This is a genomic window from Pseudonocardia adelaidensis (assembly GCF_039543345.1).
Classification (GTDB): Bacteria; Actinomycetota; Actinomycetes; order Mycobacteriales; family Pseudonocardiaceae; genus Pseudonocardia; species Pseudonocardia adelaidensis.
In genome coordinates, this window is sequence record NZ_BAABJO010000001.1 from 273,565 (window position 1) to 331,235 (window position 57,671).

General features: G+C 71.5%; 47 protein-coding genes (2 of these 47 only partly in view). 27 read left to right on the top strand and 20 right to left on the bottom strand.

Going from position 1 to position 57,671, the window contains the following annotated elements:
• Positions 1-833, bottom strand: partial view of a right-handed parallel beta-helix repeat-containing protein gene (locus ABEA81_RS01315; RefSeq protein WP_345602637.1) — the 5' portion only. It extends 61 nt beyond the left edge of the window; 833 of the gene's 894 nt are visible here — the first part of the coding sequence; it begins with the start codon at positions 831-833; its stop codon lies beyond the left edge, outside the window.
• Positions 834-906: 73 nt separating this feature from the next.
• Positions 907-1,704: an LLM class flavin-dependent oxidoreductase gene (locus ABEA81_RS01320; RefSeq protein ID WP_345602639.1), complete on the bottom strand. Its 798-nt coding sequence runs from the start codon at positions 1,702-1,704 to the stop codon at positions 907-909.
• Between the two features lie 108 nt (positions 1,705-1,812).
• Here ABEA81_RS01320 and ABEA81_RS01325 point away from each other — a divergent pair, with 108 nt between their 5' ends.
• Both ABEA81_RS01325 and ABEA81_RS01330 read left to right on the top strand, forming a co-directional pair.
• The gene (locus ABEA81_RS01325; protein ID WP_345602640.1) at positions 1,813-3,594 is read left to right on the top strand and encodes an N-acetylglutaminylglutamine amidotransferase; all 1,782 of its coding nucleotides are present in this window, start codon (positions 1,813-1,815) and stop codon (positions 3,592-3,594) included.
• 3 nt (positions 3,595-3,597) lie between these two features.
• A complete protein-coding gene (locus ABEA81_RS01330; protein ID WP_345602641.1) occupies positions 3,598-5,457 on the top strand; it encodes a S9 family peptidase in 1,860 nt (619 codons plus the stop codon).
• A 278-nt stretch (positions 5,458-5,735) separates the two neighbouring features.
• Here ABEA81_RS01330 and ABEA81_RS01335 read toward each other — a convergent pair whose 3' ends face one another.
• Complete coding sequence (locus ABEA81_RS01335; RefSeq protein ID WP_345602642.1) at positions 5,736-7,268, bottom strand: serine/threonine-protein kinase; 1,533 nt, start codon at positions 7,266-7,268, stop codon at positions 5,736-5,738.
• Positions 7,269-7,598: 330 nt separating this feature from the next.
• On the opposite strand from ABEA81_RS01335, the gene ABEA81_RS01340 reads away from it, so the two are divergent.
• On the top strand, positions 7,599-8,132 hold the full coding sequence (locus ABEA81_RS01340) for a CBS domain-containing protein (protein WP_345602644.1): 534 nt from the start codon (positions 7,599-7,601) through the stop codon (positions 8,130-8,132).
• Between the two features lie 108 nt (positions 8,133-8,240).
• Here the strand turns inward: ABEA81_RS01340 and ABEA81_RS01345 are convergent, their stop codons facing one another.
• Positions 8,241-8,861 carry a mycothiol-dependent nitroreductase Rv2466c family protein gene (locus ABEA81_RS01345; RefSeq protein ID WP_345602645.1) on the bottom strand — a complete coding sequence of 207 codons (621 nt, stop codon included), beginning with the start codon at positions 8,859-8,861 and terminating at the stop codon, positions 8,241-8,243.
• A gap of 164 nt (positions 8,862-9,025) precedes the next feature.
• On the opposite strand from ABEA81_RS01345, the gene pepN reads away from it, so the two are divergent.
• A complete protein-coding gene (gene pepN, locus ABEA81_RS01350) occupies positions 9,026-11,575 on the top strand; it encodes an aminopeptidase N (RefSeq protein ID WP_345602646.1) in 2,550 nt (849 codons plus the stop codon).
• 108 nt (positions 11,576-11,683) lie between these two features.
• On the opposite strand, the gene lipB is transcribed toward pepN, so the two are convergent.
• From lipB to ctaJ, 4 genes are all read right to left on the bottom strand, one after another.
• Positions 11,684-12,331, bottom strand: a complete 648-nt coding sequence (gene lipB / locus ABEA81_RS01355) for a lipoyl(octanoyl) transferase LipB (RefSeq protein ID WP_345602647.1) — start codon at positions 12,329-12,331, stop codon at positions 11,684-11,686.
• Complete coding sequence (locus ABEA81_RS01360) at positions 12,332-12,589, bottom strand: hypothetical protein (protein WP_345602649.1); 258 nt, start codon at positions 12,587-12,589, stop codon at positions 12,332-12,334.
• Between the two features lie 304 nt (positions 12,590-12,893).
• Positions 12,894-13,421, bottom strand: coding sequence for a DUF5130 family protein (locus tag ABEA81_RS01365; protein ID WP_425570411.1), 528 nt, complete (start codon positions 13,419-13,421; stop codon positions 12,894-12,896).
• On the bottom strand, positions 13,408-13,683 hold the full coding sequence (gene ctaJ, locus ABEA81_RS01370) for an aa3-type cytochrome oxidase subunit CtaJ (RefSeq protein ID WP_345602650.1): 276 nt from the start codon (positions 13,681-13,683) through the stop codon (positions 13,408-13,410). Before ctaJ ends, ABEA81_RS01365 begins: the two co-directional genes overlap by 14 nt.
• Before the next feature lie 445 nt (positions 13,684-14,128).
• On the opposite strand from ctaJ, the gene ABEA81_RS01375 reads away from it, so the two are divergent.
• The 6 genes from ABEA81_RS01375 to ABEA81_RS01400 all read left to right on the top strand — a co-directional run bounded on the left by ABEA81_RS01375 (position 14,129) and on the right by ABEA81_RS01400 (position 21,084).
• On the top strand, positions 14,129-15,160 hold the full coding sequence (locus ABEA81_RS01375; protein ID WP_345602651.1) for a Gfo/Idh/MocA family protein: 1,032 nt from the start codon (positions 14,129-14,131) through the stop codon (positions 15,158-15,160).
• An 85-nt stretch (positions 15,161-15,245) separates the two neighbouring features.
• Positions 15,246-16,355: a DegT/DnrJ/EryC1/StrS family aminotransferase gene (locus tag ABEA81_RS01380; RefSeq protein WP_345602652.1), complete on the top strand. Its 1,110-nt coding sequence runs from the start codon at positions 15,246-15,248 to the stop codon at positions 16,353-16,355.
• A complete protein-coding gene (locus ABEA81_RS01385) occupies positions 16,342-17,769 on the top strand; it encodes a sugar transferase (RefSeq protein WP_345602653.1) in 1,428 nt (475 codons plus the stop codon). Before ABEA81_RS01380 ends, ABEA81_RS01385 begins: the two co-directional genes overlap by 14 nt.
• Positions 17,766-18,740 carry a glycosyltransferase gene (locus ABEA81_RS01390; RefSeq protein WP_345602655.1) on the top strand — a complete coding sequence of 325 codons (975 nt, stop codon included), beginning with the start codon at positions 17,766-17,768 and terminating at the stop codon, positions 18,738-18,740. Before ABEA81_RS01385 ends, ABEA81_RS01390 begins: the two co-directional genes overlap by 4 nt.
• Entirely contained in the window at positions 18,737-19,786 is a 1,050-nt protein-coding gene (locus ABEA81_RS01395) for a GNAT family N-acetyltransferase (protein ID WP_345602656.1), read from the top strand. Before ABEA81_RS01390 ends, ABEA81_RS01395 begins: the two co-directional genes overlap by 4 nt.
• A gap of 14 nt (positions 19,787-19,800) precedes the next feature.
• The gene (locus ABEA81_RS01400) at positions 19,801-21,084 is read left to right on the top strand and encodes a nucleotide sugar dehydrogenase (protein WP_345602657.1); all 1,284 of its coding nucleotides are present in this window, start codon (positions 19,801-19,803) and stop codon (positions 21,082-21,084) included.
• On the opposite strand, the gene ABEA81_RS01405 is transcribed toward ABEA81_RS01400, so the two are convergent.
• Complete coding sequence (locus ABEA81_RS01405; RefSeq protein ID WP_345602658.1) at positions 21,021-22,493, bottom strand: O-antigen ligase family protein; 1,473 nt, start codon at positions 22,491-22,493, stop codon at positions 21,021-21,023. The genes ABEA81_RS01400 and ABEA81_RS01405 overlap by 64 nt on opposite strands.
• Before the next feature lie 104 nt (positions 22,494-22,597).
• Between ABEA81_RS01405 and ABEA81_RS01410 the strand changes: the two genes are divergently transcribed.
• A complete protein-coding gene (locus ABEA81_RS01410; RefSeq protein WP_345602659.1) occupies positions 22,598-24,199 on the top strand; it encodes a tyrosine-protein kinase domain-containing protein in 1,602 nt (533 codons plus the stop codon).
• A 7-nt stretch (positions 24,200-24,206) separates the two neighbouring features.
• On the opposite strand, the gene ABEA81_RS01415 is transcribed toward ABEA81_RS01410, so the two are convergent.
• From ABEA81_RS01415 to ABEA81_RS01440, 6 genes are all read right to left on the bottom strand, one after another.
• Positions 24,207-25,460: a polysaccharide biosynthesis C-terminal domain-containing protein gene (locus ABEA81_RS01415; RefSeq protein ID WP_345602660.1), complete on the bottom strand. Its 1,254-nt coding sequence runs from the start codon at positions 25,458-25,460 to the stop codon at positions 24,207-24,209.
• Between the two features lie 128 nt (positions 25,461-25,588).
• A complete protein-coding gene (locus ABEA81_RS01420; RefSeq protein WP_345602775.1) occupies positions 25,589-26,524 on the bottom strand; it encodes an NAD-dependent epimerase/dehydratase family protein in 936 nt (311 codons plus the stop codon).
• A gap of 19 nt (positions 26,525-26,543) precedes the next feature.
• Positions 26,544-27,728 carry a glycosyltransferase gene (locus ABEA81_RS01425; RefSeq protein WP_345602661.1) on the bottom strand — a complete coding sequence of 395 codons (1,185 nt, stop codon included), beginning with the start codon at positions 27,726-27,728 and terminating at the stop codon, positions 26,544-26,546.
• On the bottom strand, positions 27,721-29,091 hold the full coding sequence (locus ABEA81_RS01430) for a UDP-glucose dehydrogenase family protein (RefSeq protein ID WP_425570412.1): 1,371 nt from the start codon (positions 29,089-29,091) through the stop codon (positions 27,721-27,723). The genes ABEA81_RS01425 and ABEA81_RS01430 overlap by 8 nt, the downstream gene beginning before the upstream one ends.
• A 75-nt stretch (positions 29,092-29,166) precedes the next feature.
• Entirely contained in the window at positions 29,167-30,054 is an 888-nt protein-coding gene (locus ABEA81_RS01435) for a right-handed parallel beta-helix repeat-containing protein (protein ID WP_345602662.1), read from the bottom strand.
• Between the two features lie 94 nt (positions 30,055-30,148).
• Positions 30,149-31,126 carry a glyoxalase superfamily protein gene (locus tag ABEA81_RS01440; protein ID WP_345602663.1) on the bottom strand — a complete coding sequence of 326 codons (978 nt, stop codon included), beginning with the start codon at positions 31,124-31,126 and terminating at the stop codon, positions 30,149-30,151.
• Between the two features lie 73 nt (positions 31,127-31,199).
• Here ABEA81_RS01440 and ABEA81_RS01445 point away from each other — a divergent pair, with 73 nt between their 5' ends.
• Positions 31,200-32,276 (top strand): lipid II:glycine glycyltransferase FemX, encoded by a 1,077-nt coding sequence (locus tag ABEA81_RS01445; protein ID WP_345602664.1) that lies wholly within the window; start codon positions 31,200-31,202, stop codon positions 32,274-32,276.
• Positions 32,277-32,287: 11 nt separating this feature from the next.
• Here the strand turns inward: ABEA81_RS01445 and ABEA81_RS01450 are convergent, their stop codons facing one another.
• On the bottom strand, positions 32,288-34,933 hold the full coding sequence (locus ABEA81_RS01450) for an ATP-binding protein (protein WP_345602666.1): 2,646 nt from the start codon (positions 34,931-34,933) through the stop codon (positions 32,288-32,290).
• A gap of 51 nt (positions 34,934-34,984) precedes the next feature.
• Here ABEA81_RS01450 and ABEA81_RS01455 point away from each other — a divergent pair, with 51 nt between their 5' ends.
• Together ABEA81_RS01455 and ABEA81_RS01460 are read left to right on the top strand one after the other, a co-directional pair.
• Positions 34,985-35,644 (top strand): phosphatase PAP2 family protein, encoded by a 660-nt coding sequence (locus tag ABEA81_RS01455; protein ID WP_345602668.1) that lies wholly within the window; start codon positions 34,985-34,987, stop codon positions 35,642-35,644.
• Between the two features lie 31 nt (positions 35,645-35,675).
• On the top strand, positions 35,676-36,986 hold the full coding sequence (locus ABEA81_RS01460) for a glutamate-1-semialdehyde 2,1-aminomutase (RefSeq protein ID WP_345602670.1): 1,311 nt from the start codon (positions 35,676-35,678) through the stop codon (positions 36,984-36,986).
• Positions 36,987-37,077: 91 nt separating this feature from the next.
• Here ABEA81_RS01460 and ABEA81_RS01465 read toward each other — a convergent pair whose 3' ends face one another.
• On the bottom strand, positions 37,078-37,764 hold the full coding sequence (locus ABEA81_RS01465; RefSeq protein ID WP_345602672.1) for a polysaccharide deacetylase family protein: 687 nt from the start codon (positions 37,762-37,764) through the stop codon (positions 37,078-37,080).
• 590 nt (positions 37,765-38,354) lie between these two features.
• A complete protein-coding gene (locus ABEA81_RS01470; protein WP_345602674.1) occupies positions 38,355-39,359 on the bottom strand; it encodes a glycosyltransferase family 2 protein in 1,005 nt (334 codons plus the stop codon).
• A 617-nt stretch (positions 39,360-39,976) separates the two neighbouring features.
• Between ABEA81_RS01470 and ABEA81_RS01475 the strand changes: the two genes are divergently transcribed.
• The 13 genes from ABEA81_RS01475 to ABEA81_RS01530 all read left to right on the top strand — a co-directional run bounded on the left by ABEA81_RS01475 (position 39,977) and on the right by ABEA81_RS01530 (position 56,198).
• Positions 39,977-40,927 (top strand): glycosyltransferase family 2 protein, encoded by a 951-nt coding sequence (locus ABEA81_RS01475; protein ID WP_345602676.1) that lies wholly within the window; start codon positions 39,977-39,979, stop codon positions 40,925-40,927.
• 116 nt (positions 40,928-41,043) lie between these two features.
• On the top strand, positions 41,044-41,391 hold the full coding sequence (locus ABEA81_RS01480; protein WP_345602677.1) for a hypothetical protein: 348 nt from the start codon (positions 41,044-41,046) through the stop codon (positions 41,389-41,391).
• 69 nt (positions 41,392-41,460) lie between these two features.
• Positions 41,461-42,849, top strand: coding sequence for a glycosyltransferase family 2 protein (locus tag ABEA81_RS01485; protein WP_345602678.1), 1,389 nt, complete (start codon positions 41,461-41,463; stop codon positions 42,847-42,849).
• 77 nt (positions 42,850-42,926) lie between these two features.
• Positions 42,927-45,665, top strand: a complete 2,739-nt coding sequence (locus ABEA81_RS01490; RefSeq protein ID WP_345602679.1) for an HAD hydrolase family protein — start codon at positions 42,927-42,929, stop codon at positions 45,663-45,665.
• Between the two features lie 135 nt (positions 45,666-45,800).
• On the top strand, positions 45,801-46,040 hold the full coding sequence (locus ABEA81_RS42500; RefSeq protein ID WP_425570417.1) for a zinc ribbon domain-containing protein: 240 nt from the start codon (positions 45,801-45,803) through the stop codon (positions 46,038-46,040).
• Positions 46,009-48,591, top strand: a complete 2,583-nt coding sequence (locus ABEA81_RS01495) for a phosphotransferase (protein WP_345602680.1) — start codon at positions 46,009-46,011, stop codon at positions 48,589-48,591. Before ABEA81_RS42500 ends, ABEA81_RS01495 begins: the two co-directional genes overlap by 32 nt.
• Positions 48,588-50,519: a hypothetical protein gene (locus ABEA81_RS01500; protein WP_345602681.1), complete on the top strand. Its 1,932-nt coding sequence runs from the start codon at positions 48,588-48,590 to the stop codon at positions 50,517-50,519. The genes ABEA81_RS01495 and ABEA81_RS01500 overlap by 4 nt, the downstream gene beginning before the upstream one ends.
• Entirely contained in the window at positions 50,516-50,968 is a 453-nt protein-coding gene (locus tag ABEA81_RS01505; protein WP_345602682.1) for a hypothetical protein, read from the top strand. Before ABEA81_RS01500 ends, ABEA81_RS01505 begins: the two co-directional genes overlap by 4 nt.
• A complete protein-coding gene (locus ABEA81_RS01510) occupies positions 50,965-51,804 on the top strand; it encodes a polysaccharide deacetylase family protein (protein WP_345602683.1) in 840 nt (279 codons plus the stop codon). Before ABEA81_RS01505 ends, ABEA81_RS01510 begins: the two co-directional genes overlap by 4 nt.
• A 71-nt stretch (positions 51,805-51,875) precedes the next feature.
• A complete protein-coding gene (locus ABEA81_RS01515; RefSeq protein WP_345602684.1) occupies positions 51,876-52,916 on the top strand; it encodes a GNAT family N-acetyltransferase in 1,041 nt (346 codons plus the stop codon).
• On the top strand, positions 52,909-53,934 hold the full coding sequence (locus tag ABEA81_RS01520; RefSeq protein ID WP_345602686.1) for a YncE family protein: 1,026 nt from the start codon (positions 52,909-52,911) through the stop codon (positions 53,932-53,934). The genes ABEA81_RS01515 and ABEA81_RS01520 overlap by 8 nt, the downstream gene beginning before the upstream one ends.
• Before the next feature lie 187 nt (positions 53,935-54,121).
• Positions 54,122-54,985 carry a glycoside hydrolase family 16 protein gene (locus tag ABEA81_RS01525; RefSeq protein ID WP_345602687.1) on the top strand — a complete coding sequence of 288 codons (864 nt, stop codon included), beginning with the start codon at positions 54,122-54,124 and terminating at the stop codon, positions 54,983-54,985.
• Between the two features lie 163 nt (positions 54,986-55,148).
• Positions 55,149-56,198, top strand: coding sequence for a GNAT family N-acetyltransferase (locus ABEA81_RS01530; protein WP_345602688.1), 1,050 nt, complete (start codon positions 55,149-55,151; stop codon positions 56,196-56,198).
• 461 nt (positions 56,199-56,659) lie between these two features.
• Here ABEA81_RS01530 and ABEA81_RS01535 read toward each other — a convergent pair whose 3' ends face one another.
• The gene (locus ABEA81_RS01535) at positions 56,660-56,830 is read right to left on the bottom strand and encodes a hypothetical protein (RefSeq protein WP_345602690.1); all 171 of its coding nucleotides are present in this window, start codon (positions 56,828-56,830) and stop codon (positions 56,660-56,662) included.
• Positions 56,831-56,937: 107 nt separating this feature from the next.
• Positions 56,938-57,671: the 3' portion of a sensor histidine kinase gene (locus ABEA81_RS01540; RefSeq protein ID WP_345602692.1), read on the bottom strand. It continues 604 nt past the right edge of the window; only the last 734 of its 1,338 coding nucleotides appear in the window; its start codon lies off the right edge, out of view; the stop codon is at positions 56,938-56,940.

Here is a 57,671-nt window from a genome sequence, read left to right on the forward strand (position 1 = left end):
GAGCTGCCGTCGGTCTGCTGGACGGCCTTGCGGCCCGCGCCCGCGAAGGTGTTGTTCTGGATGACGAAGTCGTGCGCGTCCCGCAGCGCGATCGTCTGGTTGGCATAGCACCGGAAGTAGTTGCGCTCGATCACCCAATCCCTGGTGACCCCGCCGCCGCCCCCACCGCCGTCGCTGCTGCGCGGGCCCTCCACCATCAGGCACTGGTGGAAGTTCGGGTCCTCGCAGTGGTTGTCGGCGATCACGGCGCCCGCGCTGCCCCCGCCGGTGCGCGGGGTCGCGTAGGTCTGCATGCAGTCGAGGTGGGCGTCCTCCTGGGCGCCCTTGAGGATGTCGAAGAACCGGTTGCGCAGGATCTTCGCGCCGTCACCGAAGAAGCGCAGCCCGTCGATGTCGTCGCCTGCGTAGTAGACCTGCGAGATCGTGTTGTCCTGCACGGCGTTGTTCGCGCCCTCGGTCCACACGCAGTTGCCGGCGCAGTTGGTGAAGGTGAAGTTCTGGACGGTGACGTTGTCCGCGTTCACCGTGATGCCGGGGGCGCTGTGCCCCTGCCCGTCGATGATCTGGTTTCCCGTGGTGACCGTGATCCGGGACGTCTGGTCCCCGGTGATGCACACGACCCCGGGCGCCGAGCAGTACGCCGAGGCGGCGGGCGGCTCCAGCCGCTCCCCGTTCGACGCGCTCCGCACCTCGGACGCCGCCGCGGTGCCTGCCCACAGCGCGGGCAGCAGGAAGGCGACCGTGGCGAGCACCGCGAGCAGCGAGGAGAACGGGCGGCGGCGCGACGGCGGCCGCACGGCGTGGCCGCCGGCATTGCCGGGACTCTCCTCCATCAACTCCTGCTCCGGATCACGGGGACGGTGCGCAGCAGCTCCTTTCTACCCAGCCCGAGTGGATCTCGCGGGGCTACCCCCGCTTCGCGCAGGCCGCGATGAGCGGCAGCGGGTCGGGCGCCTCCCCCGTCGGCTGGAACACGACGGTGCCGGCGCCGATCCCGGCGAGGGTGGCGACCGACTCGTCGATCCGCGCGGCCACGTCCGGCGCTGCCGCGTCGACCTCGACGAAGACGACCGTGTCGAACGGCTCGTCGGCGCGGCCTGCGGCCCTGCTCGCCGCGGCCGCGATGGCCACCCCTTCCCGGACCTGGTCGAGGCTGAGCACCGAGTCGAGGATGACGCCGTCGGCCACCTCACCGGCCAGGCCCACCGTCTTGGGCCCACGGCCACCCACGAGCAGCGGCGGCGGGGACGCGGGGGGCCAGTCCAGCGCGACGTCACGCAGGCGCACGTAGCGGCCCTCGACGTCGACGGTGCGGCCGTGCAGGAGGTCCCGGACCGCGGTGGTGTACTCGCGCAGCAGCGTCATCGGTGACGGGACCCGCGCCCCGACCTGCTCCATCCACTCCAGCACGCCGTGGCCGAGCCCGGGGTGGAACCGTCCGGGGAACATGCGGGCGACGGTGGCGATCTCCATCGCGGCGAGCGCCGGGTTGCGCAGCGGCACCGGCAGCAGCCCGACGGCGACGTGCAGCCGCTCCGTGCAGGCCAGCGCCGCCGTCGCCGCGCTGAGGCCGCCCTCGCAGAAGCAGTCCTCCCACAGCCACAGCTGGGCGATGCCCGCCGCCTCGGCCGACCGCGCGACCTCGCGCAACTCCTCGGGCGGCGACTGCGGGCGGAAGGTCACGCCGATCGTCGGATCCGTCACGGGGCCGATCACACCATGCGGGCCCGACACGAACTGGAAACACGTCGCGGCTTGCGCCGGGGCCCCACCGCGTCGTCCACTCGACGCAGGACGATCGGGAGGCAGCCCATGTGCGGGATCGCCGGCGAGATCCGGTTCGACGGCGTCGAGCCGGACGTCGCGGCGGTCGCACGGATCACCGCCGAGATGCACCGCCGCGGCCCGGACGGCTCGGGGGTGTATGCGGCGGGCGCCGTCGCGCTCGGGCACCGGAGGCTGAAGATCCTGGACCTGTCCGAGCGCGGCGCACAGCCGATGGTCGACCCGGAGCTGGGGCTCGCCGCCACGTTCAACGGGCTGATCTACAACTACCGGGAGCTGCGCGCCGAGCTCGAGGCCGCCGGCTACCGGTTCTTCTCGACGTCCGACACCGAGGTGTTGCTCAAGGCGTTCCACCGGTGGGGCGCGGCGTGCGTGGAGCGGTTCCTCGGGATGTTCGCGTTCGGGGTCGTCGAGCGCGACACCGGAACGCTGACGCTGGGCCGTGACCGGCTGGGCATCAAGCCGCTCTACGTCAGCGAGTCCCCCGACCGGCTGCGGTTCGCCTCCGCACTGCCCGCGCTGCTCGCCTGCGGCGGCATCGACACCTCGATCGACCCGGTCGCGCTGCACCACTACCTGACGTTCCACTCCGTCGTCCCCGCGCCGCGCACCATCCTCGCCGGGGTGCGCAAGCTGCCGCCCGCCACCGTCCGCACGATCCGGCCGGACGGCAGCAGCGCCGAGCGCGTGTACTGGCGGCCCGAGCACGTCCGCCGCCCGGAGCACGCCGGCATGGGCGCGCGGGACTGGGCCGACGCCGTGCTGGAGGCGCTGCGGCTCGCGGTGCGGCGGCGGATGGTCGCGGACGTCCCGGTGGGCGTGCTCCTGTCCGGAGGGCTGGACTCCTCGCTGGTGGTGGCGCTGCTGGCCGGGGAGGGCCAAACCGGGCTCGAGACGTTCAGCGTGGGCTTCCACGCCTCCGCGGGCGAGGCGGGCGACGAGTTCGAGTTCTCCGACCTGATCGCGCGCGACTTCGCCACCGACCACCACAAGATCCTGGTCGACCCCGCGCGGATGCTGCCCGCGGTCGACGCCGCGATCGGGGCGATGGCCGAGCCGATGGTGAGCCACGACTGCGTGGCGTTCCACCTGCTCGCCGAGGACGTGTCGAGGTCGGTCACCGTGGTGCAGTCCGGCCAGGGCGCCGACGAGGTCCTCGCCGGCTACGACTGGTACCCGCCGCTCGCCTCCGTGCCGCGCGAGCGCGGGCCCGAGGCGTACGCGGAGGTCTTCACCGACCGCCCGCACGCCGAGCTCGCCGAGATCCTCGAACCCGAGTGGCTGCTCGACCACGACCCCAGCCGCGCGTTCGTCGCCGAGCACTTCGCCGCGCCGGGCGCCGACGAGACGCTCGACGCCGCCCTGCGGCTCGACTCGACCGTCATGCTGGTGGACGACCCGGTGAAGCGGGTCGACAACATGACCATGGCGTGGGGGCTCGAGGCGCGGGTCCCGTTCCTCGACCACGAGCTGGTGGAGCTGGTGGCAGCCTGCCCGCCTTCGCTGAAGCTCGCCCACGGCGGCAAGGGCGTGCTGAAGGACGCGGCGCGCGGAGTGGTCCCGGACGCCGTCATCGACCGGCCCAAGGGGTACTTTCCCGTTCCGGCGATCAGGCACCTCGAAGGGCCGTTCCTGGACCGGGTGCGCGACGCCGTCACGGACCCCGTCGCGAAGGCCCGGGGCCTGGTCCGCCGGGACTGGCTGGACACCATGCTGGCCGACCCGAACACGAAGAGAACGAACCTGGGCTCCAACGCGTTGTGGCAGGTGGCGCTCTTGGAGATGTGGCTGCAGGAAAGGGGGCTGTGAGAGATGGAGCACGTGGGGTTCACCGAGCGACGTCTCGCCCGTCTCGGCGGCGGCACGGACGCCCCCGGGCTGTTCGCCCCCCGCTTCTTCCATCCGGCCCCGTCGCCGGACGGTGCCCTGCTCGCCTGGATCTCCGACCGCGACGGCCGGCCGCGCGCCTGGGTCGCCCCGCTCCCGCCCGCAGGCAGGACGGTGGTCGAGCCGGACCGGCCGCTGCCCGCCGACGGCGACGTCGAGACGATGTGCTGGTCGCCCGACGGGCTCTGGATCGCGTGCCAGGTGGCCCCGCACGGCGGCGAGCGCACGCGCGTGCAGGTCGTCTCGCCGGACGGGGGCGAGGTGCGCGACCTCGCGCCCGGCGCCGCGGCCACCACGCTCGGGGTGTGGTCCCCCACCGGCCGCCAGCTCGGCATCACGATCTTCGCGGAGGGGTCCGGCGACGGGCAGGCCTGCCTCGTCGACCTGCGCGACGGCACCTCCACCGTGCTCGCGTCCGGCCCGGCGGCGCACGTGTGCGCGGTGAGCGGCGACGGCAGGCGGGCGGTCGTGCGGCTCGGCCCCCGTGGGGCCCGCCGCCTCGAGCTGGTCGACCTGCGCAGCGGTCGGCGCACCGAGCTCCTGCCCGGCGGCGCCAATGTGGCCGACGCCCGGTTCGGCGTGGCAGGGCGCCAGCTGTACGTGCACACCGACGCGGGGCGCGAGCGCCCCGCGCTGCTCGCCGTCACGCTGAGCGGGTCCAGCGGGGTGTCCACCGTCTACCCCATCGCCGAGCGCCCGGACGACGACCTCGACCTGGTGTCACTCGACCCCGCGGGCGTGCGGGCCGCGCTCTCGTGGAACGTCGACGGGCGCAGCGAGGTGGAGCTGCTCGACCTGCGCTCCGGGCTGCTCGAGCCGGTCGTCCCGGTGCCCGGCGACGTCGTCACGAACGCCGCGTTCACCCTCGACGGCACCGCCCTGCTCGTCGCGAACGAGGGCCCCGCGGTCTCACCGCGGCTCTCGCGGATCGGGCTCGACGTCCACGGCGTCGCCACCCCGCTGCTGCGCCCCGCCAAGCAGTTCGGCGCCTCGTTCGTGGAGCCCACGCTGCACGAGTTCCGCGGCGAGGACGGGCTGCGCCTGTCGGGCTGGCTCTTCCGGCCGAGCGGCGCCCTCGGCCAGGTGCCCACGCTGATCTGGCTGCACGGCGGCCCGGAGGCGCAGGAACGGCCCACGTTCCAGCCGCTGTTCCAGGCGCTGGTCGCCGAGGGCGTGGCCGTCTTCGCCCCGAACGTGCGGGGCTCCGGCGGCTACGGGCGCACGTTCACCACCGCCGACGACGGCGCCCGCCGGTTCGCGGCGATCAACGACGTGCGTGCGTCCGTCCAGTTCCTGGTCGCGGCCGGTCTGGCCGACCCGGACCACGTGGGGGTCTCCGGCCGCTCCTACGGCGGTTACCTCACCCTCGCGGCGCTGGCCTGGTTCCCCGAACTGTTCACGGTCGGCGTCGACATCTGCGGCATCTCCGACTTCGCCACGTTCTACGCGCGCACCGAACCGTGGATCGCCAGCGCGGCCGCCACCAAGTACGGCGACCCGCACGCGGACGCCGCCCTGCTGTACGAGCTCTCCCCGCTGCACCGCGTCGACCACATCACGGCACCGCTGCTCGTGGTGCACGGCGCGCACGACACGAACGTGCCGCTCGCGGAGGCGCAGCAGGTGGTGGACGCCCTGCGCGAGCGCGGAGCGAGCCCGGGCTTCCTGCTCTTCGACGACGAGGGCCACGAGGTGCGCGGCACCGACAACCGCGTGGTGTTCGTCCGGGAGGTCGTGCGCTGGGTCACCGCGCACCTGCGGGGGCTCTCCGAGCAGACCGCCTGACGCCTGGATGGTTGATTCCTGGGTTCTCAGTGGTCGAGGGCGAATCGGGGAGCGCTCGACCGGGGCGTCGTCGCGGCGGTCGGGGCGCACGACGGTGATACCCGGGGCCGCCATGCACGTGGTGTCCTCGGAGGTGCCGCACGCGCACCGGATCGCCGACCAAGGCGAAATGGTGGCCGAATGATCTCCGGGAGAAGGACCCACGGTCTTGCCCATGGGAACCCAACCGTCTTGGAGCGCGCTGAAGGGCCCCGACCTACTGCGCGACCCCCGGGCTCCTACAGCTTGCTGAACGACTGGATGACGGGCTGCCCGTCGGGTCCGGTGCCCACCACGAACCGGTACGGCTCGCTCGACGTGCCGCCGTCGCGGCGGGTGAACACCACGGTGCCCTCGACCGTGCCGTCGCCGGTCTGGCGGACGTTCTGCAGGCTCACCGACGCCATCCCGGCCCAGAAGCGGTCGTAGCCGCTCTGCCCGCCGGACCGGCTCTGCGCCTCCGGCCCGAGCAGCCGCCACGCGGTGGCGGTGTCGCCGGGCAGCAGACCGTAGTAGTTCTGGACGAACGCGACGGCGTCCGACGCGGGGACGGGGGCCGAGGTCGGCGTCGTGGTGGGCGGCGCCGTGGTGGGCGCCGTGGTGGGCGGCGTCGTGGTGGCCGGGGGCGCCGTGGTCGCCTGCGCGCCGGTGGTCGGTGCGGCGGGGGCGCTGGTGGCGGCCGGCTGGGCGGCGGGGGTGCCGCCGGGGTCGGCGTTCGCGCCGCTGGTGAGGATCGCGACGGTGACGCCCGCGCCCACCGCGAGGATGGCGAGCACACCGAACAGCAGCGGCATCCGCCGGCTGCGGCGGCGCGGCGGGGCGGGCGGCGGCACGTCGGACAGGGTGGGCGGCCCCGACCGGGCGGGCGGCGCGGTCGCGGGCTTTGTCGCCGGCACCGTGGCGGCGAGCGGCGCCAGCCCGGAGTCGCCGCCGGTGGCCACCGCGGCGAGCGCGTCGCGGGCCTGGGACGCCGTGGGCCGGTCCCCCGGCTCCCGGCTCAGCAGCCGCATGATCACGTCGACGACCAGGCCCTGCTGCTTCGGCGGGCGCACCTGCTCGGTGGCGACCTTGTGCAGGAGGGCGTAGGCGTTGTCGTCGAGCCCGAACGGCGGGGTGCCCTCGACGGCGGCGTACAGCGTGGCGCCGAGCGCGAACACGTCGGACGCGGCCGTGGGGTTGAGCCCGCGCGCCACCTCCGGCGACAGGAACGCGGGCGTGCCGGCGATCAGTCCCGTGCGGGTGAGCTGCACGTCGTCGACCGCGCGGGACACCCCGAAGTCGGTGAGCTTGACGCGCCCGTCGTCGGCGATCAGCACGTTGCCCGGCTTGACGTCGCGGTGGGTGACGCCTGCGAGGTGCGCGGCGGCGAGGCCGTCGGCGACCTGGCGCCCGATGTCGCCGACCTGCTCCTGCGGCAGCGGCCCCTTCTCCCCGAGCAGCTGCGCAAGCGACCGCGAGGGGAGGTACTCCATCACCAGCCAGGGCCGGTCCTCGTGCACCACGACGTCGAACATGCTGATGACGTGGGCGTGCTGCAGCCGGGCCCCGATCCGCCCCTCCCGCAGGATGCGTTGGCGCGACACCTCGAGGGCGTCGTTGCCTGCGGCGGTGGGCGGCGCGGCGGCCGCGAGCAGCTCCTTCACCGCCACCGTGCGGTTGAGCAGCTCGTCCGTGGCGCGCCAGACGGCCCCCATGGCACCAGCGCCGATGCGCTCGTCGAGCCGGTAACGACCGCCGACGCGGACCGGGGTGTCATCGGATGGGGGGGTCATCGCCCGCAAGGGTATCCAGGTGCGCCGAGAGCATGCTCAAGGCGGTGCCCATCCGCGAACGGGTTACCACACGTGCTCCGAAACGGGTCACCGCGCGGCCCGAGCGATACCCACAGCAGCGCCGCTGCGCCCGACGTGGCAGTGCGCGCGGCACGCGGTCCGTCGATCGGCGCGGACGCGACGCACGGCGGCGGGGTCGGTCGCGACGCATGCGGCGCCACCCGTGCAATTGCCTGCTGAGCAGCCGATTCCCGGCCGTCCCTACCGTTCGGCGCACGAGATCAGGCATCGGTGACAGACGGTGCGACTTTCCGGTGACGACGCTCTCGCGTGGCGGCACGAGAGGCCCGGCAGGAGCACGATGGTCACATCGCGCAGCACAGTCGGGCGCTCCGCGAGCTCACCGCGGCCGGCAGCGAAGGGGAGAAGATGAAGATCGCCGACATCCTCGAGACCAAGGGCTCCACCGTTCACTCCGTGCTGCCGTGGCTCACGGTGACCGAGGTCGTCGACCGGCTCGGCAGGCTCGGGATCGGGGCTGTGCTCGTGTGCGACGAGAAGAGCGCCATCGCGGGCATCGTGTCCGAACGCGACATCGTCCGCGCCCTGCGCCAGCACGGCGCCTCGCTCCTCACGATGCCCGTGAGCGAGGTCATGACCCACTACGTCCAGACGACCCACCCGGACGAGACGGTCGCCCACGCGATGGCACGCATGACCGCGGGGCGCTACCGCCACCTCCCCGTCATCGACAACGGCCGCCTCGTCGGCATGGTCAGCATCGGCGACCTGGTCAAGCACCGCGTGCGCGAGATGGAGCTGGAGACGGGCGTCCTGCGCGACGCGTTGATCTCGCGATACTGACCCTCGTTGCGGTAAATCCACTTTCATGCCACCTGACGGCGTGGAAGTGGCTTTGCCGCAATGCGGTCTGCGGCGCTCGCTGCAGGCCCGACTTCTGCCGGTGACCGCCTACTCGAACGCCGGGTCCTCCGTGCGCGTGCGCTTGAGCTCGAAGAAGTGGGGGTAGGACGCCAGCAGGCGCGCCCCGTCGAACACGCGGCCCGCGTCCTCACCACGCGGGATGCGGGAGAGCACCGGTCCGAAGAACGCCACGCCGTCGACGTGGATGGTCGGGGTGCCGACGTCCAGGCCCACGGGGTCCATCCCGCTGTGGTGGCTCGCCTTGAGCTCCTCGTCGTACTCGGTGCTCGTGGCGGCGTCGGCGAGGGTGGCGGGCAGGCCCAGCTCGGCGAGGGCCTCCTTGATGACGACGTCGAAGTCCTTGTTGCCCTGGTTGTGGATGCGGGTGCCGAGGGCGGTGTAGAGGGGCTCGAGGACGTCGTCGCCCTCGGAGCGCGCGGCGGCGATCGCGACCCGGACCGGGCCCCAGGCGCGGTCCATGAGCGCCCGGTAGTCCTCGGGCAGGTCCCGGCCCTCGTTCAGCACCGCGAGGCTCATCACGTGCCAGTCGATCTCGACGTTGCGTACCTCGCGCACCTCGAGCATCCAACGCGAGGTGATCCACGCCCACGGGCAGAGCGGGTCGAACCAGAAGTCGACGCGGGCGGGCTCGGCGGGTGCGCTCGTCACGGCTGCTCCTCGGGGTCAGGTGCTCGCTCTTCCCCGGCACCAACTCACCGGGGGGTACCCGCATTCCGCGCGGCCCGCCCGATCTCGACGGCGCCGCGCGGACTCACGTGGTTGGATCGGCAGCCAGTCCGAGCGTCCCACCGACCCAGGAGTGCCGAGTCCGTATGGCCCCTCCCAACCTGACCCGCACCGACGCCGAGCGCCGGGCCGCGCTGCTGGAGGTCGTCGACTACGCCGTCGAGCTCGACCTCACCGACGGAGCCGGAAACCCGGGTGACGCGACGTTCGCCACCACCACGACCGTCCGCTTCCGTTGCGCCGAGCCCGGCGCCGCGAGCTGGATCGACTTCGTGGGCACCGAGGTCGCCGAGGCCACGCTGAACGGCGAGCCGCTCGACGTGGCCGGCTACCGCGAGGAGGACGGGATCGCGCTGCCCGGGCTGGCCGCCGACAACGAGGTGCGGGTCGTTGCCACCGGCCGGTACATGAACACCGGCGAGGGGCTGCACCGGTTCGTCGACCCGGTGGACGGCGCGGTCTACCTGTACTCGCAGTTCGAGACGGCCGACGCGAAGCGGATGTTCGCCTGTTTCGACCAGCCCGACCTGAAGGCCAGGTACACCCTCACGGTCACCGCGCCCGAGGACTGGAAGGTCGTCTCGAACGCGGTTGCGGAGAGCGTCGGGGACGGCGTGCACCGGTTCGCGACGACCGAGGTGATGTCCACCTACCTGGTGGCGCTGATCGCGGGCCCGTACGCGGAGTGGCGCGACGAGCACAGAGACGATCAGGGGGAAATCCCTCTCGGTATCTACTGCCGCGCCTCGCTCGCCGAGCACATGGACGCCGAGCGGCTGTTCACCGAGACCAAGCAGGGCTTCGACTTCTACCACCGCAACTTCGGCGTGCGGTACCCGTTCGGCAAGTACGACCAGCTCTTCGTGCCCGAGTTCAACGCGGGCGCCATGGAGAACGCGGGCGCGGTGACGTTCCTGGAGGACTACGTCTTCCGCTCCCGCGTCACCCGTTTCCTCTACGAGCGCCGGGCCGAGACCGTGCTGCACGAGATGGCGCACATGTGGTTCGGCGACCTCGTCACCATGCGCTGGTGGGACGACCTGTGGCTGAACGAGTCGTTCGCCACCTTCGCGTCGGTGCTCTGCCAGGCCGAGGCCACCGAGTACACGGAGGCCTGGACGACGTTCGCCAACGTGGAGAAGTCCTGGGCCTACCGGCAGGACCAGCTGCCCTCCACGCACCCGGTGGCCGCCGACATCCCCGACCTGCAGGCCGTCGAGGTCAACTTCGACGGCATCACCTACGCCAAGGGCGCATCGGTGCTCAAGCAGCTCGTGGCGTACGTCGGGCTGGAGCCGTTCCTGGCGGGGCTGCGCACCTACTTCCAGCGCCACGCCTGGGGCAACGCCACGTTCGACGACCTGCTGGCTGCGCTCGAGGAGTCGTCGGGCCGCGACCTGTCCGGCTGGGGCGCGCAGTGGCTGCGCACCACCGGGCTCAACCTGCTCCGCCCGTCGTTCGAGGTGGACGGTGACGGCCGCTTCACCCGGTTCGCCGTGGTGCAGGGGGGCGCGCGGCCGGGGGCGGGCGAGCTGCGCACCCACCGGCTCGCCGTCGGCGTCTACGACGACCGGGACGGCAAGCTGGTGCGCACCCACCGCGTGGAGGTCGACGTCTCCGGCGAGCGCACGGAGGTTCCGGAGCTCGTCGGGGTGCCGCGCGGGAAGCTGGTGCTGGTCAACGACGACGACCTCACCTACTGCGCCCTGCGCCTCGACCCCGGATCGCTCGCCACGCTGGTCGACCGCATCGGCGACATCGCCGAGCCGCTTCCCCGCACGCTGTGCTGGTCGGCCGCCTGGGAGATGACCCGCGAGGCCGAGCTGAAGGCCCGCGACTTCGTGGCGCTCGTGGCCGGCGGCTTCGGGGCGGAGTCCGAGGTGGGCGTCGTGCAGCGGCTGCTGATGCAGGCCCAGACCGCGGTCGCGTCCTACGCCGACGAGCAGTGGGCCGCGGAGCGCGGCTGGCCGCTCCTGGTCGACTCCCTGCTGTTCCGGCTCTCCACGGCACCCGCCGGCTCGGACGCGCAGCTGGCCGTGGTCAACGCGCTCACCGGCAGCGTGCTCTACCAGCCGGTGCTGGAGGGCATGCGCGGGTGGCTGGACGGCGTAGACGTGCCGGACGGGCTCACCGTCGACACCGACCTGCGCTGGCGCCTCCTGCACGCGCTCGTGGCACACGGCCACGCGCGCGAGGCCGAGATCGACGCCGAGCTGCAGCGCGACCCCACCTCCACGGGGCAGCGCCAGGCCGAGCGCGCCCGCGCGCTGATCCCCACGGCCGAGGCCAAGGAGCGCGCCTGGAACCGCGCCGTGCACGACGACGAGATCCCCAACGCCGTGCAGGAGGCCATCATCAGCGGCTTCGCCCACCCGGCACAGCGCGGGCTCCTCGGCGGGTACGTCGAGCGCTACTTCGCCCAGGTCGCCGAGGTGTGGTCGCGGCGCACGAGCGAGCGGGCCCAGCAGGTGGTGGTGGGCCTGTTCCCGTCGTGGGCGGTGGACAAGTCCACGGTGGAGGCCGCCGACGCGTGGCTGGACGACGAGTCCCACCCTCCGGCGCTGCGCCGCCTGGTCTCGGAGGGCCGCGCCGGGATCGTCCGCGCGCTGGGGGCGAGGGAGTTCGACCGGTCCTGACCGACCGTCGCGACGGAGAGGCGCTCGCACCCCGACTCCGGTGCTCACACACGAACTGCAGTTGGTGTGTGAGCACCGCGATTGGTGTGCGGGCCCCGTCGGCCGGACTCAGCGGGCGCCGAGGGCGTGGGCGAGGGCGTCGCGGACCTCGGGCTCCTTCGGGGGCTCCTCGCCGCGCTCGTCGGCGAGCACCCGCAGGGACGTGATCGGGTCGGCCAGTCCACAGGAGACGAACTGGTCGAAGGCCGTCATGTCGGGGTCGACGTTCAGCGAGAAGCCGTGGCTGCTGACGCCGCCGCGGATCCGCATGCCGATCGAGGCGATCTTGCGGTGGTCGGGCGTCCACACGCCGACGAGGCTGGAGCCGCCGGGCGGGGTCTGGCGGCGGACGGCGGGGAAGCCCAGCGCGTCCAGCGCGGCGATGAGGCCCTGCTCCATCCAGCGGACGACGTCGGCGGGTCCGCGCTCGCGCACGTTGGCGACGAGGTAGCCGACGATCTGGCCGGGCCCGTGGTAGGTGGCCTGCCCGCCCCGGTCGACCTCGACCACGGGGAGGCCGGACGCGGCCGGGGGGAGGTCGGCGGGCGATGTCCGCGACCCGTAGGTGACGACCGGAGGGTGGGAGAGCAGGAACAGCCGGTCGCCCGCCGTGCCCGCCTGGCACTCCGCCACCCAGCCCCGCATGGCCGCGGTGGCGGCCTCGTACTCGACCTCGCCCAGATCGACGCGGGTGAGATCAGGGAATACCTGCCCCACTCAGCGGTCGAACCCCACACTGCGCAGGAAGCGCCGCCACGCACTGTTGGCCGGGCGGTACTCGCCGCAGGTGGTGCGGCCGCAGGCGCCGCAGTCGGTGCCGGGCCGGTAGTGCTCGTGCGCCTGCGGGCCGTGGCCGCAGGTGCACGGGTCGACGACGGTGTCCTGTGCCGGCGGCTGGGGCGGGTCGGCGGGCACCGGCAGCGACTCCCGCCGCTGCACCGGGAAGGAACTCTCGAGGTCCGGGATGACCGGCATACCCGTGGGTGGCGTGAGGACGGACGAGCCTGCAGTGCCCCGCCGCCCGCGACGCTGCCCATCGCCGGCTGAATGTCCCGTCGCCGCGTCACCCATGTAGGTCCCTGCCCTTCATCAGTCCGTGGCCCCCGAGAGGGCCGTGGACGCACAGTATGCGACGAAGGCCACTGGGTCGACCATCACCAACTCCGGTTGAAGCTCGGAGGTTACGGCCGATCGGTTACCGGTCGAGCTGCGCGTACGGGTGAGGTACCCGGCGGCGAACGGCCGGGAAACGGCGCTCAGGGGTGACGGGTGGGCGGGCTCAGTGGGTGCGGCGACGGCTGCCCGCCTGGTCTGCGAGCATGCGCAGGCCGCTCAGGAGGCCGCCGAGCAGGTCACCCTCCCGGAAGGACGCCACCATGCTCATCACGGCCAGCTTGGCGCCGCGGTCGGGCAACCGGGTGCGCGCCTCGGCACCGCTGAGCACCTCGACGAAGCGCTGCCCGGGGCTCACGGCCACGAGCACGGCCTCGGCGGAGCCCTCGAGCTGGTCGTGCAGTTCGGCGACGCGGGCCGACGGGTCGGGGCCGAGGTCACCCAGGTACACGCTGAAGCGAAGGCCGGTCTCCCGGCTGGTGAGCGTGAGCGCCTCGTCCAGCCGCGTCATCTGGACCGGGGTGAACGGCTGGTCGGCCCGCGACGGCTCCTCGAACTCCTCCGCGCGCGAGATCCGGCCGGACGCGGTGACGACCGCGCCGACGGGCAGGTCCTCGGTGCCGGGGTGGACGACGGCCGTGCCGGTGCCGCCGTGGTCGGTGGTGCTTCCCGGGGTCGTCTCACCAGCTGCCACGGGCACCTCCTCGCTCGGCGCCGGCGCGGGCGCCCACGAGTGCGGGGCCGCGGTCGGCGGACTGGTCGCCTGCGTGGCCCCCGGCCGGCAGGTGCGCACCCTGTGGGTTGGCCGTCCACCACATCGGTTCGTGCGGCCACGGCTGCCCCACGCGGTACCGGGGCCTGCGGGCCATCCGCGGTGCGATCACGAGCAACGCGATACCCAGGTACAACGCCGCCGCCGGCACCGCGAAGTAGAGGATCGTCTCCCACACGCTCACGTGCTCAGACGATAGTCGACCGCCCGCGGGCCCCAGGCCGCAGGGCGCCCGCGGAGCCGCCGCCGCCAGGACGGGCAGGCATCCGCAATAGGTATGTCCATTCGGCGGATCTCGGGCCAGGCAAGGATGGCCTCACCCAAATTATTGACCCGTTCGCAGTAGCAGGCTGGGCCAGATGTGTTGTACCGTGTCGCCCAAACGCCGACCTGAGAAAACCCTGTAACACCCCCTCCTATTCTCCAGATAGCCAGAACAGGCGGCGGGCTCGGCATTTCGGGTCCCGTCGGCGGGGTTCGTGATCATCTGGGGCACTGAGCGCGAACACCGCCCGGGAACCGCGGATGCGGAGTCACCGCCAGGACGGCGGCGCATCTCCGCGCCGACGTCGGTCAGGGGGAGCATCGCAGGGTCTGGGGGACCGGTGGCGAAGCGAGTGGGTACTCGGGTGGCCGTTGTGGGATATGGCTACTGGGGGAGCAAGCACGTCCGCGTGCTGAGCACGATGCCGGACGTTGCCGTCGTGGTCGTGGACGAGCACGTCGGGCGGCTCGAGGAGGCGGTGGCCTACTACCCGTCGATCGAGCGAACGGCCACGTCCCTCGCGGACGTGATCGACGACATCGACGCCGTGCTGGTGGCCACGCCACCGGCGGGCCACGCCGAGATCGCCCTGCAGGCGATCAACGCGGGCAAGCACGTGCTCGTCGAGAAGCCGATGGCCACGTCGGTCGCGGACGCAGAGGCGATGGTGCTCGCGGCCTCCGTGCACGGCGTGCAGCTGATGGTCGGGCACACGTTCGAGTACAACGCCGCCGTCCGTAGGCTGCGGGAGATCATCCGTTCGGGTGCGCTCGGCCGCGTCCTCTACATCGACTCGGCCCGGCTGAGCCTCGGCCGGTACCAGCGCGACGTGAACGTGATCTGGGACCTCGCCCCGCACGACATCTCGATCGCGTCGTACCTGCTGGACGAGCTGCCGGTCGCGGCATCGGTCTGGGGCGACCGCAACGTCACGCCGTGGCGCGAGGACGTCGCGTACCTGCGGCTCGACTTCCCGCAGACGCGCGCGTTCGTGCACGTGAGCTGGTTGAACCCGAACAAGGTGCGCCGCACCACGGTGGTCGGCGAGCGGAAGATGGCCGTCTACGACGACATGTCCGACAACGAGCGGATCCGGATCTACGACATCGGGGTCGACCCCGCGAGCATCGACGACCCGCACAGCGCCCACGAGCGGCCCGTGAGCTACCGCACCGGTGACATCGTCTCCCCGTTCGTGCCGTTCCACGAGCCGCTGATGACCCAGGACCGGGCCTTCGTCGAGTCGGTCCGCAGTGGCACCCCCCCGGAGACGCCGGGCGAGCGCGGCCTCGACATCGTGCGCGTGCTCGCGGCCACCGACGCCGCACTGGTCACCGGGCGAACGGCCCCGGTGCTGAAGCCCGCGCACATCGCCGGCGTGCGAGCCGTCTCATGAGCGAGCTCGCGAGCGGATCAACGGCACAGGGCCTGCGCGCTGCGTTGTTCCACTCTGGGCGGCCCGAGCGCAGCGGGGGCCAGCGATGAGCGGAGCGGTCGCCGTCCCGTTCCTCGACCTCGCCGCGGTGCACCTCGACCTGCGCGACGACCTCGACGTCGCGTGGAAGGAGGTGCTCGCGCACGGGCGGTTCATCGGCGGCCCCGAGGTCGCCGCGTTCGAAGCGGAGTTCGCCGCCCACTGCGGGGTGGGGCACGGCGTCGGGGTCGGCAACGGCACCGACGCCCTCGAGCTGATCATGGCCGGGCTGGGGATCGGGCCCGGCGACGAGGTGATCGTGCCGGGGAACACGTTCGTCGCCACCGTCGAGGCGGTGCGGGCGGTGGGCGCGCGGCCGCGTTTCGTGGACGTGCGGCCCGACACCCTGCTCGCCGACCCGGCCGCCGTGGCCGCCGCCATCACGCGGCAGACGGCCGCGATCGTGGCCGTCCACCTGTTCGGGCAGATGGCCGACGTCGACGCGCTGGCGCGGCTCGCGAGCCAGCACGGCGTCGCGCTGATCGAGGACGCCGCGCAGGCCCACGGGGCCCGGTACCTGGGCAGGCGCCCCGGCGGCTGGGGTGCGGGCGCCGCGTTCAGCTTCTACCCGGGCAAGAACCTCGGTGCGCTCGGCGACGGCGGCGCGGTGGTCTCCGACGACGCACAGCTGATCGACAAGATCCGCCTGCTCGCCGACCACGGCCGCTCGCCCAGCGACCGCTACGTCCACGAGGCCTCCGGTCGCAACAGCCGGCTGGACACGCTCCAGGCGGCGGCGCTGCGGATCAAGCTCGCCCGGCTGGACCGGATGAACGCCGCGCGGGTCGCGGTGGTCGAGCAGTACCGGCGCGGGCTGCCGTCGTGGTGCGTCCCGGTGGCCGAGGACCCGGCCGCCGAGGCCGTCTACCACCTGGCCGTGGTCCAGGTGCCCGATCGGCCCAGGGTCACGGCCGCCCTCGATGCCGCCGGCATCGGCTGGGGGCTGCACTACCCGGTCCCCTGCCACCGGCAGCCTCCGTTCGCCGAGTACGCCGACGGGCCGCTCCCCGTGGTGGAGGCGGCCGCCGAGCGGATCCTGTCGCTCCCGCTGTCGCCCGGGATGACGCCGGAGCAGGTCGATCTGGTCTGCGAGGTCCTCCACGATGTCCCGATCTGACCGCGCCCGCCGCACACCGTTGCTGCGGGCGCCCCGCGTGTTGATGTACCACTACTTCGGCGACGCCCCCGGCGCCGACCCGGAGCAGCTGTTCGTCCGCGAGGAGGCGTTCGCCGCGCAGCTCTCGCACCTGCGCCGCCGCGGCTGGCACCCGCTCACCCTCGACGAGTACCTGGCCGCGCTCGACGGGGCGCCGACCCCGCGCCGCTCCTACCTGGTCACGATCGACGACGGCCACGAGTCGGCGGTCCGGATCGCCGCCCCCGCCCTCCGGGCCGCCGGGGTGCCGTCCGTGCTGTTCGTCTGCCCGGACCGGGTCGGCGGGAGGGCCGAGTGGACGGCCGCGTACTCCGGCGAGCGGCTCGCGCCCGCCGAGGAGCTGAAGGGGCTGCCGGACCTCGGCATGGAGCTGGGCGTCCACGGCGCCGACCACACCCGCATGGCCGGGATGGACGACTCCACCCTGCGGGTCCACGTCGCCGACGCCCGCAACCGGCTCGAGGCCACCACCGGGGTGCGGGCCCGGGCGTTCGCCTACCCGTACGGCACGCACGACCCCGCGGCCCGGGCCGCCGTCGCCGCCGCGGGCTACGACGTGGCGTTCGCGGTGGCGCGCGAGCACGGCCGCTTCGCGGTGGACCGCGTGTTCGTCCGCAGCACCGACTCGCTGCTGCGGTTCCGGTTCAAGCTGTCCACGCCGTACCGGCTGATCTCCCGGGTCGGCGGGCGCGCGTGGCGGCTGCGGCACGCGGTCCGCGGGATCGGGGCGCGGCTGCGCAACCCGGTGTCCGCACGCGGCGCCGCGATCGTGCGCCGGTTCGTCGACGTGGTCGTCTCGGGTGCGGCGCTCGTGGCGCTCGCGCTCCCGATGCTCGCCATCGCCGCCGCCATCCGCATCGAGAGCCGCGGTCCGGCCCTGTTCCGGCAGCAGCGGGTGGGGCTGCGCCGCCGCCCGTTCGAGATGCTGAAGTTCCGCACGATGCGGCCGGGCGGCGACGACCACGCGTTGCGCGACCTCATCGCGCGCGAGCTGCGGGGCGAGGACACCGTCGTCAACGGCAGCTCCAAGCTCGACGGCGACACCCGCATCACCCGGGTCGGCCGCTTCCTGCGCCGCACCAGCCTCGACGAGCTGCCGCAGCTGATCAACGTGCTGCGCGGCGACATGACGCTCGTGGGCCCCCGGCCGTGCCTGGAGTGGGAGGCCGAGATGTTCCCGGCCGAGTACGCGGCCCGGTTCGACGTGCCACCGGGCCTCACCGGGCTGTGGCAGGTGAGCGGGCGCAGCGCCCTGGGCACGCTCGACATGCTGCGCCTCGACGTCCGCTACGTGGAGGAGCGCACGCTCGCGCGCGACCTGGAGATACTGGTGCGCACGGTGCCCTCCCTGCTGGGCGGGGGCGGGTCGCGGTGACCACGGTCCTCGTCGCGACGACGGGCGGTCACCTCACCCAGCTGCACGCGCTGGCGGAGCGCATCCCGCCCGACCCCGACGCGGTCTGGGTCACCCACGCCAACGAGCAGAGCACCTCGCTCCTGGCCGGCCGCGACGTGGAGTACGTCCCGTACGTCGGGCAGAAGGACGTGCCGGGCGTGCTGCGGTGCATGCTGCACGCCCACCGGCTGTTCCGGGCCCGGCGCCCGACGCGCGCGGTGTCCACCGGGTCGGGCATCGCGCTGGGGTACCTGCCCTACCTCGCGGCACGCGGGGTGGAGTGCCACTACATCGAGAGCGCGGCACGGGTGGGTGGGCCCTCGCTCACCGGCCGCATCCTGCGCTGGGTCCCCCGGGTGCGCACCTACACCCAGTCCCGGCAGTGGAGCGGCGGACCGTGGCGCTACGGGGGCAACGGGTTCGACGTGTACGAGGCGGTGCCGGCGAAGCGGGTTCCCGGCGACCGCGTCAAGGTCGTCGTCACGGTGGGCACCGCCGCCGAGTTCCCGTTCCGGCGGCTCGTGCTCCCCCTGGCCAAGCTGCTCGCCGCGGACGGCGCCCTCGAACAGGCGCTCGGCCGGCCGGTCGATGTCCTGTGGCAGACGGGGTGCACACCGGTCGACGACCTGCCGATCACGGCCACCCCGTTCCTGCCCGCGGCGGAGCTCACGAGCGCGCTCGCGGAGGCGGACATCGTGGTGAGCCACGCGGGCACCGGTTCCGCGCTCGCCAACCTGGCTGCGGGCCGGTTCGCCGTGATGGTGAGCCGGGAGGCGGAGTTCGGCGAGGCGGGTGACGACCACCAGCGGGAGCTCGCCGACGAGCTGGCGGCGCGCGGCCTCGCGCTGCACCGCGGGCCCGCCGACATCACGGCGGACGACCTCGTCTCCACGCTGTCCACGGCGGTGCGCAGGGTGTCGGAGGTCCCGCCGTTCGAGCTGCGGGAATGAACGCAGTGAGCGTCGTCGCGGCCGACCCCGTCACCGATCCGCGGTGGGGCGGGCTCGCCGCGGGGCCGGCGGGGAGCCTGTTCACCTCGCCGCCGTGGATCAGCGCGGTGTGCCGGTCCTACGGCTTCACGCCGCAAGCCCGGATCGCGCTCGACGCGGCGGGGGAACCGATCGGCGGGTTCGCCTGGGTCGCCGTGGAGGACGTGCGCGGTCGCCGCCTCTCGAGCCTGCCCTTCTCCGACCGTGCCGACCCGCTCGTGACCGATCCCCCGGTCTGGACCGCCCTCCTGGACGCGGCGAAGACCGGCGACGACCAGCTCACGCTGCGCTGCCTGGACGACTCGGCCGCGCTCGCCGACCCGCGGCTGCGCGCGATCGGCGCGGCGGCCTGGCACGGCACTCCGCTGGACGCCGGGATCGACGCGCTGCACCGGCGGATCTCCGGCACGTCCCGCCGCAACATCGCGGCGGCCGGGCGGGCCGGGGTCCACGTGGAGGTCCGCGACGACCTGGACGCGGTACGTGCCTTCCACCGCCTGCACGTCGGGCTGCGCAAGCACAAATACCGGCTGCTCGCACAGCCTCTCGAGTTCTTCGAGAACATCTGGCGTGAGTTCCACGAGGGTGGACGCTGCGTCACCCTGCTCGCCACGGTCGGCGGCGAGGTGATCGCGGGCGCGATGTTCCTCGAGTGGAACGACGTCATCTACTACAAGTTCGGCGCCTCGGTGCCGGAACACCTGCGGGCACGCCCGAACGACGCCGTCTACTGGACGGGGATCCAGCGCGGCGTCGAGCGCGGCATGCGGCTCGTCGACTGGGGCTTGTCCGACCTCGACCAACCCGGCCTCGTCGGGTTCAAGAGGAAGTGGGCGAGCGACGAGCGCCGCATCGTCACATTGCGCTCCGGTGCCTGGTTGCAGGCGCCCGAGCAGGAGGAGTTCGGGCGTGAGCTGGGCGAGCTGACCCGCCTGCTCACCGACGCTTCGGTGCCCGACGAGATCACCGCGCGGGCGGGCGCGCTCCTCTACCGCTACTTCTGCTGAGGGGGAAACCAATCATGACGGTCGTCGCCGGTCCAGTTGCCGCCGGGAGAGTTGTCGTCGTCGGGCAGGGTTACGTCGGGCTGCCGCTCTCCGTGCGCGCGGTGCAGGTGGGGCACGACGTGGTCGGGTTCGACCTGGACAAGCACCGCACCGACCAGCTGCGCCGCGGTGAGAGCTTCATCGACGACATCAGCGACGAGGACATCGTGGCCTGCCTGCGCACGGGCCGGTTCACACCCACCGACGACCCGGGGGAACTCGCGGGCTTCCGGGTCGCCGTCGTGTGCGTGCCCACGCCGCTGCGCGACGGGGCGCCCGACCTGTCCTACATCGAGGAGTCGGCTCGCATCCTCGCGCCGCACCTCACGGCGGGCGCCTGCGTCGTGCTCGAGTCCACGACCTACCCGGGCACCACGGAGGAGGTGTTCGGGCCGATCCTCGAGGCCGGGTCCGGGCTCGAGGCGGGCACCGACTTCCACCTCGGGTACAGCCCCGAGCGGATCGACCCGAACAACCCCACCTGGCGCCTGCAGAACACCCCGAAGATCGTCTCCGGCGTCGACGAGGACTCCGCGGCAGCCGTGCGGGCGTTCTACGACACGATCGTCGACCGCACGGTGCCCGCTCTCGGCACCCGGGAGGCCGAGCTCGCGAAGCTGCTCGAGAACACGTTCCGGCACGTCAACATCGCGCTGGTCAACGAGCTGGCGATGTACTGCCACGAGCTGGGCATCGACGTGTGGTCGGTCGTGGACATGGCGGCCACGAAGCCGTTCGGGTTCATGAAGTTCACGCCCGGACCGGGTGTGGGGGGCCACTGCCTGCCGATCGACCCGTCGTACCTGTCGTGGCAGGTGCGCCGCTCGCTCGGCCGCACGTTCCGGTTCGTCGAGATCGCCAACGACGTGAACGACAACATGCCCACCTACGTGGCCGCCCGGGTCACCGAGCACCTGAACCGCCGGAAGCTGGCGGTCAACGGCAGCAAGGTGCTGCTCGTCGGGCTGACCTACAAGCGCAACTCCGGCGACGCCCGCCAGAGCCCCGCCGTGCCGGTGGCGCACCGGCTCGCCGACCTCGGCGCAGAGCTGTCAGCGATCGACCCGAAAGTGGACGCTGCGGACGTGCCGGACGGCGTACAACTGGTCGAGTGCACGCCCGAGGTGCTCTCCGGCTCCGACGTCGTGGTGATCCTCACCGACCACGACGACATCGACTGGGAGCTCGTCGCGCGTCACGCCGACCGGGTGCTGGACACCCGCAACCGGCTCTCCGGTTCAGGGGTGGACCGGCTGTGATCCCCGCCCGAGCGGTCCGCGTCCGACAGCGCTGCCACGATCCCGGCGAGCCCGAAGAACAGACTGAACACCGGCGGGCCTGTGAACGTCACGGTGGCGACGGACTGCACGAGGCACGCCACCATCCACCCGATGGTCACCAGCCCCACCCAGCGCAGCAGTGGCGGCCGCGACGAGCGCCACAGCCTCCGGGCCGCGAGGTAGATCGCGACCAGACCGGCCACGAAGGCGATGGTGCCGAGGAAGCCGCTCTCGCCGATGATCGCAGGCCACTCGGTGTCGGTGAGGAAGCGCCCGTCCTCCGCGGTGCGGCCCAGCCCCCAGACGTCGGGGAAGCCGCGCACGACGTACTCGGGGCTGTAGTTCTCGGCGGCCGTGGCCGACCCGTACCGGCCGAACCCGGCGCCGAGGGGGAAGTGGTCCGCGGCCACGTCGAAGGAACCGATGGTGAGCACCGTGCGGGCCGCCGAGGTGGCGGCGTTCGGGTCGAGGTACTCCTGGTAGGTCTCCGTCACGACGGTGGAGATCGGCGTCGCCAGCACCACCGCCGCGAGGGGGGCGCAGACGGCCACGGCGAGGAGCGCCCCCTTGGAGCGCGTCACCGCCTTCACCCAGATCCATGCCGCCACGAGGCTGCCGATGGCGGTGCGACGGGCGGACAGCACCGAGCCGAACGCAGTGGCGATCATGAGCACGAAGGTCAACGCGCTCTTGCGCACCGCAGCCCGCCACGCGGTGAGCGCGATCGCCGACAGCGACATGAACTGCCCGAGGTCGATCGGGTGGCTGAACGGGCCGACGAGGGACGGGAGCGCACCGCGGGCCTGCACGGCGTTCTCGTCGCTCGCCATGAACGCGTTCCAGGAGTCCTCCAGCACGAAGTTGGCCGCAGTGGCCACGAGGCAGAAGCCGATGAGGACCACGCCGGCCCTGGCCGCGGAGCGCAGGTGTCGCTCCTCCCAGTCGACCTGGGCCACCGCCCACGCGAACACGAGGCCCTTGGCCGTCACGAAAGCACCCGTGAGGAAGATGTCGGGCGCCACCCCGAGGAACAGGCCGCCCAGCAACCCCGCAACCACGAAACCGGCGAACCACCACTGCCCGGGGAACACGCGCAGCGACCGCCGTGCGGCGAGCCTGCGCAGTGGCAGCACGAAGGCGCAGAGCAGCACCATCGCCTCGTCCAGGTAGCTCAGCTCCGGCACCGGCACCAGGTGCATCAGCGGGCGGACGAACAGCGCCGCGAGGACGGCGAGCCCCACGGTGGTGCGCGGGGCCGCCACCGCCACGAGCAGGAGCACCGCGCCCGCGAGGGCGGCCACGGCAGCGATCGGCTGCACCACGGCGAGCGCACCCAGTGCGGCCGCCGCGAGCGCCCACGGCCACACCGGCCGGCTCAACACGGTCATCACATCCAAGGTGCCAGGCTGACGAGCACTGGTGCAAGGCGCGCTCCCCCACCCTGCACGTCCGGAGACCGAAGATTGCGACGGGCTGATTCCCGGGGGCGAAAATGACCGTTGACCGAGCCACTCACATCCTTCGCGAGCGCTGGAAGATCGTGGTGCTCTGCCTGGTTCTCGGCGTGCTCGGCGCCGGGGTCGCGAACTACTTCGCGCCACGCGAGTACAGCTCCGACATCACGCTCTACGTCTCCCTGCAGGGGAGCGCCGAGGACTCCGACGAGGCGTACCAGGCCAACGAGCTCGCCAAGGAGCGCGTGCTGTCGTACGAGCCGCTCGTCACCGACGAGCGGATCACGCAGGCCGTGATCGACCGGCTGGGGCTGGCGATGACGCCCGCGGAGCTGGCCAGCCACATCACGGTGACCGTCGACTCGGATTCCGTCGTCCTCACCGCAGCCGTGCGCGACTCCACCCCGCAGGGGGCGGCGGACATCGCCAACGCGCTCGCCGCGGAGGTCGTGGGCCTCGTCGGGCAGCTCGAGCAGCCGATCGGACGCTCGACGCCGCCTGCTGCGGCCCCCGGCCAACCCGCCCCGCCTGCCCCGGAACCCGCGAAGATCGGCGCCCAGATCATCCGGCCGGCCACGCCGCAGCCCACCCCGGTGGCGCCCGACACGCTGTTCAACCTCGCACTCGGCGGCGCGCTGGGCCTGCTGATCGGCGTCGTCGGACTGGTCGTCCGCGAGGCACGTGACAGGTCGCTCCGCTCGGTGGCCGAGCTGAACGAGGTGGCGCCGGCCCCGCTGCTGGCGGAGATCGCCCACGACCGCCAGGTGCCGTCGCGCCCGCTGATCGTGGACGAGCCGTTCACGTCTCCCCGCGCCGAGGCGTTCCGGAAGTTGCGCACGAACCTGCAGTTCCGCGACGGCGACCGCGGTCACCACGTCGTCGTGGTGACGAGCGCCCGCATGGGCGAGGGCGCCTCCACCACCGCGTGCAACCTCGCGATCGCGATGGCGGAGGCCGGCAACCGCGTCCTGCTGGTGGACGCCAACCTGCGCAACCCGCGGGTGAGCGACTACCTGGGGCTGGACCCGTTCCCGGGCCTCGTGGACGTCCTGGCCGGGCGGATGGTGTGGCAGTACGCGCGGCAGCCGTGGAACCGCGGCGGCTTCGATGTGCTGACCGCAGGCCCGTACCCGCACAACCACAGCCAGCTGCTCGCCTCGTACAGCCTCGCCGACCTCTTCGCGGACATGCGCAACCACTACGATTTCGTCGTCGTGGACACGCCCGCGCTGCTCGCGGTGTCCGACGCGGCCGCGGTGGCCGCGCGCGCCGACGGGGTGGTCCTCGTGGTCCAGCACCGCCAGACGTCGCAGGACCAGGTCGCGGCGGCCGTGGAGGCGCTGAGCACGGTGTCCGCACGGCTGCTCGGCACCGTGCTCACGATGACGAAGGGCCGGCTGCGCCGGGAGGGGCGGGCGCCGTCCTACCAGGTGCCGGTGTCGACCGCCCGCCGCGACGGGCCCCTCGCGCCGCCGACCACGCCGGCTCCGCCCGAGGTGGTCACGAGCCCGCCGGACGGCCTGCCGCGCTCCATCCCGGAGCAGGCCGGCGGCGACGACGCCACCCGGGAGAGCACCGTCGAGTCGACCACCCGCCCGGTCGACAACCCGAAGCGGCCGTCGCCGACGCCTCGGCGTTAGCCACGGCCTAGTTGGGAGCGCGCTCCTGGCCGATGGTCTGGGGCACCGCGGTGCGCAGCAGCACCAGGTAGACCCCGGCCATCGTCCAGCGCAGCAGCACCGTGGACACGACGATGCCGACCGGGCCGAGCAGGACGAAGAGGATCACGTCCAGCACGGCGTTGAGCACGGCGGTGACGACGGCGATCGCCAGCATCCAGCGCTGCCTGCGGGCCACCACGAGCAGCCGGGTGCCGACCACGTTGAACACGTGCGCGGGGAGCGACAGCATCACGATCGCGCCCCACAGGAAACCCTGGCCCCACGACGCGGGCAGCAGGCCCGACGCGAGGCCGGCGAGGCACGCCAGCGCCCCGGCCGCGGTGAGCGCCGCGGTGACGAGTCCGAGCACCCGGCCGTCCCGGCGGAGCAGCGCCGCCGCATCGCCGGGCGCCATCGTCGGCAGCCGGGCCCACGCGCCCACCCGCCGGACGATGAACGCCATGCTGACGAACTGCGACGCCGCGTACATCAGCCGGTCCGCGATCTCGTAGCTCGAGACGGCGCCCGCGCCGGATGCGGAGAGGAAGAGCCGGTCGACCGCCGGACCGAGCTGCGTGACCCCGGACGAGAGGGCCTGTGCCACCAGCCCGAACGGCGTCAGCGCCCCGTCGTCGGCGCCCGCCTGCTGGGCGCGCAGCCTACGCGCTGCCAGCCCGAGGACGACCGCCCTGGCCGCCTCCCCGGCCGGCAGCATCGCCGCGACGACCACGAGCGGGGCGTCCCACCAGATCGCGAGGAGCACGGCGGGCAGCAGCGTGCGCATCGCCTGCACCGCGATCGGCACCGTCGGACCGCCCCGGGCGATGCACTCCCCCGAGAGGATGCTCGCGACCGCGGCGAGGATCGGAGCCGGTGCGACCGCGCACACGAGCACGACGAACTCGCTGCGCGCGGGCGAGCCGATGGCGTAGGCGACCGCCAGCGCGGGCACCACCAGCACGGTGAGCGCCGTGGCGAACAGCATGACCCGCCGCCGGTAGTCGCGCAGCGCGCCGGGCGCCGGGTTCCGGTCGCGGCCGAGCACCCGCCCGTACTCCGCGATCGTCGTCAGCTCGACGGCCGAGCTGACGATGACCGACACCGTGATGGCGACCGACATCGCGAGCAGCAGGACATCGGAGGTGCCCGGTGCGAGGACCAGCGCGGCGACGAACGGCAGCGTGAACCCGGGCAGCGAGCCGACGATCGCCGCTATCGCGGTGGGCAGGTCCTTCCTCACCGGACTGGCGCGTCTTCAAGGGTGGGTGAGCAGAGTGAGTTGGCATTCATGAGGAGGCGATCCCGGAGCGAGCAGGCGTCTGAGGTTCCACTACCGGCACCGCTACGCAAAGCATTCTCGGACACCCTCTAGGTGAGGACGGAGGCAGCCCATCGGTACTGCTCCGCCAACCCTTCCCGCAGTGCGACCGCGGGCGCCCAGCCGACGGCGGCCGCGATGGCGTCCGTGCTCCCACCCGTGCGCTCGACGTCGCCGGGCACCGGCTCGCCCCTGCGGACGGCGGGCACCCGCCCCGAGATCTCCCCGAGCAGCTCGATGACCTCGTTCACGGTGGTGGAGGTGCCACCTGCCACGTTGAACACGGCGCCCGCCGCGACGTCAGCAGTGGCCATGCGGACGTTGGCCTCGACGACGTCGTCGACGTAGGTGAAGTCGCGGACCTGCCGGCCCGTGCCGAACACCGGGATCTCCGCGCCGTCGCGGACGGCCGTGCAGAAGCGCGTGAAGGCCATGTCCGGTCGCTGGCGCGGGCCGTACACGGTGAAGTAGCGCAGCGAGACCGTGGGCAGGCCGTAGTTCTCCGCGTACAGGACGCAGAGGTGCTCGGCGGCCAGCTTGGTGACGCCGTACGGGGACAGCGGCTGCGGCCGGTCGTCCTCCCGAGTGGGGTAGCGCAGGGCGTTGCCGTACACCGACGAGGAGGAGGCGTAGACGAAGCGGGTGAGCCGCGGCGCCCGCAGCGCCGCCTCCAGGAGCTTCTGGGTGGCGCCGACGTTGCCCTGCAGGTAGTCGTCGAAGTCGGAGCCCCACGACTTGCGCACGCCGGGCTGGCCCGCCTGGTGGTAGACCACCTCGACGTCCGCCAGGAGGGCGGGGAGGTCGACGGCGTTCAGGTCGGCCTCCACCACCCGCAGCCCCGGGTGCTCGATCCCGCGCAGGTTGTCGCGCTTGAGCCGCGGGTCGTAGTAGTCGGTGAACGCGTCCACGCCGACGACGTCGTGCCTGTCGGCGAGCAGCCGGCGCGCGAGCGTGCTGCCGACGAAGCCGGCCACGCCCGTGACCATGGCCCTCACGACGGCGCCCTCATGACGAGGCTGCCGGGGTGAGGCCGCGGAAGAAGACGTCGCGCACGACCTGGGGCGCGCTCAGCTCGGCGACGGCGGACGCGACGTCGGCGCGGTCCAGGCCCCGCGCCGCGCGGACGGCCTCGGCGAGCGCCGCGGCGTCACGACCCCGCACGAAACCCGAAACGCCTTCGGTGACCAGGCCGCCGGTGTCGGCGCCCTCGGTGACCACGGCCGGCAGCCCGGTGGCCATGGCCTCGACCAGCACGCGCGGGAAGCCCTCGTAGCCCGCGTGCGACGTCATCAGGAAGACCCCGGAGCGGCTGCGGGCCTCCGAGACGTCGGCGGGCCCGAGCCGCCCCCGCAGCGTGATGCGGCCGGCCACGGCGGGCGGCAGCGCGGCGATCTGTTCCTCCAGCGCGGTCCGCAGCGTGCCGGAGCCGATCACCTCGAGGGTCCACGGCTCGTCCGGCCACGTCGAGGCGAGGTGGGCGAACGCGCGCACGGCCAGCGCGGGGTCCTTCGGGACCTCCAGCCTGCCCACCCAGACCACGTTGTACGGGTCCTCGGGCTCCACGGCCGGCTGGGTGATGGCCGGGTCGAACCAGGTGGGCGCGGAGATGGTGCGCGGGTTCCACCGGCGCACCTTCTCCGCGTACGCCGGGTTGAACACGATCACCCTGTCGGCGAGCCGCGCGATCATCCGGTCGATCCGCTCGTGGAGGCTTCCGGTGAAGCGCCAGTACGAGTCCGACGTCGGGCCGAGCAGGCCACGTTCCTGGGTGTGGATGCAGTACACGAGCGGCCCGCGGAACAGCAGGCGCGTGAACAGGCCCACGTCGACCCGGTGCGCCTGCACCTCCTTCGGCTTGGGGATGCGCCGCCGGTACCGGAGCAGCCCGGCCACGAGCCGCAGCGAGTAGGGCACGGGTCCCTTCGGCCGGGACGTGTCGATCCGGGCCACGGGCATGTACCAGATCTCGCGGCCGCCGCGGTGGACCCGTTGCCACACGCCGAGCGGCTCGTCGGGCGAGCCCGCCTCGTGCACGCCGACGATGCCCAGCCGGACCCCCTCCGGCGCGTACTCGAAGAACCCGCGCAGGCAGGTGTCGATCCCGCCGATGGTGACCGTGCGGTGCGGGTCGAACTGCTGGACGACGAGCCGGTCGATCTCGCCGTCAGCGGGTGCGTCCTCGTCACGCATCGCGTTCCCCCGGTACGCCCTCGACGAGGCGCGGCGGGCGCCCCACCGCGATCCACGAGAAGCCCGCGCGGCGCAGGACGTCCGGGTCGACGAGGTTCCTCGTGTCGACCACGACCGGCCGCCGGACCACCGTCGCCAGCCGGGGCCAGTCCAGTGCCCGGAACTCCGGCCACTCGGTGAGGACGACCAGCGCGTCGGCGTCCTTCGCGGCCACGTAGGGGTCGTCGACGACGGTGAGGAGGTCGCCGTCGAACGAGGAGTCCTCGGCCGGGATCGCCGGGTCGTACGCCAGCAGGTCCGCGCCCGCCTGCCGCAGCTGGGCCGCCACGGCGAGCGCGGGCGAGTCGCGCAGGTCGCTTGTGCCGGCCTTGAACGCCAGCCCGAGCAGGGCGATCCGCTTGCGGGTGAGCGAGCCGTTCCGCTTCCCCGTGACGGCCGCCTGGACCTTCTCGACGACCCGCCTGCTCTGCCGCGTGTTCGTCTCGATCGCCGCCCGCAGGAGCCGGAATTCGAAGTCGACGGAGTCGGCGAGCTGCAGCAGCGCCGACGTGTCCTTGGGCAGGCACGAGCCGCCCCAGCCGGGACCGGGCGAGAGGTAGGACTGGCCGATCCGCTTGTCGTATCCGAGGCCTTCGGTGACGTCCTCCACGTCGGCGCCCAGCCGCTCGCACAGCTCGGCGATCGCGTTCACGTACGACAGCTTCGTGGCGAGGAAGCAGTTGGCCGCGTACTTGATCATCTCGGCGCTCGCCAGGTCGGTGAGCACGGTGGGGGCGCCGAGCCGCGCGTACAGCGCGGCGACGCGCTCCGCGGCGTCCTGGGCGTTCGCGCCGACGATGATGCGGTCCGGGTGCAGGAAGTCGTGCACGCCGGAGCCCTCCCGGAGGAACTCCGGGTTGCTCACCACGGCGACGTCGGGCCGGTCGATGAGCTCCGCGGTGCGCTCGCCGGTGCCGACCGGCACGGTCGACTTGTTGACGACGATCGCGCCGGCCGGCAGCACATCGCGGACCTCGTCGATGACCGCCTCGACCGCGGAGAGGTCGGCGATGCCCCCGACCCCCATCGGGGTGGGCACGCAGACGAACAGGACCTCGCACGCCGTGCCGTCGCGGCGCAGCTCGTCCAGCGCCGCCCGCGCCCCGGTGACGAACGACAGCCTGCCGGCCGCCAGCATCTCCCCGACCATCTCGGCGAGCCCCGGCTCGCGGATGTCGATCTTTCCGGCCTGCAGCCGCTCGACCTTGCCGCGGTCGACGTCGGCACAGATCACCCGATGGCCCAACGACGCGAGACACGCTCCGGTCGTCAGGCCGACATACCCCGTTCCCACCACCACGATCCGGCGGGCAAACTCCGACACCAGCGTCTCCTCCCCCGTCAACGCAGGACGTCGTCATGACCCTGTCGGGCCAACCCACGGCCGCGTTACCAGTTACTACTCGGCTGGGGGACCCTGGTATCCCTGTGCCGCCGACGGATCGTCGAACCCCACCTCGCGGCCGTAGTCCGGGCCGATCCGGTTGTCCCGCACGACCACGCCGGTGGAGTCCCTCCCCAGCGCGAATGCCTTGTTCCCCTCGCCGACCATGTCGTTGTTGCTGATCGTCACGTCCTGGACGTCCTCGAGCGCCACCGACTGCGCATCGGCGTGCGCGTCGCAGTAGTTGCCGTCGAACAGCCAGTTGCGGCTCACGCCCTCACCGGACCCGCCCTCGTCGTTCGGGCCCTCCGCCATCAGGCACTGCGCCCGGATCCCCTCGCACCGGTTGCCCTGGATCACGACGTCGGAGCTGCCGGGCATGTTCACCGCGAACGTCTGGATGCAGTCCACGTGCGAGTCCTCGACCTCGTTCCCCTCGAGGTCGTACACGTGGTTGTTCAGGATCTGGGCACCGTCGCCGAAGAAGCGGATCGCGTCGACGTCGTCACCCGCGTAGTCGACCTGGGTGATCTCGTTGTCCCGCACCGTGACGTTCTCGCCGTTCGCCACGATCCCCGTGCTCTCCGCGCCCTTGGAGACGAACCCCTCGACGACGACGTTGTCGGCGTTGACCCGGATCCCCGGGACCACGGTGCCGTTGCCGCGGTAGTACACCGGGGCGTCCGGGGTGCCGCTCGTCGTGATCCGCAGCTCCTGGTCCAGCTGGCCGGAGAAGCACACGGCGTCGCCCGGCGCCGGGGTCTCGTCCGGCGCGAGGCAACGCTGCGGCGCCGGCGGCGGCGGCGACGGGAGCGCGGCCCGCGGAGTACCCGACGTCGAGCAGGCCGCCATGCCGGTGAACACCAGCACGGCGACAAGGATCCCCAGGCGACGCAGCACCACGCTCGCACCTCCCCCGCCGAGCAGCCTTCACCTCGCAGCGTACGGAAGGCATGAAGCGCGTTGGGCCGAACCGGTGAGACGAAACTGTGAGGGCTCACAGTTGGCGGAACATCGCGACCATCTTGTCGAGGCACTGCTCCAGGCCCGCCCGGGACACGTCACGGGCCTCCGCGGTGCCATAGCCGGACTCCCGCACGGTCAGCTCGGTGCGCTCGCCGCCGATCGGCCGCAGCGTGACCACGTGCCGCACCGCGCGGGGCACCCCCGGCGGGATGGCCTCGTCGGGGAGCAGCACCCGGTCCGCGTCGGTGAAGTCGAGCGTGAACTCGAGCCGTTCGGGAGGGACGACCTCGCGGTAGGTCCAGGTGTTGTACAGGTCCTGGCCGCCGTGCTCGGCGGGGGCGCGCATGCAGACCAGCGACGTGCCGCCCTCCCGGACGTCGAGCTCGGCGAGCGGCGATGTGAAGCCCGTAGGCCCCCACCAGCGCATCACGTACTCCGGCTCGGTCCACGCCTTCCACGCCTGTCCGACGGGTGCGTCGAGCACCCGCGTGACGGCGAGGTCGTGCGTGGGGACGCCGCCGCGGCCGCTGATCTGCTGCACCGACCACCGGTTGCCGTCCGGGTCGCTGAAGTGCACGAACCCGACGTTGTCGAGCGCGTCCCCTTCGCGGGCGGGCCGGAACGACGTGCCGTCCTCGGTGACGACCACCCCGCTGTTCTCCACGCCCCGCTCCACGAGCTCCGCGTGCGCGGCACGGACGTCCGGGACGACGAGGACGAGGCCGCGGAGCGACCCGGGCACCATGTCCTCGCCGTAGCCCGCCGTCACCTGGATCGAGCAGCCCGAACCCGGCGGGGTCAGCTGGACGAACCGGTGCTCGTCGTCGGCCCGCACGTCGAGGTCGACGGTGAACCCGAGCCGCTCGGCGTAGAACGCCTTCGCGCGCTCCACGTCCGCCACCGGCACCCGCACGACCTCCAGCGTCCACTGCATGGCCTGCTCTCCCTTCGCTCGGCACGCGGTCGAGCGTGCCCCGGCGGGCGGCGCGGGCGGATCCGTGGCGACCACCTGTCGGCCACCCGGGCATCACGTGACCGCGCGTACGGTGGGTCTCGCACGGCCACGAGGGGGAGTTGAGCCAGTGCTGGAGATCGAGGTCGACGACAGGCCGTCGCACCCGGAGTGGGACGAATGGGTCGCCGCCGCGCCCGGCGGGCATCACCTGCAGTCCAGCGGTTGGGCTCACGTGAAGGCCGGCACGGGGTGGCGGGCCACGCGGTTCCTGCTGCGCCGCTCCGGTGAGCTGCTGGGTGGCTGTCAGCTGCTGGACCGGGACATCCCCGTGGTCGGCCGGATCGGGTATGTGCCCCGCGGACCGGTCATCGCGCCCCGGGACGTCGACCTCGTCGACACCCTGCTGGACGCGCTCCGCGAGCACGCGCGGCGCCGCCGGGTCGCCGTCGTGAAGATCCAGCCGCCGGTCGATCGCGCGGACCTCCCGCCGCTGCTCGAGTCGCGGGGCCTGGTCGCCAGCGAGCTCCACACCGCGCCCGCGGCCAGCGTCGTCGTGGACGTCGGCGCCGACCGCGACGAGGAGGCCATCTTCCGCGGGCTGCGCGCGACCACCCGCCGCCGCGTCCGGCAGGCGCGCAAGCACGGCGTCACGGTGCGGACCGGGGAGGCCGACGACCTGCCCGTGCTGCAGGCGATCATCGAGGCCACCGCCCGGCGCCAGGGCTTCGCCCCGTACCCGGCGGACTACTACCGGCGGCTGTGGGCGGCGTTCGGCACATCCGGCCACGCCCGGCTGCTGATCGCCGAGCACGAGGGCGTTGCGCTGGCGGCGGTGCTGCTCGTCGCGTTCGGGGACACCGTGATCTACAAGATCGGCGGCCTGGCCGACGTCGAGGGCGCGCCGAAGGGTGCCAGCGAGCTGACGCACTGGACGGGCATCACCTGGGCCCGCGAGGCCGGCTACCGCTACTACGACTTCGAGGGCATCCCGCTCGAGATCGCGCAGGCCATGCGCGAGGGGAGGCCGGTGGAGCCGACGGGCGTCGCGTTCTTCAAGCTCGGGTTCGGCGGCGAGCCCGTGGTGTACCCGGGCACGTCCGACCTGCTCCCCGACGGGCTCCCCGGACGCGCGCTCAGGTACATCCTCCCGCGGGCGGAACGGTGGCGGGGTGTCGTGCACCGGCTGGCGGGGCGCAGCGCCTGACGTGCTGCGGCTCAGCCGGGCCGCGGTACACCCAGCTCGGCCATCTCGGCCCGGCCCTCGCCCGCCCGGGCCGGCAGGAGCAGGAGCGTGGCGGCCCGCTCGAACCTCGCGCCGATGCGCTCGAAGCCCGCCACGGCGGTGGCGAGCGCGTTCGGGTCGCCGTGCAGCCGGCCGGCAGCACGGGCGAGGCACGCGCCCGCCCACGCGTGCCCGGCCGACGCGCGCCCGGCGGCGGCGAGCCGCTCGGCGGCATCCGGGCGGCCGGCCACGACGGCCAGCTCGGCGTGAGCGGCCACCGCGTAGGCGTGGTAGCGGCCGCCCGTCGGTTCGGGCACGTCCACCGGGCGGGCGAGGTGCACGGCGGTGCGCGCCGCGGTGAACACCCCCAGCGGCGCGTGCTGCAGGTGGAACACGTTGGCGGTGCCCGCCTCCGCCGCGCGTGCGTTCCAGAGCGCGGCCCGCTCCGCGCCACCGCCGAGCGCCCACGCGAGCCCGGCGAACTGGGCCGCAACCGGCAGCCACACCGCAGGCGGGCGACCGGCCCGCACCCAGCCCTCCCACATCGGCGGCGCCTCGCGGCGGGCCCTGGGGAGGTCGCCGGCGAGCAGCAGCGCGGGCAGCACCGTGCGCACCGACAGGTGTGGACGGTCGCCGTGGACGTCGGCATCGAGGATCCGTCCGGCCACGTCCAGCGCGGCGGCGACCTCGCCCGCGGCCACCGCGTCGGCGCACGCGACGGCGAGCACGTCCTCGATCTCGGCGGCGCCCGCGGGATCGGCGGGGTCGAACGAGGGCAGGAGCGCCACCCGCTCGCGGGAGAGCCGGTGCGCCTCCTGCAGCCGGCCGTCCACGACGGCGGCGGCGCGAAGCGCCCCGAGGGCCGAGCTCAGCAGCAGTGGGTCGCGCGTCCGTCGCGCCGCGGCGACCGCGGCATCGGCGAGCGCGCGGTCGGGCGAGAGCTTCTGCGGCCCGGCGTTCCACGCGGCCGCGATCGCGAGCCGGGTGGCCGCGACCGGGTCCGCGCCGTCCGCGGCTGCCGTCGCCTCGGCGAGCAGCGCGCACAGCCGCTCGCGGGGCACCTCGACGGCGAACGTGGCCGGGCAGCGGCACGCCAGGTCGACGGCCGTCGCCAGCGCCGCCGCCCGCCCGTTCCCGTCGGCGGCCACCCGCCCGGCCTCGACGAGCAGGTCGAACGCGAGACCGGTGTCGTGCCCCACCTCGGCGCACTCGGCTGCCGAGCGCAGGTCGCGCGCCCGCTCGTCCGGGGTGGCGGCGTGCCCGGCCGCCTCCGCGTAGCGCCGGCGCGCCTCCTGCAGGAAGCCGCGGGCATGGGTGATCCGGCCGAGCGAGCGCGCGAGCCGGTGCGCCGCCGGGTCGGGGCCCGGCGGGTAGGACGCCAGCGCGTCGCGCAGGTCGTCGAGCACGAGGTCGACGTCCGCGCGACCCGGCACGGCCTGGTCGACCGCCCACGTCCGGTACCGCTGTTGCACGCCCGCGGTCTCGCCGGCCTCCCGCAGCTTGTCGGCGGCCACCGCCCGGACCGTGGCGAGCAGCCGCCACCGGCCGTGCTCGTGCACGACGAGGCTCTTGTCCACGAGCCGGCCGAGTACGTCGGCGGCCACCGGGGCCTCGACGCCGCCGACTGCCGCCGCGGCGACCAGGTCGAACCCACCCGTGAAGGCGGCGAGCCTGCGGAACAGGGCGCGCTCCTCGTCGTCGAGCAGGTCGTGGCTCCAGCCGATCACGGCGCGCAGCGACCGGTGCCGCACCTCCCGTCCGCGGCCGCCCGCGAGGAGCCGCAGGTAGTCGCCGAGGCCGGTGAGCAGGCCGGGGGCACCCAGCGCCGCGCTGCGGGCCGCCGCGAGCTCGATGGCGAGCGGGAGCCCGTCGAGGCGGGCGCACAGGTCCGTGACGGCGCCGGGGTCGATCGGCTCGGCGGCGCGATCGGCGAAGAGCCGCTCGGCGTCCGACCCCAGCGGCAGCGGACCGACGGCCACCACCCGCTCCCCCGGCACCGAGATCCGCTCACGGCTGGTGGCGAGCACCGTGACCGTGGGGCACGCGGTGAGCAGCCGGTCGACGAACCCGGCCACGGCGTCGAGGACGTGCTCGCAGTTGTCCAGCACGAGCAGCGAGCGGCCGCGGGCGAGCCTCCCGGCGATCGCGGCCTCGAGGGGCTGCTGGGGCCCCTCGGCCACCCCGAGCGCCGCCGCCACGGCCTGCGGCACCGAGTCGTCGCGGGCAGGCACCAGGTCGACGAACGCACCGCCGAACGGGAAGGTCGCGGCCCCGGCCACCACGACCGCGAGCCTCGTCTTGCCCACGCCACCCGGCCCGCACAACGTCACGAGCCGGTGCCCGGCCAGCGCGGCGAGCACCGCGGCCCGCTCGGCGGCCCGCCCGACGAACGACGTCCGCGCGGCCGGCAGCCCCGCCACCCCGCCCGGCGGCGGCGCCGGGCCGGCGTCCGGCCCGACCAGCGCGGCCAGCTCCCGCCGGTCGGCCACCCCGTACTTGCGCAACAACGACGAGACGTGCCCCTCGACCGTGCGCACCGACAGGTGCAGCCGGCCCGCGATCTGCGCGTTGGAGAGGTGCGCGCCCACGGCCGCGAGGACCTCGGCCTCGCGGCCGGACACCTCGACCGGGTGCGCCACCGGCCCATCATCGCGGATCAGGTCCTCGGCGAGCGCGGTAGCTTGGACGGGGTGACGGCCATCGCTCCGCGCCCGGGTCGGGCGCTCCTCCCGCCCGGGCTGCGCGCACCGGCCGCCGCCGTCTCGGTGCTGGCGGTCCTCGTCTTCGGCTTCTTCGCCGCGCGATATGCCGACGACTCATCGGCCGGTCGCCTCGACCGGCACGTCGAACGGCTCGTCGACGACGGACCGTCGCTTCCCGGCGCCGTGGTCTTCCTCGGCAACCCGATCACGGTCGCCGTGCTCGCGGTGCTGCTCGCCGTCCTCGCGTTCGCACTCGGCCACCGCAGGCTGGCCGTGCTGGCGATCGTCGGCCCGGGGCTCACCGGCGTCGCCACCACCGCGCTCAAGCCGCTCGTCGGGCGCACGATCGACGGCGGGCTCGCGTTCCCGAGCGGTCACACCGGCGGGGCCACCGCGCTCGGGGTGGTCGCCGCGCTGCTGCTGATCGCCGTGCTGCGCACGGCCACCGGCATCAGCGCCCTCCTCATCGCGGCGGGTGCGCTGGTGTCCGGCGGCGTGATGGCGCTCGCGCTCGTCTCCGACCGCATCCACTACCCCACCGACACGGTCGGGGGATTCTGCGTGGCCGTCGCGGTGGTGCTGACCAGCGCGCTGGTGATCGAGCGATGGCCCTCGATGGGGAGGCGGATCGCCCGCGGTCCATCATGACCGGGACGACCACGACGACGAAGGTGCCCGCATGACGCTCCCCGACGCGCCCCTGCCGAAGTCGGCGGCGCTCAACGCCCGCCTGCACGCCGCGGTGCCCGGCGGCGCCCACACCTACGCCAAGGGCGACGACCAATACCCCGAAAACCTCGCACCCATCATCACCCACGGCCACGGCGCCCACGTCTGGGACGCCGACGGCAACGAATACATCGAATACGGCTCCGGCCTACGCGCCGTCACCCTCGGCCACGCCCACCCACGGGTGGTCAATGCCGTGCGGCGCGAACTCGACAAAGGCAGCAACTTCGTCCGCCCGTCGATCATCGAGGTCGAGGCCGCCGAACGCTTCCTCGACACGGTGCCCACCGCCGAGATGGTCAAGTTCACGAAGAACGGCTCCGACGCAACGACCGCCGCCGTCCGCCTCGCCCGCGCGGCCACCGGCCGCACCCCCATCGCCCTCTGCCGCGACCACCCCTTCTTCTCCACCGACGACTGGTTCATCGGCGGCACACCCATGTCCGCCGGCATTCCGCAGCAGGACGTCGTGTCGTTCCCCTACGGCGACCTGGCGGCCCTCGAAACCGTGCTCGACCAGCACGAGCCCGCGTGCGTGATCCTCGAGCCCGCCACGCAGACCGAACCCCCGCAGGGCTACCTCCAAGGCGTCCGCGAGCTCGCCACCCGCCACGGCGCCGTCCTCGTCTTCGACGAGATGATCACCGGGTTCCGCTGGAGCGAACACGGCGCCCAAGGCCTCTACGGCATCACCCCCGACCTCTCCACCTTCGGCAAAGCCATGGGCAACGGCTTCGCCGTCTCCGCCCTCGCCGGCAAACGCGACATCATGGAACGCGGCGGCCTACACACCCACCACGAACGCGTCTTCCTCCTCTCCACCACCCACGGCGCCGAAACCCACTCCCTCGCCGCCGCCATCGCCGTCATCGACACCTACACCGAAGAAGGCACCACCGACCGGCTCCACGCACTCGGCGACCGCCTCGCCGCCGGCATCCGCGACGTCACCACCACCATGAACGTCGCCGACCACGTACAGGTCCGCGGCCGCGCCTCCAACCTCGTCTTCGCCACCCTCGACACCGACGGCAAACCCTCCCAGCCCTACCGCACCCTCTTCCTGCGCCAGCTGCTCGGCGGCGGAATCATCGGACCGTCCTTCGTCGTCAGCGCCGCCCTCACCGACGACGACATCGACCGCACCATCGAGGTCGTCGCCGACGCCTGTGGGGTGTACCGCAAGGCGCTCGACGCGGGCGATCCCACGCCGTGGATGGGTGGCCGCCCGGTCAAGCCCGTCTTTCGGCGCTACGCCTGATCGAGCCAAACTCGGAGACCCGCACGCAATGCCAGACGTGTCGACGGAATGTGTGCCGAGGCCCGAGGTTGTGCGCGATTCAGTTTACACGTCACATCATGCACCGCGCGACGCGAGTCACGCGCACTGCGGTTCGTCGTGCCATTCGCCAGGCCGGCACGGCGATTCGCTCGACTGGCAGGGTCGCTCCCTTGCCGCCGGTACGGAGCAGATCGTTGATCCTGTCGCCGGTGACGGCCGGCCGGACGCGTAGGCGCGGGAGGCCGAACACGTCGTCCTGCGGGCGCGCCGTGCGAGGCACGAGCGTGCAGGCATTCGAGTAACCGCCGGTCACGACAGCTCGCCGTACACGCGCACTGGTGAGACCCGCCGGGTAGCAGAACGAAGTTATAGGCTTCCCCAACCTGTCCTCGAGCTCCCGCTTGCTTTCGCGCACCTCCGCGAGCAGTGCATCATCTGAGCACGTGTCGAGGTGCCGCCCACTCATTGCCTGGCTACCGATCTCGACACCGGCCGCACTGATCTGATCGATCTGCTCCCAGCTCAGCTTCGACAGGCCTCGGTCCCACCTCGACACGCGGACACCCACAGCGGCTGTCGGGACGTACAGAGTGGCGCCGGCCTTAAACTGCCCGAGCAGATCGAATGCGTTAAGAAAATCGAGTAGTGCGTCGTCGAAGGTCAGTGCGACAACCCGGCGGGAGCTGTCATCAGAAAGAATTCGCAATGCGTCCGTGATTCCGACCGCGTCGTATCCGGATGCCCGAACGAACGCCAACTGCTCCTCCAGTCGAGCAATCGGAACCGATCGCGGTGCAGCAGTCTCGGGCCTGTTATGCGGAACGGAGTGGTATCTCAAGATCGGTAGCCGCCATTGTGCGGCCACCGACTTCCCGGAATCAATAGGGCCGGCCGCAGACAGCCGCCGAGGAACGGGAACTCGATCTACTCGTCCATACCTCCCAGCGTTCCAGTGGATCGACGGATCCACCGGACCTACTGAATGCCCCTGTCCCATGTGCCTCTCCTAGCATTGAGACCGGATGCGCGACGGACCAGCCACAGAGTGTGACACGCGCTCCCGTGGATCTCGGGTGATAATCCGCTGAGCGGGACGGCGTGCAGTCCCCGAGCCCGCAAAGCCGACTCCAGGCCGAACTGAACATCGGAGACGCGCTGATGATGAGCACCGTGCGCGCTGGCCGGCATAGGCTGGAACCAGCCAAGGGAGCGGATGAGTGTGGGGCGCGCGCGGTGGATCGTGGACGTGGTGGTCGGTGCTGCACGTCGCTTCCCCCAAAGAGAGGCTTCACGGTCGGCCAGGGGCTCGTCCTTGATCGTGGGCGACGCGCAAGCGCGCGGCCAAGCTCAAACTCCAGGCACGGGTTGCCTCAGCTCTGCGGCCTTGGAACTGCGCTGCCGGGGGTTCGGGACGGCGAACCCGGCCACGGTCGTGGCCGTGCCGAAGAGGAGGACGGCCAACCGTGCGGCGGCGTGGTAGTCACGGCGGCGCAGGACACCTCGGGCCTCTCGGGCGAGCGCGGCTGGCACGTCTCGGTTCATGAACTGCATCTCGGAATCGAGAACGGTCTTGCCGTGGCCAAGCATGGCGAGTAGCTGGCGCTTTCCTACGCCTTCTTGCCAGCATCGTCGGAGGAAGTAGGTGAGGGTGGCTCGATCTGCCGGTACATCGTGTTCGACACGGGCCCTCGGCGCAAGCGCCCACCGACCATTAGGGATCGCGGCGGTCATTCTGAGACAAAGATCTGTATCCTCCGGCCGGGCAACGGAGCCAACTTTACCAAAAGTAGAACGAAAGCCTCCTACCGAACGAAATGCGTCGCTGCGGACCATCATGTTCAGCGACCACACATTGCGCACATATCGGATCTCGAGATCTCCATCCATCAGATTGGTCAGACCGAAGACCCATCCGAACTCGGGTGGAAACCAATGGGGTTGCCGAGCGGACCATGCGGGTTTGACCACTCCGCCAGCACCAACCACGGAGGCGTCCGCAAAGGTCGAGCTCAATGTTTCTAGCCATTTCAGGTCAGCCACGGCGTCATCATCGAGGAAAGCAATGAGCGGGCCGACCGCGGCGTTCGCACCGGTATTTCGAGCCCCCGAAACACCCCGATCCGACTCGTTGGCCAGGACACTTACTGACGCCGTGGAGGTGTCTGGCCAGTACCGGGCGCAATGGGTGCGAAGTCTCTCGAGGAGAGCGTTGTTGTGGTCGACGACGAGTACGGCCGAACACGGCCGAGTCTGTGACCTGACGGACTCAACGGCCGCGAGTATTGCTGACCAGCGCCTTTCAGTGTGGCACGGGATGACGACTGGTATGCTGCTTGGCCCTATTTCATTCATGTTCCCTCACGTCACATCGTCCCGCGCGCGTGATATCCCCATCCGCGCGCGTTCTTCCGGGCCTGATCGGTCGCGCCCTCCGGCTCCGGCCCGCGAGGCGCGGAGCCGACCCGGTTGAGAGGGTCGGTCCCGTCCGGTTACCGGCCGACTCGAGATCACCGACCGCGACCCCCGGCGCACTCACGGTTGCGGCAACCGCTGGCCGTGTCCCCGGTGCCGTTCGCTTCGTCGGTCTACTCTCGGCGGCGCGCAGAGACAATCATCTATTTTGACGATATTGTGATGTTGTTCATCGTATCATCTCGCGTCTACTCAAAATTCACGATGGACGCGGGCGGCGGTCTCGTGACTAGCATGGTCCCGCGGCAGTTGGCGGCGCGGAGCACCTGACGCTTGGCCATGAAATCGGGCGGGCAGTGGACATCCGTGTGGTGTCTGGTGTCCGTCCGCCGCTTGGACCCCGGGAGTGCGTCCTGTCCCGGGTCTGTGTCAACCGTGGTCCGATCGCCGCGCCGCGCCAACCAGCTCGCCATCCAGATCGCCCTCGCCATCGAGATCGTCTTTATGGACATTGTTTCGGTGTCAGGGAACAGTAGTGCCGTACCAGAGGAGCGGTCATGACCATCAAACCGGATGCGTCATCGACGGGAAATGCTTCAACGCCGCTGTCTCGCGATGCTCTGCCGGTTGAGCCTGCCGGCGCCGGCGGCCGAAACGACAGGTGGCCCGACACGAACGCAAGACATTTCGATGCGCAGTCACATTTCGATGTACGGTCACATTTGGGTACACAGTATGGTGACCGCTCCGAGACGGTGGCGTTGGTCATTCCGGCCAAGAATGAGGCTGCCAATATATCGTGGGTTCTCGATCAGGTTCCCACACGCGTCAACGAAATAATCCTCGTGGACGGGAACTCGACAGACGCGACGTTGGTGACTGCTCAGTACTGTAGGCCGGACATTCGCATTGTCACTCAAACGGGTTCCGGGAAGGGCGACGCGTTACGCTCGGGCTTCGAGGCCACTGCCGCAGACATTATCGTGATGATTGACGCGGACTGCAGTATGTCTCCCCAGGAGATACCACATTTTCTGCACTTTCTTGCGAACGGCTACGATTTTGTCAAGGGCTCGCGCTTCATAGCCGGCGGAGGATCCCGCGACATTACTCGGCTTAGGCGTCTCGGGAACCGCACCTTGGTGTCGCTGGTAAATGCACTCTATGATGTGCAACTCACCGATCTCTGCTACGGCTTCTGCGCGTTTCATCGCAGGTATCTTCCGTTCCTGGATCTGACCTCGTCCGGGTTCGAAGTCGAGACGCAACTGATCTTGTCGGCGCTGACTCGCGGGTTGCGTGTTGCGGAGGTTCCCAGCATGGAAATGCCTCGGCGCCATGGGCGCTCAAACCTGCGCACCTTCCCGGATGGGACGCGGGTGCTTCGAGCGATTTTGCGTGGACACCGTCGCGGGATCAGCGGTCACGCGGTACAGGCGCTGCGCGCGCTCGTACACGGTACGGCCCGGGTCAAATCGCAACCAGGGCCTTCCGTCAGATCGGCCTGACGTCGATCGCCGGCTAGGGCCAACCTCCGGCGCCCTCCGGCCGGGGCGGCGCCCACTCCGCAGACCGGGATCGGCGACGATCCCACGTCCGTGAGCGGCAAATGGGTGGATCGAGCATGCGTGACGAATCCTCACCCGGCAACCATCGGGACCGCCATACCGACGCGCCCGGCGAGCCTATTGCCGGGGGGCCGTTCAAGCGGCCAGCATCCGAGGACGCGTTCTCGCTCGAATCCGCCGACCTCGATGGACAGGGTCACCTGATCGCCAAGGCGGTCGCCGCCGCCCTCGACGATCTCGAGGAGGAGCGTTACACCGTCGAAACGGCGTTACGTGTGGTCGGGTTCGTGATCTGGGTGGCCGCTCGGCGGTACTACCAGAGGGGAAATCGACGAGGTCGGGAAGTAGCCACCGAGGAGACACGGCCGCAACGTCTCCGGTGGTCGCCGAAGCACGCGAGATGAAAGGCATGTTACGTGTTGACAGATGACCGCCGCTCCGGGAACCCATTCGCGGAAGGCGCCGTGAGGACAGTGGCGTCACCGGTCGAGGGCATCACCGAACTCGAGCTCACTGAACCAATGCCCGACTTGGTGTCGGATCGTCCGGAGGGCGAGGCTCAGCGGACGCGGCTGCTGCTGCGCCTGCACACGCACCCGGTTGGCGAGTTGACGCTGGCGCTGGGACCAGGCGGGATCGCGGCCGATGACCTGGCGGCGACCATTTGGCGGGTTGCCGCCGGGGCGGTGCGGGAGCATCTGCGTGCCGACGGCCTGCCGACGCCCGGGAGGCTGGATCCCGGGGGCCTGGATACCGGAGGAGAACCGGCGTGCACGAGGCGGCGCAGGGCATTGCGCACAGCCGCACCCCCGATGAGCGTGCTCCTCGCGACCCGCGATCGAACCGCGAGCCTGCTGCGCTGCCTGGACTCGGTGGCGCGACTCGACTATCCCCAGTTTGACGTCGTCATCGTCGACAGCGCCCCCAGCACGGATGACACAGCGCTGGCCATCGAATCGCTGCGCTCGCTGCCGGGGATGCCGCCGATCCACTACACCCGCGCCGAGCTACCCGGCCTCGGGTTCGCCCACAACCGCGGCCTGGACCTGGTGACCGGAAGCTGGGTCGCCATCACCGACGACGACGTCACCGTCGACCCACACTGGTTGACCGGCATACTCGAAGGGTTTTCGACGGCGCGTGCGGTTGCGTGCGTCACCGGCCCGATCATGGCGGCCGAATTGCAGACGCCCGCGCAGCAACTGCTCGAGCAGTACGGCGGCTACAACCGCGGGTTCATCCCCCGCTGCTACAACATGGCGGAGCGACGGCCGCCGGACCCGCTGTTCCCCTTCGCCGTGGGGCGTCTGGGGTCCGGCGCGAACATGGCTTATCGGACCGCGTTCCTGCGCGAGATCGGCGGGTTCGACCCGGCAACTGGTGTGGGCACGCCCGCCCGATCCGGCGATGACTTCACCGGATTCCTCCAAGTGCTCCTGTCCGGGCACACGCTGGCCTACCAGCCCGCCGCGCTGCTGTGGCACTGGCATCCCCGGGAGTTCGATCACCTTCGTCGCATGGCACACGGCTACGGAGTGGGCCTGGGTGCCTACCTGACCAGCACGGTGGCCCACCGTCCGAGTTTGCTCCCCGTGATGCTGCGCTCGCTTGTGCCCGGGGCCCGCCACCTGCTGTCCCGCAAGTCGGCCAAGAACGTCGCCAAGCAGGCGGATTTCCCCCGTTCCGTCGAGCTCGCCGAAGTCCTGGGTCTCCTCCGAGGACCGTTTGCGTACGCACACAGCTGGCACCGGTACCGGGGCTCGCGCGGGTGGGCGGCGCTCGAACCCACCGCGCCCGAACCCACCGGGGCCGACTCCGATTCGGGCGCGACGCCAGATGCGACCCCGACGGGGGCGCGATGACCCCGAGGATCCCGCTCGAGTGCGCCCCGGATACCCATCGCGCCGCCCCCACGGGTGCCAGCGCGGCCTTCGCTCCGGTGGACCTGCTGAACGACTTCGACTTCCTCAGCACCCGGCTGCCGGTGGAGATCCAGCAGCGACGCTGGCTGGACGCATTCCTGCTGGCCGTCGGAACCCAGCAGATCATTGACGATTTCGTTCGGCGCGGCGGCGCGACCATGCGAATGGGCGCGCGGTATCTCCAGGCCAGTGACTGGCTGGCCGCCCAGATGCTCGGCGCCGCCGGGCATTCGGCGGCATCGATGGTGGACCAGGCCCGCGCCTGCACGCCGAGCGCCTACCGATTGACGTGCCACCAATGGGCCCTGCAACGACTGGTCGAGGCGCTCGCGCCGCTGGCCCTGGACCCCGGCGCAGATCTCGTACCCGGTGCGGCCCGGGTGATTGACCACACCGCGTCCCTGGCCCAGCCGCTGGAGCGGCATCCGGCGGCACTACGGCGCCAGATACTGCGACTGCCCGCGTGCTTTCGCAGCTTCGACCAGCACCCGCAGGACGTGGCGGCCCTGGCGGCGGGCTTCGCCGAGCGCTGGCCGGATCGGACCCGCCGCCTACTGGTGGTCGGGGTCCGAACCTCGGGTAGCTACCTCGCGCCGCTGTGCGCGGCGGCCCTGCGCGCCGGCGGTTACCGCGATGTCGACACACTGGCGGTGCGTCCGGGCGAGCCGTTGCTCGGTGACGAGACCAGGCGCCTGCGCGCGGCGATCCGGGCCGGCGGCATGGCCCTGGTTCTTGATGACCCGCCGGTGACCGGGCGCTCGGTCGCCCAGGTCGCACAGCGGTTGCAGCGGGCCGGGTTCGCGGGATCGTCGATTGTGGTGTTGCTCGCCCGGTGCGAGACCACGCCCGAGCCGCTGGCCCCGGTACGCGGGTGGCCCCAGTTGACACTTCCTGGACCCGAGTGGCGAATCGTGCGTGCGCTGCGCGCAGACAGCGTGGCCACCGCCGTGCGCAACGTGCTCCCGGCCGTCGTCGACCTGTTCCGCTTGACCCCCAACCCGCGAGGCGGCGAATGCGCGCACCTCGTCCGCGGTCACCATCGCGCGTACTACACCGCCGCGCTGTACGACCACGCCGACGGCCACGTCGTGACCCGCGCAGTCGTGGCCGAAGGGACCGGACTGGGCTATTTCGGTCGGCACGCCCTGGCGGTGGGGCACGCGCTGCGTGGCTGGGTACCGGAGGTCTACGGCTTCGCGGACGGGGTGCTGCTGAGAGCCGACCCGGCGCCACCGGATGGGTCAGGCCCCGATCGCGTCGTGGCCGGTCGGCCGGAGCCGGAGCCCGAGCGGGTCGCTGACTATGTCCTGGCCCGCCGCCGGGCTCTGCCCTGCGCGAGCGACCGCAGCGTCCAGATGGCCGGCCAATGCCCGACCTGGGAGCTCGCGGCCGGATACCTCAGCGCCGCCCTGGGCCGACTCGGGTTGCCGTTGCGCATCCCCCTGCTCGATCCGCTCCTGCGTCGTCTGCTGACCGTCGCCGATCCGATGATCATCGACGGTCGGATGTACCCCGAGCACTGGCATCGCGTGCACCGCGACGCCAGCGCCGGCCGGGGCGGGGCGCTGGTCAAGGAGAACTGCGCCGAAGGCGCGTTCAGCAACCGCGAGAACTTCTGCTACGACCCGGTCTTCGACCTTGCTGGGGCATCGGCACACGCTCGATGCCCCCAGTTCACCGCGCGTTTGAAGCGCCATTACCAGGCCCGGTGCGGACAGCCCATTCCGGAGGAGCGCTGGCTCATCTACCACCTGGTGCACCTGGCGGACGCTGCCGAGCGCGGCCGCCTTCCCCTCGCGGTGGCGCGGCGAAACGCGGCGGCCGCCGCGCAGCGGTACTTCGCCTCGACCTACCTGGCCGACGCGACAACCCGGCTCGACGGTCCCTACTGCGCGCTGGACATCGACGGCGTGTTGGAGATCAGCCTGCTCGGATTCGCGATGACCACGGCCGCCGGTGCGCTGGCGTTGCGAGCCCTGCTCACGCACGGATATCAGCCCCTGTTGGCCACCGGACGCAACCTCGACGACGTGCGGGACCGATGCGCGAGCTACGGGCTCGCGGGCGGGGTGGCCGAGTACGGCGCGGCCGTCTACCAGCACGGAACCGGCGTGGTCCGCGAGCTGGTGACCGGGCCGGAGAGGGCGGACATGGTCGCATTGCGAACCGCGCTGGCCCGCATACCCGGCGTGCAGGTCGACCCCGGACATCGGCTCACCGCGCGTGCCTATTGCGGCCCGGATGAGGCCCGTCGCGGGCTGGATCCGACGACGGCCGAGGCCGCGCTCGCCGAGGCCGGGGTCGCCGACCGGGTTCGGCTGGTCCCCGGCGAGGGCCAGACCGACTTCGTGCCCTTGCGGATCGACAAGGCAGTTGGGCTGCGCGCGCTGATGGAGCAACTCGACGTCCCGGACGGGCGTCGGCCCCTTGTCCTCGCCGTCGGCGACGGGCCGGCCGACGCGACGCTGCTGGAGATGGCTGAGATGGGATTCGCCCCCGGCAACGCCCACCCCGAGCTCCGCCGGCGCGGTGTGACCACGACCCGAGCGCACTGCCAAGCCGGCCTGGCCCAGGCCGTCGAGGCGCTTGTCGGGCATGCCGCCGGCAGCTGCCGGACCTGCCGGCCACCGACTCTGTCCCCGGACGCGGTGCGGTTGCTGACCGTGCTCTCGGTTCTGGAGGCAGGCCGGCCTGGCGCGCCCGCCCGGCTCGCCCGGCTGGCCCGTCAGGCCGCGGCTGCGAGGTGGCGCTCGTGACCCGAGGACGTGGCGCGCAGGCTCCGGCCCCACTTCCGGAGCTGCTTCACCTGGCGCGACGATGCGATCACCCTGGAGAACCATTCGCTCGCACGGGCGATTTCCGACGCGAGATGGGCGTAGTTGCGGCGGCAGGTGGCGTACAAGGCCGAGTGGCACGGCCGGGACGTGATCGCGATCGGCCGCTTCTACCCCGGCAGCAAGACGTGCTCGGCAGGCGGGGCGATCATGACACAGTTGCCGCCGCACGTGCGGGAACCGGTGTGCCGGTGCGCCGCGGTCCACGACCGGGACGTGAACGCGGCGCAGGTCGTCCTGGCGGCCGGGCTGGCAGTGGCTGCCTGTGGAGACGGAGTCAGACCGCCTCACTCCTAGGGCGAGGAGGCATCCGTTGACGAAACAGGAATCCCCCGCGTTCACACGGGGGAGCATCAAACTCGCCGGCGAGGTATGTCGGGGAACCGGACAGATCCGGCGCTACGTGACCGGGACGATCAGCAATCCGCTGCTGCGTAACGGCCATCTGCTCACGCTCAGCTCCGGGGTCACCGGACTGATCGGACTGCTCTACTGGGCGGTCACCGCGCGCAGCTACGACCCCGACTCGGTCGGGCGCAACTCCGCCGCGCTCTCGATGATGATGTTGCTCGCCGCGATCGCCCAGCTCGACGTGTCCACCGCGATGGTCCGGTTCGTGCCGAGCGCCGGAGCCCACACCCGGCGGCTCGTCGCGGTCGGCTACTTGACCTGCGGGTCGCTCGCCGTCCTGGTCAGCCTGTCGTTCGTGGCCCTCGCGCCGCGTGTGTCGCCCGGCGTGACCTACTTCGACCATCCGCTGGCCCCCGCCTCGTTCATGGTCGCCACCGTCGCGTACACGCTGTTCGTCGTGCAGGACGGGGTGCTCACCGGGCTCCGGCGGGCCGCGTGGGTTCCGGTGGAGAATGTCCTGTTCGGCGTGGCCAAGGTTGGGCTCGTGCTCGCGTTTGCCACCGCGCTACCCGAGCACGGGATCTTCGTGTCGTGGCTGCTCCCGCTCATCGCCACCGTCGTGCTCGTCACTGTCCTCCTCTTCGGATGGGCCATCCCTCGCCACCAGCGGACCGCCCCCGGCGCCAACACCCTGCCCCGGGCCTCCGACATCGCCCGTTTCGTGATGACCGGCTACGTCGGGGCGGTTTGCTCGATCGCGTCGATGACGTTGATGCCCATCCTGGTCATCACGTTCCTGGGTGCCGCGGCGAACGCCGGTTTCGCCATCGCGTGGGTCATGGCCTACTCGCTGCACCTCCTGAACATCAACATGGGTGCCTCCTTCGTGGTGGAGACGGCCTCCGACCAGGCCGTCCTGCACCGCAACTGCCTGCAGATGCTGAGCCACGTGGGTCGGCTGCTGGTACCAGCGGTGCTGCTCGTCGTGGTGCTCGCCCCCTACGTGCTGGGGGTCATCGGACCGGCCTACAGCGAGGCCACCGGGACGCTGCGGCTGCTCAGCCTCGGCGCGTTGCCGCACCTGCTGGTCGTCGTCGCGGTGAACTCGGCTCGGGTGCAACGCCGGATGGGGCTGGTGGTCCTGATCCAGGCCGCCGAGTGTGTCCTGGTGCTGGGCTTGGGCGCGCTACTGCTACCGGTCATGGGCCTGAGCGGGGCGGGTCTGGGCTGGCTGCTGACCCACTGCCTGATCGCCGGTTTCCTGCTGCTGCGTCGCGACCTGTGGCTGACTGTCGATGGCGCGGCCGGGTCGCGCGGCGAACCCACCGGGGCCGCGCTGCCCCGGATCGCTCTCCCGCTGGTGATCTGGACACTCCGCGCCGCCGGCGCACTCGGCCAGCGGGAGCGGCTGGGGCGGATCATCACCTGCGTACGCGCACGGCGTGGCCGACCGGGACCCGATCCGCACGCGCTGCTACCCAGCCTGCTACCCCAGCTGCCGAGCATCCCCGGCACGCCGCCCCCGACCACCTGGACCCACCTGATCCCGGTCGGCACGGTGACCGACCTGTGCGTGGCGCGGCTCGGCCCGCCCGGACAGCGACCCGTCGCGGTGCTCAAGCTCGCTCGCACCGGCCGAGCGACCCGTGAGCTGCATGCGCAACGCCTCGTACTCAGCGCTCTCTCGTCGCGGGTGGCACTGGCCGGATGGCGTGCGCTGCTGCCCCGGGTGCTGCTGCACCGCAACGACGAGGTCAGCACTGTGACGGTCGAGACCATGCTGGAGGGATCCGAGCTGGCCCGATGCCTCACCGCGCCTGACCGCGGCGACGCGGCACTGACCGAGGCGCTGCGCTCGGTCCACCAGTTCCACCGGCTGACCGGCCGCCTCGACTTGGTGAACTCCGATCACCTGCGGAACTGGGTCGACGCGCCGCTCGGCCAACTACGCGAATCGTGTCAGGTCCTGACGCCCGCGCTGCTGCCCGCCATCGAGCGGTTGGGATCCCGGTTGCGCGACGGCTTGGCCGGTCACCGCACGCTGGTCAGCTGGACCCACGGCGACTTCACCCCCGGCAATGTGCTGATCAGCGACCACAACGGCCGGGTCAGCGGCATCGTGGACTGGGGGGGTGCCCGTCCCGGCCAGCCCTCCCTGCTCGACTCCTACATGTTGCTGGTGTGCGCGGTCGGCCAGCGCGAGGGCCGCGAGATGGGTGCGACGGTGACTCGGCTGCTGCGCGCCGGGGGGCTACCCGAGCGTGAGCGCGCCGTGCTGGCCGGGGCGCGCCGGCGGACTCGCGGCGAGTCCGAGGTGGACGATCTCCGGGTCGATGTCGACGAGCGGACGCTGATCCTGCTCGCCTGGCTGCACCATGCAGTCGAGTTGCGGCGCAAGTGCGACCGGTATCGGGAGAACCCGGTCTGGTGGGCATTGAACGCTGAACCGGTACTCCACGCGGTCGCCGACGTACCGGCGAAGGTGGGATCGACGTGATGCCCGACGAGACACGAGCCGAAGTGCACGACATTCCGGCCGGGCTGGTACCGGACCACATGGCCGGCACCGACGGGGCCGGCCCGGCGCCCGGCACCCGGCGCACCGCCCGCGCGCGCGCCGTCTCCGCGTACCACGCCCTCTACCGCACCGCCGGCGGTGCCGCGCGGACCGGCGGTTGGCCGACCCTGGCCACGCTCGCGCGGAGTCTGGCCCTGCCCTCGGCCGTCGTGCTGTGGCTGGTCTCGCTCCTGCGGATCGACCCACACGGTATGGGCGATCTGGGTCTGGTCCCGCTGTTACCGGACACGTTCTGGCTCGCACTGGCGTTGGTCCTGGTCAGTTTCTGTATCCAGGTGTACCGCCGCCCACCTTCGGTGCCGATGTTGGTGTGTCACGTTGTCACCTTGATTGCCCTGCTGCATGCCACGCCGAGCCTTCTGTACCCGACACTGCGCTACTCGTGGGCCTGGAAGCACGTCGGTGTGGTGGACTTCTTCATGCGCAACGCCGGGGTGAACCGCGCGCTGAGAGAGCTTGGCGCCTATCAGTCCTGGCCGGGGTTCTTTTCGACCAACGCGATGTTGACCAAGGCGAGCGGGCTGACGACGTCTGCCGGCTACGCGGTGTGGGCACCGCCATTCTTCAACGTATTACTCATCGGGCCCCTATTCTTGATCTTCCGGACCTTCACCACGGATCAGCGGTTGATCTGGTCCGCGATCGCACTGTTCTTTCTCGGATCCTGGGTCGGTCAGGACTATTTATCCCCCCAGGCTTGCACCTTTTTTCTCTTTCTGTGCGTCTTGGCGCTGTGCCTGCGTTACCTCGGCCCCCGCTCCGTGGGGGCGCCAAATGTCCCGTCGCCGCTGACGGGAGGCGGTTGGCGCAGCACCAGGTTGTGGATCACGGTCGCCACCGTCGTGATGATGGCGGCGATCGTGCCCACCCACCAGCTGACTCCACTGATGCTGATTGGTGGGCTCGTGACCCTGGTGGTGTTCGGCCGGCAGCGCCTGGTCGTACCCACCCTCTTCATGATCGGGATGACCGTGGCGTGGGACCTGTCGTTCGCCTGGCCGTGGCTGTCGCAGAACCTCGGCGGGATCGAATCGACGTTCGGAGCGTTCGGCGCCAACGCGAACTCCGGCTTCATCAATCTGGCCGCCGCGAGCCAGGGGCAGGTCCTGGTTGCCCAGGTCGACCGTGCGCACAGCGCGGCCGTGTGGGTGTTGGCCTTGCTCGGCTTTGCCCGTCACTTCCGCAGTCGCCGCGAACTTGCCCTGCCGCTGTTGGCGTTGACGCCGATCGCCATGATCTTCGCCAATGACTACGACGGCGAAATGATCTTCCGGATCTACATGTTCGGGTTACCGTTCGCCATCTTCTACGTCGGCGCGGCCTTCTTCCCGCGCCAGACAGCCGGGCGGTCTTGGTGGACGCGTTTGACACTGCCCGCCGTCGCTTTGCTCCTGGTGCCCGGCTTCGCATTCTCGTACTACGGCAAGGAGGAGGCCAACTACTTCAGCGACGCGGAGCTGCAGGCGGCGCAGTTCGTCTACGGAGTTGCACCCCGAGGGTCGCTGGTCGCCTCCGCCACCAGTGACTTCCCTTGGGGCTTCACCAACTATGAGGTTTACGATTACGAGCGGTTCGCATTGGAGGACAGAAACTATCGGCAAGAGGTCCTCACTGATCCCGTCGGCACGTTTACCGACATGATGAGCCTGGATAAGCACCATCACTCCTATCTCATTCTCACCCGAGCCCAACGCTTCGACGTCGAAATGACCGGCATGATGCCTCAGAACAGCCTTTCTCGGATCGAGCAGAGCCTCGAGCGCTCGCCGAACTTCGTCGTGCTCTACCGCAATGCGGACGCTGTGGTGCTCACGCTCGTGCGCCCTATTCCGGAGCGGACCCCATGAACACCGAGCCGGGACGGATGTCGCCGCAGCGGGGCCGGCTTCTGCTGAACGCGGTCTGGTCGCCGCTTCGCCGGGCCCCTCGGTGGCGTTGGGCACTGGCCATCTCGGGTTGGACCACCCTGTTGGCGGTGCTGCTCGCGCCCTCGGCCTCTCCACCGCGCGTGGTGCTGGTGTTCGGCTTCGTGCTGGTCTGCCCAGGCCTGGCCGTGTGCCTGCTGCTGCCGATGCGCGAGGCCGTCGAGCGTTGGGTGTACGGCGTCGCGCTGAGCATCGCGCTGGCCATCCTGCTCAACACCGCGTTGACGCTTCTCGCCAACGGCTCCGTCGCCCTGCGCCTGGTCGTGCTCGCCACGATCACCACGGTTGCGGTCCTCATCGCCACGGTCCGCGACGGCGGCGAACGTCAGCGGCTGACCCTCGCACGCGCCCAGGAGGTGGAAGCTCGATGACCATCCCGACGAGCAGCCCGAGGACTATCCCGATTCTGCTATATCACTCGGTGTCCGCGGCGCCCGCGGACTGGATCGCACCCCTCGCGGTCACGCCCACGACGTTCGCCCACCACCTCGATGTGATCGTGTCCCGAGGCCACACCGGGCTGACCGTCTCACATCTCCGCGACGCCCTGCGGGGCCGGACGCCCTGGCCGGAACGGCCCGTGGTGGTCACCTTTGATGACGGCTTTGCGGACTTCGCCGACGCGGCGGAGCAGCTCATCGCCCGCAGGCTGCCCAGCACCCTGTATGTGACGACGGGGGCCTTGCGGGGGCGTGGTTCCCCCGCGCCGGAGCTGCGGCTGCCGCCGGCGCACATGCTGAGCTGGTCACAGCTGGCCGAGCTGACGCAGCGGGGCGTCGAGATCGGGGCGCACACCCACACCCATCCTCAGCTCGACGTCTTGCCGGCGGGGCTCGCGGCCCAGGAGATCCGGCGCGGCAAGGACCTGCTGGAGGACGAGCTGGGCCGCGAGGTACCCAGCTTCGCTTATCCCTACGGATTCCACCGCGACAGCGTGCGACGATCGGTGCGCATGGCGGGCTACACATCGGCCTGCGCGGTGAAGAATGCGCTGAGCTCACCCCCCGACGATCAGTTCGCCCTGGCCCGGCTCACCATCCGGGCAGACACCGACACGGCCCGGTTGCAGGCCTGGCTCGCGGGCCGGCAGGCGCGGATCGCGCCCTATCCCGAGAAGATGACCACCCGAGCCTGGCGGCTGTACCGCAGGACAGGTGGCTGGCGCGGCAAGCGGCTTCCGAACGCAACGAACGCCACTCGCTCATGAACGGACTGGAGGCCCCCATGCGTCTCCCCGGCGCGACTTCGGCTCGCCCGCTTCCCCGATCGTCGGCGACCGTGCACACCCCCGTGGCACGCGACATGTGGCACCAACTGCTGGGCGCGGACCGCGACGCCCTCCCCAGCCAAGGCCCGGAGTGGATCGAGTGTCTGTGCGCGGACGCGGGTTACCGCGACGCGAGCCGCGTCTACCAGATGCCCGACGGGCGGCAAGCCATACTGCCGCTGGTCCGCCGAACGGGCGTGCCGAGCGCGCTGGCAGCCCTGCAGTCCATGCCGAAAAGCTGGGGCTTCGGCGGTCTGATCGCACCGCACGGCCTGACCGACGATCTCGCGAGTGCAGTGCTCGATGATCTCTCTGAACCGTTGATGTGCCGCGTACGGCTACGGCCGAATCCCTTACACGCCTCGATCTGGTCGCGGGCCGTGGCCGACCACCGGTGGGTGCGCGCGGCCGCGTGCCAGGCGCACGTGCTCGACCTGGCCGGCGGATTCGACGCGGTCTGGCGCCAGCGTTTCCGTTCCGGGACCCGCACCAAAGTCCGCCGCGCGGAGCGACTCGGCGTGGTGGTGCGCACAGACACCTCGGGCGAGCTGGTGGAGGTGTTCCACGCCCTGCTGGCGCGCTCGTTCGATCGCTGGGCCGAGCAACAACACGAACCACGGTGGTTGGCCCGACGTCGAGGCGGCAGGCGCGACCCGGTCGAGAAGTTCCGTGCTCTGGCCGACAAGCTGGGCCCGCAATGCCGCATTTCGGTGGCGTGGTACCGAGGGCACCCCGCCGCGGCGATCCTCGTGCTGCGCAACGCGCACGTTGCGCACTACACCCGCGGCGCGATGGACAAGGCGCTCGCCGCGCAGTCGTATGCCAACTACCTCCTGCACAAGATCGCCATCGAGGAGGCATGCGACAGTGGCTGCCACGTTTATCAGATGGGGGAGTCGGGAACCTCGCCAGGGCTGTCCCGGTTCAAGGGCCATTTCGGGGCGGAGTGCCACCAGTACGCGGAATACCTGATCGAACGCGTGCCGGTCAGTCGCGCGGACCGTCTGTTTCGGGCCGCCGTGAAACGATCGATCGGGTTTCGTGATGCGTGACACGAGCCGCAGCACTCCGGCCGCCGTGACAGTGATCATGGTCGTGATGCTGGCGTTGGCCGGTTGCGCCGCCGCCCCGCCGAGCCCGTCCTCGTTGCCGCCGCCGGGCGGAACCTACGCGGTGGTCGTCGGCGCGACGTCCGGGGACCTGCGTCTGGTCGACACCCGGTCGCTCACCCAGGTCGGCGCCCCCATCCCGCTCAGGGGATTTCCGTCGGCGGTGACGGTCAGCCCGGACGGACGCAGGGCCTATGTGATCAGCCCAACGTCGAACTCGATGCAGGTCGTCGACCTCCGCACCCGCGCCACAGTCGGTGATCCGATCACCGTGGGACTCTATCCCTCCGCCGTCGCCCTCAGCCCGGGCGGAGATCGGGTGTACGTCGCCGACGGTGAATCCGATGATGTCCGTGTCTTCGACGCCGCCGGCCTGCGCATGATCGGAGAGCCGATCGGAACGGGTGACGCACCGGCGGGTCTCGCGGTCAGCCCGGACGGCGCTCGCCTCTACGTGACCAACCAGTACCAGAACGACGTCCGCGTGATCGACACCGACGCTCTGGCGCCGGTGGGAGACCCGATCGCGGTCGGAGCGGGGCCGGCACCGATCGCGGTGAGCCCGGATGGGAGCCGGATCTACGTCGCGAACCTCAACTCCGACGATATCTCGGTCATCGACACCCGCACGAACCTGGTCGTCGACAAACCGATCAAGGTCGGCCGCTATCCCTGTGCGCTAGCGATCAGCCCGGACGGCGCCCGCCTGTTCGTCGCCGATCAAGTTTCCTCGGACGTGCGCGCGATCGACACCCGAGCACTGCGGGTACTGCCCCCTCCGGCACCGGCCGGAATCGCGCCGTCGGAGATCGTCATGAATCCCCAGGGAATGGAGGCCTACGCCGTGAACATGTACTCCAACGACCTCGCCGTGATCGACACCCAGACCATGGCGGTGCGGCGAACCACGACCGATCTCGGCCGCGGTCCTCGCGGCGTTGCCCTGGTCACCATCCCCTGACCGGCGCGTGTCCGGGCCACGCGGCAATCCGGGTCGAGCTCTGCGCCCGGGTCCGGGTCGTCGCCACACCATAGGTCGACTCCCACCCGCGGGTTGGCCAGCTCGCCCGCTCGACCCGGCAGGATCATCCCGGTCGAGGTGTCCGCGTCCTGCCGGGTGCCGCGCAGCCACCGGCAGGTATCCGCGCATGTTCGTCACGTTGCTCACCTGGCTGGCCGCGCTGCTCGCCACCGCCTGCGCGGCGCCTCTCGCGCCGAGTGGGCCGCCCCCGCCGAGTGGGCCGCCACCCGCACCGGCGGGCTGGACCCTGACCTTCGACGACGAATTCGAGGGCGCCGGCGCAGCGCCCAACCAGATGCGATGGCTGCATGACACGGGGGGCACCGGTTGGGGCGACAAGCAGTTGCAGTACTACACCCGCAGCACCGGGAACGCGCATCTCGATGGCGCCGGCCACCTCGCCATCATCGCACGCCGAGAATCGTCGAACCTGACCTGTTGGTATGGCCCCTGCCAGTACACCAGCGCCAAGTTCACCACCCGCCAACCACAACTCGCGCTATTCGCTCAGGGATATGGGCACTTCGAGGCGCGCATCAAGACGCCTATCGGAAAAGGAATCTGGCCAGCCTTTTGGCTCGTCGGGGAGAACATCACCTGGTCCGGCACGGCCAACGCCGGCGAGATCGACGTGATGGAAGTACTGGGCGACCAACCCGGTCAAGTCCAACAACACGCCCATGGTCCCGGACTCGAGTTCGGCGGGCCCGCCCGGCTACCGGCCGGGCAGTCGGTCGCCGACTGGCATACCTACGCAATCCACTGGACGCCTGACCGTATTGACTGGCAAATCGATGGACGAACCACCCGGGCGCTGACCAAAGCTCAAGCCGGCGAGGAGAAATGGGTATTCGACCACCCCTTCTACGTTCTGATCAACCTAGCGGTCGGTGGTGATTGGCCGGGCGACCCCGACGAAGCGACGACCTTTCCGGCGACAATGCTGGTGGACTATGTCCGCGTGTACATAACCAATGATGACGAAGGGTGACCCATCGGGCGGTGAGACCGGGGCAAACGAGGCGGCTGGGCCTCGCATGACATCGAATGATGCGGCACATCGGTGGGAGGATCGGATGCGTTCTTGGCCCGTCAGATCAAGACAGATCACCAGCAGTGGACCCGAACCCGGCCTTGGGTTGTCGGACCGCGACTTGCTGTCGCGGGTCAGCGTGACCTGCCCTGCCCCGCGCCACGCCTGGAACGACATTCTCGCCAACGACGACAACGCCCTCCCCGACCAGACGCCAGCGTGGCTTGACACGATCTGCGCTGCGGGCGGGCACGAGGAGGCGAGCCGGTTGTACGTCTTCCTCGACGGTCGCCGCTTCGTGCTTCCGCTGGTTCGCCGCGGCGGCCCCACGGGTGCCGGCGGATGGTTGAGTTCCTATCCGCCGGCCTGGGGCATTGGCGGGGTGCTCGGCGCCGGCATTGACCGTGATGTCACCGCAACGGTGCTCGCCGACCTCCGGCGGGTGGCCGCCGCCCGGATCTGGATCCGACCCGATCCGCTGCAGGCGCCACTGTGGTCGCCATCTATCGCCCCCAGTTTCACCACCCGCGCCATTGCGCGCCGCGCGCATGTACTCGACCTGACCGGCGACCTCGACAGAGCGCTGGCGCGGATGTCGGATTCCACTCGTCAACACATCCGACAAGCCCGCCGGCGGGTCACCCGGGTAGAAACCGATTGCACGGGTCGCCTGCTACCCATGCATTACGAGCTCTACCTGACCTCGGTGCAACGATGGGCACAGCGGCAGCACGAGCCGAGGCTCCTGGCTATCTGGCGAGCCAAGCAACGCGACGACCTGCACAAGCTGCAGACGATGGCGCGCCACCTCGGCGAAGCAATGGTCGTGCAGGTCGCGTTCGTCGGCGATCGCCCGGCCGCCTCCAACATCACCCTTCTCGGGCGGACCGCGCACGACATCCGCGCCGCGATCGACATCAGCGTAGCTTCATGGAGCCGCGCGGCCACAATTCTGCAGTGGACCGCGATTCAGCTGGCCCACGCGCACGGATGCACCCGGCTGCACCTGGGGGAGTCCGGCGACTCAACTGGCGTATCAACGTTCAAGGAGCGTTTCGGGGCCACCGCCATCCCTTATACCGAGTTCCGTATCGAGCGGCTGCCCTACACGCTCGTCGGCCGCGCGCTGCGAAGCGGTGTGAAACGTCTGCTGGGCGTCAACGACATGTAGGTGAGCGAGGAACGGCGAAATGGACGCTGTCGCCTTCCCCCGGGCCTCAAGGAGGTCGATCAATGCAGGTGCGCCGTGTGAGCGGGGGTGGACCAGGTTCCAGCTGCTCACGACCGCGGTGCCGTAGCGGATGGTCTCGGCGCGCGCGATGTGCGCCGGTTCGGGCCAGGTGGCGGGCCGGTTCAGGGCCATCTCCGGGCCGTGGCGGGGCGGGCGCCCGGTGGTGCCGGGCGGCCGCGGCGGGCGCGGGAGCCGCAGGACCCGCTCCGAGCGGAGCCCGACCAGCTCCACGGGCAGGTCGACCAGCACGTAGGCGAGCGGGTGAGCTCCCCGCTCGCGGTCCTCAGCACAGCGTCGAGCAGCACGTCGAACGACGGCGGCTTCGGTACCGAGCCGATCGCCTCCGCCGCGGTGGCCGCCGCGACCCCCGCGGTTGACACTCCCGCTGACGGCGAGCACCTTCAGGCCCCCGCGCGCAGTCCCTCCACCAGGTCGGCGCCGTTCACCCACCGCCCGGCGCCGTCCTGGCCGAGGTCGAGGTCCAGCACCCCCAGCCCGGCTGCCCGCGGCTCGCCGTCCGGGAGAAGGGTCGGGATGGAGGCCACCTGGACGGTCCGCGGATTGAATCCCACGTTGCGCAGGGCAATCGTCAGCGACGTTCGGAACAACTCGTGGCCGTCGATGCCCAGGACGGGGTAGCCGGCCGCACTGGGCGTGGAGCGACAGGTGCGGGGTGCGTTCACGACGCGTTCGTCAGGGCGGTCACGGCGGGCCGTTCGGACGCGGACGCGGCTGGCAGTCGGATGACCACCGTGCAGCCCGGGCTGTCTGGGGCAGGGGGATCGATGGCGATCGACCCGTTCTCGCTCGCGACCAGCGTGCGGCTCACGTGTAGACCGAGCCCGAGGCCGTCCGATCGCTCATCGCGGACCCCGCGCTCGAACACCGCGCGCTCGCGGCCGGGAGCGACGCCTGGGCCGAAGTCACGGATCCGGAGCTCGACCTCGTCCCCCTGGTCGGTGGCGCTGACGCACACGGGGCTGCCTGGCGCGTGTTCTGCGACGTTGGACAGCAGATTGGTGACCACCTCCGCGAGGACGGTGGAGGAGCCGCGCGCCCACAGCCCCGGCTCGACCCGAAGATCGAGATGCATCCCGGACGAGCGGCGCAGTGCCACGAGGCCTGCCAGTACGGGTTCCACGGTGTAGCAGGTCGGCAGGGCGCCGCGTGCCGGGCCAACCGGCGCCTGAAGCAGCTCGTCGAGCCGACTCAGCTCCTTCGCGACGATGGTGCCGAGCAGGACGGTGTCGAGATCGTGTCGCTCCGGCTCGGGGACCGTCCGCAGCAGCCTCGTCGCACCGGCCAGTCCGGCCAGGCCGCTGCGCAGTTCGTGGTCGCGCTCCGCTGTGCGGACCATCCGGATGTCCGCGAGCCGCAGCTCCTCCTCCTGGGTCGCGCGCTCCTCCTCGAGAC

Excerpts from the sequence above, each read along its gene's own strand:
- ABEA81_RS01325 (WP_345602640.1), top strand. The coding sequence starts at position 1,813 with ATGTGCGGGATCGCCGGCGAGATCCGGTTCGACGGCGTCGAGCCGGAC.
- ABEA81_RS01330 (WP_345602641.1), top strand. The coding sequence starts at position 3,598 with ATGGAGCACGTGGGGTTCACCGAGCGACGTCTCGCCCGTCTCGGCGGC.
- ABEA81_RS01335 (WP_345602642.1), bottom strand. The coding sequence starts at position 7,268 with ATGACCCCCCCATCCGATGACACCCCGGTCCGCGTCGGCGGTCGTTAC.
- pepN (WP_345602646.1), top strand. The coding sequence starts at position 9,026 with ATGGCCCCTCCCAACCTGACCCGCACCGACGCCGAGCGCCGGGCCGCG.
- ABEA81_RS01360 (WP_345602649.1), bottom strand. The coding sequence starts at position 12,589 with ATGCCGGTCATCCCGGACCTCGAGAGTTCCTTCCCGGTGCAGCGGCGG.
- ABEA81_RS01380 (WP_345602652.1), top strand. The coding sequence starts at position 15,246 with ATGAGCGGAGCGGTCGCCGTCCCGTTCCTCGACCTCGCCGCGGTGCAC.
- ABEA81_RS01385 (WP_345602653.1), top strand. The coding sequence starts at position 16,342 with ATGTCCCGATCTGACCGCGCCCGCCGCACACCGTTGCTGCGGGCGCCC.
- ABEA81_RS01395 (WP_345602656.1), top strand. The coding sequence starts at position 18,737 with ATGAACGCAGTGAGCGTCGTCGCGGCCGACCCCGTCACCGATCCGCGG.
- ABEA81_RS01400 (WP_345602657.1), top strand. The coding sequence starts at position 19,801 with ATGACGGTCGTCGCCGGTCCAGTTGCCGCCGGGAGAGTTGTCGTCGTC.
- ABEA81_RS01405 (WP_345602658.1), bottom strand. The coding sequence starts at position 22,493 with ATGACCGTGTTGAGCCGGCCGGTGTGGCCGTGGGCGCTCGCGGCGGCC.
- ABEA81_RS01410 (WP_345602659.1), top strand. The coding sequence starts at position 22,598 with ATGACCGTTGACCGAGCCACTCACATCCTTCGCGAGCGCTGGAAGATC.
- ABEA81_RS01420 (WP_345602775.1), bottom strand. The coding sequence starts at position 26,524 with ATGGTCACGGGCGTGGCCGGCTTCGTCGGCAGCACGCTCGCGCGCCGG.
- ABEA81_RS01425 (WP_345602661.1), bottom strand. The coding sequence starts at position 27,728 with ATGCGTGACGAGGACGCACCCGCTGACGGCGAGATCGACCGGCTCGTC.
- ABEA81_RS01460 (WP_345602670.1), top strand. The coding sequence starts at position 35,676 with ATGACGCTCCCCGACGCGCCCCTGCCGAAGTCGGCGGCGCTCAACGCC.
- ABEA81_RS01470 (WP_345602674.1), bottom strand. The coding sequence starts at position 39,359 with ATGAATGAAATAGGGCCAAGCAGCATACCAGTCGTCATCCCGTGCCAC.
- ABEA81_RS01475 (WP_345602676.1), top strand. The coding sequence starts at position 39,977 with ATGACCATCAAACCGGATGCGTCATCGACGGGAAATGCTTCAACGCCG.
- ABEA81_RS01480 (WP_345602677.1), top strand. The coding sequence starts at position 41,044 with ATGCGTGACGAATCCTCACCCGGCAACCATCGGGACCGCCATACCGAC.
- ABEA81_RS01505 (WP_345602682.1), top strand. The coding sequence starts at position 50,516 with ATGAACACCGAGCCGGGACGGATGTCGCCGCAGCGGGGCCGGCTTCTG.
- ABEA81_RS01510 (WP_345602683.1), top strand. The coding sequence starts at position 50,965 with ATGACCATCCCGACGAGCAGCCCGAGGACTATCCCGATTCTGCTATAT.
- ABEA81_RS01520 (WP_345602686.1), top strand. The coding sequence starts at position 52,909 with ATGCGTGACACGAGCCGCAGCACTCCGGCCGCCGTGACAGTGATCATG.
- ABEA81_RS01525 (WP_345602687.1), top strand. The coding sequence starts at position 54,122 with ATGTTCGTCACGTTGCTCACCTGGCTGGCCGCGCTGCTCGCCACCGCC.